This is a genomic window from Acidithiobacillus marinus (genome assembly GCF_002847505.1).
Lineage (GTDB): Bacteria > Pseudomonadota > Gammaproteobacteria > Acidithiobacillales > Acidithiobacillaceae > Acidithiobacillus > Acidithiobacillus marinus.
Window position 1 is genome coordinate 225,001 of record NZ_MXAV01000004.1, and the last position, 56,945, is coordinate 281,945.

A 56,945-nucleotide genomic window follows, 5' to 3' on the forward strand; every position below is an offset into this window, starting at 1 on the left:
CCATCAACGGCGCTTATCGTCTGGAAGTTTCCAGCCCCGGACTGGATCGACCATTGAAAACCCTGCGGGATTTTGAACGTTTTCAGGGAGAGAATGCGGAAGTGCATTTGCACGGATTGCATCTGGGTCGACGTCGCCTACTGGGGGTTTTACAGGGGCTGGAGGACCAGAAAGTGGTCATTGAAAATAATGAGGGGCGCTGGTTGCTAGCGCTGGATGATATACACAAGGCAAAGCTGGTACCCCAATGGTAAAGGGACGGATATGCAGAGAGGAGCAAGTCAATGAGTCGTGAACTTCTTTATCTGGCGGATGCCGTCGCCCATGAGAAGGATGTGGATCGGGAGGTTATTTTTCAAGCTCTGGAAGCTTCTCTGGTATCTGCGTCCAAGAAAAAATATGGGGCGGACTGGCATGTTGTGGTGGATGTAGATCGCAAGACGGGAGATTACGTCACCCGACGTCTGTGGGAAGTGGTGGCCGATGATGCGGACGAATTTGATGCAGACATACACATCCGTTTGCAAGATGCTCAGGCGCTGCGCCCCGATGTAGAGCTGGGTGGATTTGTCGAGGAAGTGCTACCACCAGTCGAGTTTGGTCGCATTGCCGCCCAGACCGCCAAGCAAGTGATTGTCCAGAAGGTGCGCGATGCTGAGCGTGACCGGATAGTTTCCGACTTTGCCCTGCGTAAGGGTGAGATCATAAGCGGCCTCGTCAAACGTATGGAAAAAGGCAATGCCATTGTCGATATGGGCAGAGCGGAAGCATTGCTGGCCAAAGAGGAAATGATGCCGCGTGAAGCCATCCGTCCCGGCGATCGGGTCAAGGCCCATCTCCAGGATGTGCGCCGGGTGCAGCGCGGTCCGCAGTTGTTCCTGTCGCGGATCAGTCCGGAATTGCTGATCAAACTGTTCGCCCAGGAAGTGCCGGAGATTGGCAACGGGATGATTGAAATTATGGGAGCTGCGCGCGATCCCGGCTTGCGTGCGAAGTTGGCGGTGCGCTCCAATGATCCCCGGGTGGATCCGGTCGGCGCTTGCGTCGGCCTGCGCGGGAATCGGGTCCAGACCGTCATCAATGAACTGAAGGGGGAACGCATTGATATTGTCATCTGGTCTGCTGATCCGGCCAGCTATGTGATCAATGCACTGTCACCGGCAGAAGTGTCGAGTATTGTGGTGGATGAAAACACGCACAGTATGGACGTGGTGGTGGATTCTGAAAATCTCTCCCAGGCCATTGGTCGTGGTGGTCAGAACGTCCGTCTGGCGACTCAGTTGACGGGTTGGACCATCAACATCCTGACGGAAGAAGAGGCCCAGGCCAAAAGAGATGAGGAAGATGCCAAATTCCTCAACCATTTCATTCAGGAGCTCGGGGTGGACGAGGATCTGGCGCAACTGCTGGTCAGTGAAGGTTTCACCTCCTTGGAAGAAGTCGCCTATGTGCCCGTCGCCGAAATGATCGAAATCGAAGGGCTCGACGAGGAACTCGTCGGGGAATTACGCCGGCGGGCGCGAGATGTACTTTTGAATAAAGCCATTGCCCAGGAAGAACAAGTCGCCCTCAGCCAACCCGCCGAGGATCTGCTGCAACTGAAAGGCATGGACAAGGGTCTTGCCCATTTGCTGGCCAGTAAGGGGGTGGTGACTGCCGAAGATTTGGCAGAACTAGCTGCCAGTGAACTATGCGAGATGGTCGGTATTGAAGAAGAACGGGCCAAGGCCCTGATTCTGGAGGCGCGTGCGCCCTGGTTTGCTTGATACAACCCTGTAACGCATTGTGCGAACAAGTGGTTTTGGAGAAAGAGGATTATGACGGTAACTGTCGCCAATTTTGCAGCTGAATTAGGTGTAACCGATGCGCGCTTGTTGGAGCAGTTGAATGCTGCGGGCATCAAGAAGAAAACAGCCGAGGATCCGGTCACGGAAGAGGATAAGCATCGGCTGCTGGCTTCGTTGCGCAGCGCTCATGGAGAAGGCGGGGGTGAGCTGCGGCGCATCACGCTGAATCGTACCAGCACTTCGGAAATCAAGCAGTCTGTGGGTGCGGGTAAATCGCGCACTGTACAGGTGGAAGTCCGCCGCAAACGCACCTATGTCAAACGCGAAGTGGCCGTGGAAGAACCTGTCGAACAGGCACCGATAGCAGAACGTCCTGTTGCTGAACCAGAAAATGTGGTTGAGCAGAAAGTGCCTGAACCTGAGACCGTAGCGACTCCGGTAGAAGTGCCGGCTGTGGAAACTGCCCACGAAGCTGCGGCAACGGTAGCACCAGAGTCTGAAAAAACAGTAGCAGCTGCGGAGGTCGAGGCGCATCAGGTTGAGACTGCGCGAGCCCCGGATAACCGTTCGCGTGGCGAAGGACAGGCAGATGCTGAGCGTCCCGCTACCGGGCGTACTCCCCCTGAACGGAATCGTGCACCAGTCAATGAGCGTCCGCGTCCTGCCGTGGCAGCTCCGGCCAAGGCCCCAGCGAGTCCGCCTCGTGGCAAGAAAACCGGTCCGGCTGGGCGTAGCGATGATGACCGGGCCGGTCGGCGTGGTGTGCGCCGCAATGAGGACGGTGGCAATGCCGAAGCTCTGGCCCGTCGCCGCAAACCTGGGGACAAGAAAAACCGCAATCGTGGCGGGCAGATGGGCAATGAAGCTGTCATGGCTCCGGTCATTCGTGAAGTGGCTGTTCCGGAAACCATTACTGTAGGTGAGTTGGCCAGCCGGATGGCGATCAAGGCCACCGATGTCATCAGGGCCATGATGAAAATGGGGGTGATGGCTACCATCAATCAGGTGATTGACCAGGAAACGGCAGCTATTGTGGTCGAAGAATTGGGGCATAAAGTCAAAATGGTTGCCATGACCAGCCCCGAAGCCTTCCTGATGGATGAAGGTCCGTCGGAAACGCCCATCATGCTGCGCCGGCCTCCGGTAGTCACGGTGATGGGGCATGTGGATCATGGTAAAACCTCGTTGCTGGATCGTATACGATCCGCCCAGGTTGCCAGTGGCGAAGCGGGTGGGATTACACAGCATATTGGTGCCTACCATGTGGAAACGCCCAAAGGGATGGTCACCTTTCTCGATACGCCGGGTCATGAGGCGTTTACGGCCATGCGTGCCCGTGGTGCCCAGGCCACAGATATTGTGATATTGGTGGTGGCCGCTGATGATGGCGTCATGCCCCAAACCATTGAAGCCATTCACCATGCTAAAGCGGCACAGGTACCCATCGTGGTGGCGGTCAACAAGATCGACAAGCCGGGTGTGGATCCCGAGCGTATTCGTCAGGAACTGGCGGGTCACGAGGTGGTTCCCGAAGAATGGGGTGGTGATACCCAGTTTGTGAATGTGTCGGCCAAGGCGGGTCTGCATATCGATGACCTGCTGGACGCCATTTTGCTGCAGGCGGAAATGCTGGAATTGGATGTGCAGAGTAATGGTCCCGCCAAGGGCGTGGTCATCGAATCGCGTCTGGATCGTGGACGTGGCGTGGTGGCCACTGTGTTGGTCCGGCAGGGAACCCTGCATGCCGGCGATATGCTCCTGGCCGGGGCTCAGTTCGGGCGTATCAAGGCATTGGTCAACGATGCCGGGCAGAATACCCAGGATGTCGGCCCTGGTTTGCCAGCTGAAGTCCTCGGCCTCAGCGATGTTCCTCATGCGGGCGACGAGGTCGTGGTCGTGGCCGACGAACGCAAGGCCCGGGAAGTGGCATTGTTCCGGCAGGGCAAGTTCCGCGATGTGCGGCTGGCCAAAAACCAGAAGGCATCGCTGGAAAGTCTCTTCGAAGCGGCCGCAGATGGTCAGTTGCAGCAGTTGAACCTGTTGATCAAGGCCGACGTGCAAGGTTCGGTGGAGGCCTTGACCACGACGCTGGAACGCCTTTCTACCTCCGAAGTGAAAGTTACGGTCATCCATTCGGGGGTCGGAGGCATTACAGAATCGGACGTGAATCTGGCGGCCGCATCCCAGGCGGTGGTTATCGGTTTCAACGTCCGGGCCGAAGCCCAGGCGCGGCGGCTCATTGAAAGTACCGGTGTGGACGTCCGTTATCACAGCGTCATTTATGACGCAGTGGATGAAGTCAAGGCAGCCATGAGCGGGATGCTGGCTCCGGAAATTCGTGAAAAAATCATAGGTCATGCCGAAGTGCGGGAAACCTTCCGGGTTCCCAAGGTGGGAACCATTGCCGGGTGTATGGTGACTGATGGTGTGGTGCGGCGCAATGCCAAGGTCCGGGTGCTGCGTCAGGATGTGGTGATTCACAGCGGTGAAATGGATTCGCTGCGCCGCTTCAAAGACGACGCCAAGGAAGTCCGGGAGGGTTTCGAGTGCGGTATCGGTCTGCGCAATTTCAATGACCTCAAGAACGGAGACGTGATTGAGGCCTTCGAAACCACTGAAGTCGCGCGTACGGTCTAGGGGTTGGCGTTGCAGCATACACATCGTGCCTATCCGCGTGGCGCCCGGGTTTCTCACCTGCTGCGCGAAGAAATCGCGGCCTTGTTGCGGGAGTTGCACGGCTTGCCGGCAGATCTGACACTCTTGCCGCCCACGATTACCATGGTCGATCTGCCTGCGGATATGCGTTCGGCGACGGTGTTCTTTTCCTTGATGGATGGTCCCGAGCACGCCGAGCGGGTGCGGCATGCGCTGGATGCCCGGGCTGGTGAGATGCGCCAGATCCTAGGGAAGCGTCTGGCCCTGCGGCGCATCCCACCCCTGCATTTTATCTATGACGCCCGCTTTGATCGGGGCGCGGAAATGGCTGAAATTCTCGCTCATTTGCCGCCTGCCCCAGACGAGGAGGTGTGAATATGTCCTGTCAGCACGGGCTGCTGCTCCTCGATAAACCTGAGGGTTTGACTTCCAATGCGGCTCTGCAAAGAGCTAAACGGATTCTCGGCATCAAAAAGGCGGGACATACCGGCAGCCTGGATCCTATTGCCACCGGGCTGCTGGTATTGCTCTTCGGTGAGGCCACCAAGGTATCGGATTACATCCTCAATGCCGACAAGTCCTACCGGGCAACCCTGCGACTGGGGCAGACGACCAATACCGGCGACCGCGAAGGCGAAATTCTGGAAGATAAGCCGGTGGCAGTGAACCGCGCTGACGTGGAAGCCATCCTTCCCCGTTTTCTCGGTGAAATTGCCCAGATTCCGCCCATGTATTCCGCGATCAAGCAAGGTGGCAAGCCCTTGTACGAGCTGGCGCGCAAAGGCATTGAAGTAGAAAGAGCGCCGCGTCAGGTACGCATAGACGGTTTGCGGCTGGTAGCATTGAGCGATAAGCGTCTGGTGGTGGATGTGGATTGCTCCAAAGGAACCTATATTCGCAGTCTGGCCATGGATCTGGGTACCGCCCTGGGTTGTGGCGCCCATGTCGAGGAATTGCGGCGCACTGTCACCGGCCCTTTTCGCATTGAGGATGCGTTGACGCTGGATGCCCTTGCGGAGAGTCACAAACAAGGGGAATGCCCCCTGAAGGCGATGGATCTGGCCCTGGAATATCTGCCAGCCGTTACCCTCACAGAAAATACGGCATATTACTTGCGTCAGGGACAGGGGGTGGTGGTCGCTCACGCTCCCTCCCTGGGACGCATTCGCCTCTACGGTCCCGGGGAGCAGTTCCTGGGTTTGGGAGAGGTTATGGACGACGGAAAGGTGGCGCCGCGCCGCCTCATGAGCGTAAACTAGTGAGTATTGTTTTTTCAGAAGTTCCGAGGAGATGGAATTATGTCGTTGTCGCGTGAAGTCAAAGCAGAAGTAGTTCAGGGTTATGCGACCCATGCCGGAGATACCGGTTCCCCCGAAGTGCAGGTAGCCCTGCTCACCACTCGTATTGAAGGATTGGCCGATCATTTCAAAAGCAACAAGCATGATCATCATTCCCGTCAGGGTTTGTTGAAGATGGTGGGTCAGCGTCGCAAGCTGCTCGATTATCTCAAGAAGCGGGATGTGAACCGTTATCGGACGCTGATTGAGCGTCTGGGTCTGCGCAAGTAAGGAGAAGGTTTTGGCCATCATTCGGAAAGAGTTGGATTTCGGCGGGCAGCGCCTGCAGTTGGAGACGGGCCGCATGGCGCGTCAGGCCAATGGAGCAGTGCTGGTATCCAGTGGCGATACGGTGGTACTGGTGACGGCCGTAGGCCGCCGAGAAGTCAAACCGGGCCAGGATTTCTTTCCGTTGACGGTCAATTATCAGGAAAAAGCCTATTCCGCAGGGAAAATTCCCGGTGGGTTCTTCAAGCGGGAAGGACGGCCGACGGAAAAGGAAACCCTCACCTCCCGTTTGATTGATCGCCCCATCCGTCCCTTGTTTCCGAAAGGATTCATGAATGAAGTGCAGGTGATTGCAACTGTACTTTCCGTGGATCGGGATCAGGATCCGGACATTCTGGCCATGGTCGGCGCTTCCGCCGCTCTGGCCATTTCCGGTATTCCTTTTCAGGGACCGCTGGGTGCCGCGCGGGTAGGATACATCAACGGCCAATATGTGCTGAATCCGGGCTATGCGCAATTGGCCGAATCGCAGCTGGATCTGGTGGTGGCCGGTACCCGCCATGCGGTATTGATGGTGGAATCCGAAGCCCAGCAGCTATCTGAAGAGGTCATGCTGGAGGCGGTGATGTATGGTCACGCGGGATTCCAGCCGGTGATTGAAACCATTGCCGCCCTGGCCAGCGAAGTGGGCAATCCTGCCTGGGACTGGGTAGCTCCCGTTGCCGATGCAGCCCTGGGTGAGGCCGTGCAGGCCAAGGCCTCGGGCTTGTTGCAGGAAGCCTATTCCCTGGTGGAAAAACAGGCCCGCAGCCAAAAACTCGAAGCTATCCAGCAGTCCATGGTGGCGGAATTTGCCAGCGAAGATGCCCAGCGTGCCGATATGGTGCGGAGTTTTGTCAAGAAAATCGAAACCGGCATTGTCCGGGGCCGGATTCTCGATGGAGCGCCGCGTATTGACGGGCGCGACACCAAAACCGTGCGGCCCATTACCATTGAGGCGGGAGTATTGCCCCGCACCCATGGTTCGGCGCTGTTTACCCGGGGAGAAACCCAGGCATTGGTTATCGCCACCCTGGGGACCAAGGGCGATGAGCAAATCATTGATGCCTTGCAGGGGGAAAGTCGAGACCGCTTCATGCTCCATTATAATTTCCCGCCATTTTCCACGGGTGAAACCGGCATGGTGGGTTCTCCCAAGCGTCGGGAAATTGGCCATGGACGGTTGGCAAAAAGAGCCATAGCGGCGGTGTTGCCAGAACCCGGTGAGTTTCCTTACAGCTTGCGGGTGGTTTCGGAAGTGCTCGAATCCAATGGTTCATCCAGTATGGCGACGGTCTGTGGTGCCTCTCTGGCGTTGATGGACGCCGGTGTGCCGCTGAAGGCGCCAGTCGCCGGGGTCGCCATGGGACTGATCAAGGATGGCGAGCGTTTTGCGGTATTGACCGATATTCTCGGAGATGAAGATCATCTGGGCGATATGGATTTCAAGGTGGCCGGAACGGAACAAGGGGTTACGGCCCTGCAGATGGACATCAAAATTGATGGGATTACCCGCGAAATCATGGCGAAGGCCTTGCAGCAGGCCCATGCCGGACGCATTCACATACTGGGTCTGATGAATGCCGTGCTTGGTCAGGGACGAGTGGAACTTTCGGATAACGCGCCACGCATTATCACCATGCACATCAATCCGGACAAAATCCGCGATGTGATCGGACCGGGAGGCAAGGTCATCCGCGCCCTGACCGAAGAAACCGGTGCCGCCATTGATATTCAGGATAATGGTACGGTGACCATTGCTACGGTGGACAGTGAGGCGGGTGCTACCGCGCGGCGGCGGATCGAGCTGCTGACCGCAGAAGTGCAGGTGGATACCATTTATGACGGCAAGGTTGCCAAGATCATGGACTTTGGTGCCTTTGTAACGATTCTGCCGGGTCGCGATGGCCTGCTGCATATTTCCCAGATCAGCAGCGAGCGGGTCAGTGATGTGCATGACTATCTCAAGGAAGGGCAGGCCGTGCGGGTCAAAGTCCTGGAAGTGGATCGCCAGGGCAAAATCAAGCTGAGCATGAAGGATATTACCCAATAATTTCTGGCTGGTATTCCCTTTGGTATCAGAGCAGGGGTGGACTGCAGGTGTCCACCCCTGTTTGCATTTTCTGCCTGCGCGGGAAAGACATGCAAAAACTTTTCCATTGTCGCATTAACGGGTATGTATTGCTGTGATTAAAACTGTGGAAGCTTCGGTGACTACCCTGGATAACGGGGTGGTGGTGTTGAGCGAGCGCTTGCCGGGCCGGCAGAGTGTGGCGCTGTCCCTGACTCTGGGTAATGGCAGTCGGGATCAGCAAGACGATGAAAATGGGTTTGCCCATTTGCTGGAGCACATGCTGTTCAAGGGCAGTACTGAAAGAGACGGCGATGCCCTGAATGCCGCGATGGAATCCCTGGGAGGGACCATCAATGCGTTTACGGATCGTGAGAGCACGGTGTTTCACGGGACCGTTCTGGCAGAAGATGCCCGGGATGCTTTTGCCTTGCTCAGTGAAATGCTGACTCGGCCACGCTTTGCCCATGAGGATTTGCGCCTGGAAAAGCAGGTGGTGGCTCAGGAAGCGGCCATGGCGGCTGAAGATCTGGAGGACTGGGTACAGGAACGCGCCCTGCTGGAAATTTGGGGTGAACATCCCCTGGCCTGGCCGGTACTGGGCAAGGCTCAGTGTATTCGTACAGCCAGCCGCAAACGCCTGCAGGCCTACCATGAAAGAGTACTGGCGGAAGCGCCACTGATTGTTACCGCCGTAGGGGATGTGGTTCATGAACGATACTGTGAATGGGCGCAGCAGGCATTTCCGGGAGGGCGACGTCCCGCCTCGGTGATGAATTCCCGCGTACCGCCCCGGTTTCAGTCCGGCAGAAAAAGTATCCGCCGCACCGAAGCGCGTCAGGCCCATCTGGTCTGGATGGCCCCGGCCTGTGCGGTAGAATCGCCGGATTATCTGGCCCATGTGCTGGCCAATGCCATTCTGGGTGGAGGTACGGCCTCTTATCTGTTTCGCGAGTTACGGGAAAGACGCGGCTTGGCGTATCAGGTATTTTCCCATCTGGATGCCTTGCGCGACTGCGGCGAATGGTCCTTGTACATAGCCACTCCTGAAGACAAGGCCCATGAAGCAGGCAAGGCCATGGCGGAAGTGCTGGCGAAGCTCTTAAGTGAAGGCCCGAGCCCGGCAGATATGGACTGGGCCAAACGCAGCTTGCGGATCCAGTTGTTACTGGCCCAGGAAGATGCCGAACTGCGCATGAGCCGGTTGGCGCGGCAATGGTTGTACTTGGGGCGTTTGCAATCCGCCGAAACTTCCTTGCAGCAACTGGAGGCTGTGGATGCCGCCATGGTGCGTCGGGTATTGCGTGCGGCCTGGGAACAGCGCTTTGAACTCCATTGCCTGCCATTCCGCCGGCCAGGCTGAAAGCGGGGCTAAAACTGGTCTTTCCAGCACCGCAGAGTAGTGAATACGGACAAGGGGCTGCCATCACAGTCCGGATCAAACTGTTGAGCACTGGCGATCAGCGCGGGCACATGACAGCGTAAAAAGGGATTGCTGGCGCATTCCAGGCCAATGCTCGACGGCAAGCTGGGTTCGCCGGCATCGCGTTGCTGGCGGACAAGCATTTGGCGCTGCTGAATGACCGGATTTTCCGGATCAACCAAGGCGGCAAAGCGTAAATTATTCTGGGTGTATTCATGGGCACAATAAACGCGGGTGGCAGCAGGAAGAGTGGCCAGTTGTTGCAGGCTTTGAAACAGCATTTCGGGAGTCCCCTCAAATAGCCTGCCACAACCAGCGGCAAAGAGGGTATCGCCACAAAACAGGGACTGACTCCAGACATAGGCAAGATGATCCCGGGTATGGCCAGGCACTTCGAGAACACTGAGTTCGGCTGCAGCAATGGTCAGCTTGCCAGCATGAACCGGGTGCGTGAGGGCCGGAATGCGGTCATTGGCGCCATAGACGGGAATTGCAAAATGCCTGGCCAGCGCCGCTACTCCACCCGTATGGTCCGGATGGTGGTGGGTACATAAAATGGCCGTTGGTTTCATCTGGCGTTGGTCCAGCCAGGAAAAAACCGGATCGGCGCTGCCGGGATCGACTACCCAGATTCCGGCGCGGCTCTCCAGCACATAAATGTAATTATCGGCAAAAGCAGGAATGAAATGCACAGACATGTTTGGTTCTCGGCACAAGCGCGTTACCATAAGCCTACTCTGGTAATGCTTTGGGGTCACGTACACTGGTGTGTCTGGATATTGTGAAGCGGTTTTACTGAAATGGCGAGGCGAGGACGGCGGAGTCGACCCCAGGAACTGCGCGCGGCAGTCTGGTGGGACAGCGGCGCGGGGCAACTGCTGTTGGACCGTGCCCGGGATATTCTGCCGCGCTGGATTGATCGTCTGCTGCCGGAAAGCATTTTGCAGCTGGGGCAGCCGGTGTTCTGGGGAATGCCTCCCGGCACCGGGCGCACCTGGGTGTTACTGAATGATGGCTTTGCTTTCCCCACAGAAGCTTATTTACAGGCCTACGGTGCTTGTCAGGAGATGCCATTTGCGGCTATGCGCTTTGATCTGGTCATTGTGCCTTTTTGCCTGACGCGTATGGGTGATCCCGAAGCTGTGCTGGAAGAATGCTGGCGGGTGCTGCGGCCCGAGGGGCATGTGTTGATCATGGATTTCAATCCTGGCGGTAGTCTGAGTTTCATGCGGCGCTGGCGTTTGTGGCGGCGCGACCGCGCCTGGCCCTGGCGCCGCCCCTTTCTGCCCCTCGGCAAGTTGCGCCACCTTCTCGAAACCCAGGATTTTATTTTGCGGGAGGGTCGTTATTTCCAATACACCCTGCCCGGTCTGGGAAAAAATGCCCAGTGGATGGAGTTGATGGGTGATCGCTGGTGGCCAGCAGGTGCCAATGCTTATTTGTTACTGGCGCAGCGCCGCGACCCGGAGCGGCCACTGGTTGGTGCACTGACCTCGGTGAAAATGCGTCGGGAGCGGCGCAAGCTGCGCTCTGAAGCGCCGGCAGCGTATGATCCTCAGGATGCCAGGCAGCCATAACAGGGATTCATCATGTCTGAAAAAGTTGTGGAATTGTTTACCGATGGCGGCTGTCGGGGAAATCCGGGCATCGGTGCCTGGGGAGCCTGGTTGCGCCGGGAAAATCAGGAAAAGGTCCTCTGGGGATTTGAGCCGGAAAGTACCAATAATCGTATGGAATTGACGGCGGCCCTGCGCGGTCTTGAAGCCCTTAAGCGCCCGACCCGGGTGCAGGTTGTCAGCGATTCACGCTACTTGCGCGACGGCATGACCCAATGGTTGGCCGGTTGGCAAAAGCGGGGCTGGCGCACAGCGGGCGGTGCTCCGGTAAAAAACCAGGATATCTGGGAGCGTCTGGTGCAGGTGGCCGCACCCCATCAGATCGAATGGGTCTGGGTACGTGGTCATTCAGGGCATGCCGAAAATGAGCAAGTCGATGCCTTGCTCAATCGGGTCATGGATCAGTTCGGAGCAGGCAAGCAGCGTCAGGAGGGGGAAGGATGGCTTTACGACAAATAGTGCTGGACACCGAAACCACCGGAATTGACTGGAAACAGGGGCATCGGGTGATTGAAATCGGCGCCGTGGAGTTGATCGACCGGCGCCTGACCGGAAACAATTACCAGCAGTATCTCAACCCCCAGCGCAGTAGTGATCCCGAGGCGCTGCGCGTGCATGGACTCAGCGATGATTTTCTGGAGGATAAGCCCCTGTTTGCTGAAGTGGCTGATGCTTTTCTGGAATATCTGGGAGAGGCGGAATTGATCATTCACAATGCCCCCTTTGATCTGGGCTTTCTCAATCATGAGCTGGCGCTCGTGAAAAAAGCCCCCCTCAGTCACAAGGTGATGGATACCTTGCTGGATGCCCGACGTCGTCATCCCGGACAGAAAAATGATCTGAACAGTCTGTGTCGTCGCTATAACGTCGATAACAGCCACCGTGAACTGCATGGCGCCTTGCTGGATTGCGAAATTCTTGCCCTGGTGTATCTCGGCATGACCGGAGGGCAGGTGGATATGATGGGTCTCTTGAGTGGCAGTGATGCCCAGTCTGGAACGGAAGCCAATGCGATGACGTCGGCACCTCTTCCCGATGCGGCAGGGAGTCATGTTGCTGGTATGGTGGCGGTGCGGCGGGGACTGAGGGTGATCATGGCCAGTGCCGAAGAATCCACACTGCACACACAATATTTGCAGCGTCTGGGTGAAAAAGCCCTATGGCATGAGGATTAAAAATAAGCCGTGAGCGGACTTTTTGATCAGGCCCGCTGCTGCTTGCTCGGATCAGGCTGGATGCTCGTGTTAACGGACAAAATAGTATCATCCGGGCTTCTCGCGGAGTCCCCAGGATTTCTGCTACGCGACGTGCTCCTTATCCCCATTGGCAGGTAAGCTGCAACTTCAGTCATTCGTTATTGGGCGTGTCACGGTTGGCATATATCAAGGTCGCCTACACCATCATGAATCATTGTGACGGCGTGCTCCGCTGGTTCGAAAGCCAGATCACCAATGGGATTATTAAAGCTTCAATAGCCTCATCCAATCCGCCAAGGTCAAAGCTTGGGGCTATCGCACGCAGAAGAATGTTATTAACATGGCAATCTGATTCTGGGTAAGCTGGATCTCAGGCTACCCACTTGAAACAGCGAGGAACAAAAAATTTGATGTTTATATTTTAGTCCATAGAGTTACGAAGCGTTATAGCACTCCATAGGTGGCAAATGTTTGGTGCTGAGGCATGGTCAATGGCTGACGCTGATTTACATCCATAACGAACGAACGATATTGGGTTGCCGGAAGACTGAGGAGACGATGAACCTGATGAGGGAAGCGAAGTTCACACACAATCTTGAGAAAAGGCATATTGATGCGTGGAATTAGGAAGTTGTATGGAATAACGCGCCTCAACTCGATCGGCGTGATTTATCGAGAAACGAGGAAGTTCATCGCCAATAAGGATAATAGTTTTGTTTTTTCAATGATTGCAATTATTTTATCTGTAGTCAGCATTGTGTATTCCATTTACCAAGGAAATGTAGATATTAGTCATGAAAGATATGAACTTTGGACGCATGTTAATAGCTCGTTGGAGCGACAGGAGGATTTAGATCTAGAAATTTACCCGTTGCTCTTTAACCGAATCGTGCAATCAAAGGCAGTGTTACTTGGAATCCATGGAGATGAACTTAAGTGTTCCTATCTTGTAAATCTTAGAAGGAATAATTTGAGTCTCAAAAGGATGCTATACTACAACGTAAAGAATGCGTCCTTGGTAAGGCTTGAGAATAGCGAGCAATATGGATTGCAGGATGTTATATTAGAAAATGGAAGTCTAGCGGATGCCCTATCTGTTAATGGATGGATTCGCTTTCTTAAAGCTGATAACTATTCTAACAAATGGTGGACTTCTCTAAGCTGGGACACGATGCAACTCGGATTCTTCCCAAGACAATGGGCCTATAAATGCACTGGCACTCGCCCTGGCAAGAAAAAGGTCGTTAAAATAAAAATTTCATCCCAATCTCTCCGAAAATTTAAGGCAGACCTACAAGCGGCAATTCTTGATGACACATATATTCAAGATCGCTTGACTCCGAATGTAGCTGCTTTAAAGAATCTTGAGGCAGAAAATATGCCAAGCCCACATGAAGAGTATGGAAGTTTAGGCTCCGTCTTTGGCCCTTTAAATAAAGGCAATGCTAAAAATGATAGCCCTCTAAAAATAATGAATTATGCAACCAGCGTTCTGAATGATATTCTAGCGAGCGTATATGCGAAAGAGGCAGTTGCCACAGGGCAACGATAAGGTGCCCTTCCGTGGTGACCTTGCGCCTCCACCACTTACGAGATTCACAGTGATAGTACCACAGCCCCGTTAGAACAGCGCGGAATTCACGGTCCCAGTTTAGAATGACCGCTACCAGTCTTTACCCGTCATTGGTGGTTTCGGAACGTGCCTAGCGAAAATGACGAATCATCATCATTTAGGAATGCTCCACCAAGGTCAGATGCACCGGCACAAGCTTTGCCGCTGAAACAGGGCCGCCGACCATTGCCAGACCAACTTACTTCAGAGCCGAAAACTCAGGATGAAACTATTTTGTCGAGGATGAGACTTTTTTGTCCGTTAACAGCTCGGCAAGCTAGCTTTTATGCTCAATGAGTTCGATGCGATAGCCATCAGGATCTTCGACAAAGGCGATGATGGTGCTGCCATGCTTCATGGGCCCGGCTTCACGCACTACCTTGCCCCCTCTGGCGCGGATGGCATCACAGGCGGAAGCCGCATTGTCCACTTCCAGGGCAATATGCCCGAAGCCTGTGCCGAGATCATAGTGATCTACGCCCCAGTTATAGGTGAGTTCGATGACGGCCCCGGCGTTCTCCTCTTGGTAGCCCACAAAGGCGAGAGTGAATTTACCCTCAGAGTAATCCTTGCGGCGCAACAGGCGCATACCCAACACTTCGGTGTAAAACTGGATGGCGCGATCCATATCGCCCACCCGCAGCATGGTGTGTAAAAGACGCATACTTTTCTCCTTGCACAGAGTTCTGTGCGCGTTGAAAGTTATCCCTGCAGGCGTTTTTCGATACGCAGACGCAGGGCGTTAAGTTTAATGAATCCTTCCGCATCCTTCTGGTTATAGGCTCCGGCATCATCTTCAAAGGTGGCAATGCGCGGATCAAAAAGGCTTTCCTGGGACTGGCGGCCCACTACGGTGCAGCTGCCCTTATAGAGCTTGACGCGCACCACACCATTGACGAGGCGCTGGGTCTGGTCAATCAGGGTTTGCAAAGCGCGACGTTCCGGACTCCACCAGAAACCATTATAGACAATGCTGGCGTAGCGGGGCATGAGCTCATCCTTGAGATGGGCGACTTCCCGATCCAGGGTGATGGATTCTATGGCGCGGTGAGCCTTGAGCAGGATGGTACCCCCCGGCGTTTCATAACAACCCCGGGATTTCATGCCGACATAACGGTTTTCGACAATATCCAGACGGCCGATGCCATGCTCACCCCCCACCGTATTGAGATGGGCCAGCAATTGCGCGGGATTGAGGGCCTCTCCATCCACCGCGATGGGGTCTCCATGGGCATAGGTGATTTCCAGATATCGGGCTTGGTCAGGCGCCTTTTCTGGAGAAGTGGTCCAGCGCCACATGCTCTCTTCGGCTTCTGTCCAGGGGTCTTCGAGAATGCCGCCTTCATAGGAAATATGCAGCAGATTGGCATCCATGGAATAGGGGGATTTTTTGCCGTGTCTTTCCACCGCAATACCATGCTTTTCCGCATAATTCAGGAGTTTTTCCCGGGAGTTGAGATCCCATTCCCGCCAGGGAGCAATGACCTGAATAGCCGGATTCAGTGCATAGGCACCCAGCTCAAAGCGGACCTGGTCATTACCCTTGCCGGTGGCACCGTGAGCTACGGCATCGGCACCCACCTCGGCGGCAATCTCCACCATGCGTTTGGCGATGAGGGGCCGGGCGATGGAGGTTCCCAGGAGATATTCTCCTTCATAAATGGTGTTGGCGCGAAACATGGGATAAACATAATCGCGGACAAACTCCTGACGCAGGTCATCAATGAAAATTTCCTTGGCGCCCAGCTTCTCTGCCTTAACGCGAGCAGGTTCGAGTTCTTCACCCTGGCCGATATCGGCCGTGAAGGTGACAACATCGCACTGGTATTGATCCTGCAGCCACTTGAGGATTACGGAAGTGTCCAGACCACCCGAATAGGCGAGAACGACTTTTTTGACCATTTACAGAGCTCCTTGCAAAGCGGCCACCGGGCCGATGCCAAATAAAAATTCCATGAGAGCTTTCTGGGCATGCAGACGGTTTTCCGCTTCTTCCCAGACGACAGAAAGGGGACCATCAATGACGTCAGCACTGACTTCCTCGCCGCGATGCGCGGGCAGGCAGTGCATGAACAGGGCACCGGGTGCCGCCGCTGCCATGAGCGTGTGGTTCACCTGAAAGTCCTGAAGAATGGTACGGCGTTGTTCGGCTTCCTGCTCTTGTCCCATGCTGGTCCAGACATCGGTCACAATCAGGTCAGCACCTTCCACTGCTGCAAAGGGTTCGTGGAGGACGGTGACATATTCTCCTCCCGTAGCCAACATTTCGGCGCTGGGCGAATATTTGGCAGGGCTGCCGATGCGCAGGCTGAAATTGAAAATGCGTGCCGCTTCCATCCAGGAATGGGCCATATTGTTGGCGCCATCACCAATGTAGGCGACTTTGCGACCTTCCAGGCTGCCCCAGTGTTCAGTGGCGGTCATGAGATCGGCCAGAAGCTGGCAGGGGTGATGATCATCGGAAAGGCCATTGATGACAGGTACCCGGGAGGCGGCGGCAAAATGCTTCAGGGTGTCATGGCTGAAGGTGCGGATCATCACCATATCAACCATGCGCGAAATGACCCGGGCGGTATCTTCGATGCTTTCCCCACGCCCCAGCTGGGTATCGCGGGGTGACAGAAAAAGGGCATGTCCACCCAGTTGCGCCATACCCGTTTCAAAGGAAACCCGGGTGCGGGTGGAAGATTTCTCAAAAATCATGGCCAGCGTTTTGCCGCTGCAGGGCATGTAGGTTTGGCCCTGTTGGCGCAGTTGCTTCAGAGTGATGGCACGGTTCAGAAGGGCCTTCAATTCGTCGGGACTGAGGTCGGCAAGGCTGAGAAAATGGCGCAGTTTCATGAGCTGGGTTCCAGTAGACGGACAATGCCGGAAACCAGCAAATCTATTTCCGGTTCTGAGATGATGAGTGGGGGCAAGAGGCGAATGACTTTATCCGCAGTGACATTAATCAGCAATCCGGCTGCCAGCGCGCGTTCCACCAGATGTTCGGGTTTTTGATGGAGTTCAATGCCGACCATCAGACCCATGCCCCGGATATCCTGCACATCAGGGTGCTGTTCCAATGCATGGCGCAGCTTTTCCTGCAACAGTGCTCCCATTTTTTCTGCCTGGGCAGGGATCTGGGCACTTTCCATGGTGTCCAGAACGGCCTGGGCTGCCGCACAGACCAGGGGGCCGCCGCCAAAGGTGGTGCCGTGTTTACCGGGCCCAAACAGGTCTGCGGCGCTTTTGCGCGCCAGCAGGGCGCCAATGGGTACGCCGTTGCCCAGACCCTTGGCGAGGCTGAGCACATCTGGAACAACTCCGGCAAGCTGTTGATAGGCAAAAAAGCTCCCGGTGCGACCAATGCCCGTCTGCACTTCATCCAGCATGAGCAAGAGACCATGGGTATCACACAGAGCGCGCAGCTCTGCCAAAAATCCCTGGGGTGCCGGACGTACCCCGCCTTCACCTTGTATCGGTTCCACCAGGATGGCGACAATGCTGGGATTGGCAGCCAGCAGTCCCCGCACAGTAGCCAAATCACCATAGGGCGCACGCACAAAGCCCGGTACCAGCGGTGCAAAACCTTCCTGAATACGATAGTTGCCCGTCGCTGTCAATGTCGCCAGGGTGCGGCCATGAAAAGCCTGGGTAAATACCAGAATTTGCGGTTCGGCAATACCTTTCTGATGGCCGTGGAGCCGGGCCATTTTGATCGCGGCTTCGTTGGCTTCGGCTCCGCTGTTGCAGAAAAACGCCGCATCCAGACCACTGAGTCGACAGAGACTGTCGGCCAGTTTTTCCTGCAAGGGAATCTGGTACAGATTGGAGGTGTGCAGCAATGTGCTGGCCTGGGACTGTAACGCCGCCGTGACGGCCGGATGGCAGTGGCCGAGGCCCACTACGGCTATGCCCGCCAGAGCATCCAGATAACGGTGTCCTTCAGTATCGTAAAGCCACACTCCCTCGCCCCGGCTGAAAGCCACGGGCAGGCGGGCATAGTTGTGCATGAGTGTCATCAGACCGGAGCCTCGCCATCCAGAGCAAAAGCCGCATGCAGGGCGCGCACGGCCAGTTCCAGATATTTTTCTTCAATGACCACGGAAATCTTGATTTCCGAAGTGGAAATCATCTGGATATTGATATTTTCCTTGCCCAGGGTGGAAAACATGGTGGCGGCAATCCCGGCATGAGAGCGCATCCCCACGCCCACCACCGAAACCTTGACGATATGGTTGTCGCCCCGGACATCTTCCGCGCCCAGCTTGGCGGCCACTTCTACGAGAATATCCCGGGCCTTGGCGTATTCATTGCGATCTACGGTAAAGGTAAAGTCAGTTTTGCCGGCCTCGGAAATATTTTGCAGGATCACGTCCACGTTGATGTTGGCGTCTGAGACGGGACCGAGAATGGAGTAAGCGATGCCGGGATGGTCAGGAACACCAACCATCGTCAGTTTGGCTTCGTTGCGGGAGAAGGCAATGCCAGAAACGCGGGGAGCTTCCACAGAATTTTCCTCGTTGGTAACCAGAGTGCCGGGGCCATCCTGAAAAGAGGACAATACCCGAACAGGAACATTGTACTTCATGGCAAATTCGACGGAGCGCGTTTGTAATACCTTAGCGCCGAGACTGGCCATTTCAAGCATTTCTTCAAAAGTAATGCGGTCGAGACGGCGTGCCCGGGATTCCACGCGCGGGTCTGTCGTGTAAATACCGTCTACGTCCGTAAAAATATCACATTCATCGGCATGGAGGGCAGCCGCCAGGGCCACGGCAGTCGTATCAGAGCCACCCCGTCCCAGGGTGGTAATGTTACCGTGAGGATCCACACCCTGAAACCCGGCAACCACGACAATTTTTCCAGCTTCCAGTGCTGACCGGATTTTGTGATCTTCAATGTGCTCGATACGAGCCTTGGTATGGGCAGAGTTCGTCGTAATCGCTACCTGGGTACCCGTAAACGATATGGCGGCTTGTCCCATCCCCTCCAAAGCCATACACAACAGGGCAATGGTCACCTGTTCTCCGGTACTGAGCAGGGTGTCGAGTTCGCGCTCGGCAGGGTCGGCGGCCATGGCGCGGGCCAGTTGCAGGAGACGATCGGTTTCGCCGGACATGGCCGAAACCACAACAACCACCTGATGTCCGGCCCGATGGTTGGCCATGACTTTTTCGGCAACCACACGAATGCGCTCCGGGTTGCCCACAGAAGTTCCACCAAATTTTTGTACGATGAGTGCCATTTCAGTGATTTCAGAAAAAATTAAGGGCAAATAATAAAGCCTTGACGCACTTTCGTACAGGATGGGTAACGGGGCGCATAAAAAGTACCCCCTGTGAGCACCGCAGCAGCGGAAAGGAGGGATACCTGTATGTTGTCGAATGCGTATCCCCGATTAAGAAGGTGATCAGGGCTGCAGTTTGGTCGAATCCCGGCTTTTCTTGAGAAAACTGTATACCGGACAATATCCCCAAATGCCTGTCGCGATGAGAAGCAGGCCGGAAAAGGTCCACTCACGGTAAGGAAAGGGATTGACGAAATAAATCAGAAAAATAATCGCACCGAAGTAAATGCGGAGCCAGCGCTCGGTGCTGTTCATGTTTTTGGTGATTTTCATGATCTTGCCGTCCTTAAATGAGAGGGCTGGGTATGAATATTAGGCCGCTTCTGGAGTTGCTGCAAGGGCATAGTGGATACTTTCTGCATGATCTCCGGCTCTGGTCTACACTGAATGGCATGAACGGAGCTATTGGTTAATCCGTAGATGGCTGGCTAGGGCGTAGCGAGAAGGTTTCTGACGAAATATTCGGAGGGATTCAGTAATGACAACAGATTTGCATGCATTGCACCAAGAGGTAGGCCAGAGTATCTGGCTGGATAATTTGTCGAGGACTTTAATTCACGATGATATTCTCAAGCAGTATATCAACGAGGATGGAGTCAGCGGAGTAACATCCAATCCCAGCATTTTCCAGAAGGCCATCCACTCCAGTCCTTATTATCGAGATGATCTGCGCCAGTCGGCAGAATCTGCCGAGCGGCTGTATGAGCAGTTGGTGTTGCAGGATTTGCGCATGGCCTGCGATCTTCTCCAGCCGGCCCATCAGGCCAGTGCTGGCGATGATGGCTGGGTGAGTTGGGAGGAGTCTCCACGTCTGGCCAAGGATGAAGCGGCCACGGTTGCCGAAGCCCATCGTTTGCGAGGATTGGTGCAACGCGACAACTTGCTCATCAAGGTGCCAGCCACATCCCAGGGGATTGCCGCATTGCGTACCCTGATTGGTGAAGGTGTTTCTGTCAATGTCACCCTGATGTTTGGTCTGGATCATGTGCGCAAGGTGTTTGCTGCCTATCAGCAGGGACTGGCCCACTGGATAAAACAGGGGGGAGACCCGCGCAAGGTTAAGGCAGTAGCCAGCCTGTTTCTGTCCCGGGTGGATACGCTGGTTGATCAACAGCTCGAAAAAATCGGTACGACCGAAGCCTTGGCCCTGCGCGGGCGGGCGGCCGTGGCCTTGGCCAAAGTGGCGTACAGCATTTATCAGGAAACTTTTCATGGGGAGGGTTTTGCGGAACAGACCAAGGCAGGTGGACGCCCACAGTATCTGCTCTGGGCAAGTACCAGTACCAAAAATCCCGCTTACTCGGATCTACTTTATGTGGAGCCGTTGATGGGACCGGAAACCATCAACACCCTGCCTGATGAAACCCTGAACAAGTTACGGGATCATGGCCAGATTGCGAATCGTATCATGGAGGGAATGGACGCCGCACGGACGACCATGAATCAGCTCGAATCCCTGGGTATTCACATGGACCAGATCGCCGCACAATTACAGGAAGAAGGGCTTGCCGCTTTCGCCAAAAGCTTTGAAGAAATGCTTTCAGAAGTGGGCAAGGCCATGGCCGGATAAGTATTCCGGCCGAAAGCGCGTGAAAAAGGGCTTAAAAACCGACGGTATTGAAACCGGCATCCACATAGGTGATTTCGCCGGTAATACCGGAGGCTAAATCGGAGCAGAGGAAGGCTGCGGCATTACCCACTTCCTCCTGAGTCACATTACGATGCAGCGGGGCGTGCTCGGCATAATGGTCGAGAATTTTGCGGAATTCGCCGATGCCGCTGGCGGCCAGGGTGCGAATAGGGCCTGCGGAAATGGCATTCACCCGAATACCATCTGTTCCCAGGGAATAAGCCAGATAACGGATACTGGCTTCGAGGCTGGCCTTGGCCAGACCCATGACGTTGTAGTTGGCCATAGCCCGCTCGGCACCAAGATAGCTGAGGGCCAGCAGGGCACCCTGGCGACCCTGCATCAAGGGATGCATGGCCTTGGCCATGGCAGTGAAGCTGTAGGAAGAAACTTCGTGGGCAATACGGAAGCCTTCTCGAGTGGTGGCATCCAGATAGCTTCCGCTGAGCTCTTCCTTGGGCGCAAATGCGGCGCCATGAATACCGATATCCACGCCACCCCAAAGCGAGCGAACATGCTCCATGGCGCTCTGCAACTGTTGATCATCCATCAGATCCAGCTCGATAGGCTCGGGAGCATCGATTTGTCCGGCTAATTCTTCCACCCGGCTTTTGGTACGCTCACCCTGGTAGGTCAGCAATACTTCGGCGCCCTGGCGGTGCATGGCCTGGGCAATTCCCCAGCAAATGGAACGATCATTGGCTACACCCACGATGAGTGCCTTTTTGCCTGCCATGAAACCCATAATAGAAACCCCTTGCTTGATACTTAGCGTGTATAGATGGTGAGCTTTGAACCTGGTTGAATGTCGCTGGCGGAGGCCAGACGATTCCATTGAATCAGGGACTTGGGTTGGACATGATACTGCTGAGCGATCTGCCAGAGGGTATCGCCCTTGCGCACAATGTAGGTGGTAGCATGCGGTTGGGTGGCAGCACGTTCCTGACGGGCACTGATGGCGGCCACAGCAGTGTCCGCAGGAATGTTCAACACCTGGCCAGGATGAATGACCGATCGCTCCGTCAAGTGATTCGCCTGAGCAATGGCACGCACGCCGACGCCGGCTCTTTGCGCAATCTGCCAGAGGCTTTCGCCGGGACGAACCGTCAATTGGCGATGACTGCGGGCCGCTGTATAAACCGGGGTTGCCCTGCCTTCATAAACGGTGAGTTTCTCGCCGATCTGCAGATCATTGGCCGAACGGATGTGATTCCAGTGCATCAGCTCCAGAACGCTGACACCAGCACGCTGTGCCAGCCCGGAAAGAGTGTCACCGGAATGGACGACAAGATGCTGCTGCACGGGTTGGCGTTCAGTCGCATTTTCCAAGTGATGACCCCCATAAATCACCAGTTGCTGACCCACTTGGAGATCACTGGCGGAACGTAAGTGGTTCCAGCGTTGAATCTGCGCCACGCTGACTCCGCTGCGCAAGGCAATTTGTGACAGGGTATTACCGGGATGGACGGTCAAATGGCTGAGTGCAGGCGACGAAGCAAAGTGGTGTGGTGCTACCTGAGTCGCGAGGACAGCAGGTTGCGGACTGGGTAAAGCCTGGGCTGCGGCCTCCTGGGGCATGGTCAGTAAAGCGGTTTTCAGCGTGGCGGCCTTGTCTTTGGGAACCACCAGCTGATAGTCGGCGGGCACCATCCCATAACTGATACCGGCATTGAGATGCTGTAACTCGGTCACCGGCACATTCATCAGATTGGCGGCCACATTCAGGGCGACGGATCGGGGTGTGGTGATTACTGCGACATGGGCGGTATTGGGAATGTAAGGCAGACTGATGTGGTAAGCCTGGGCGTTTTTGATGACCTGGGCGAGGCCCAGCAATTCCGCCACATAGTTTTCAGTTTGTTCGGGAAGGTTGAGGTCCCAGAAATCTGTGGGTTTGCCGGCGGCCACATTTTGCTGGATGGCCGCCGAAACCGTACCTTGCCCCGCATTGTAGGCCGCAATGGCCAGCAGCCAGTTGCCGCCAAAATAATTGTACAGATAAGACAAATAATCCAGGGCTGCATGGGTGGAAGCCGTCAGGCTCAGGCGGGGATCACCATAACGGGTATTTTGCAGCCCGAAACTGCGTGCGGTTCCGGGTACAAACTGCCAGAGTCCAGCGGCGGCGGCAGGAGAAAAGGCCTTGGGGTTGTAGCCACTTTCGATGGCAGGCAACAGGGCAAGTTCCATGGGCAGGCCCCGTTGGGAAACGGCATTGACTACGTAATAGAGGAAGGGACGGGAATTATTAAGAATTTGTTCCAGCTTGCCTTGATGCTGCAAAAACCAGGTGCGCCATTTGTCCACTTCGACCCGGGACACATTACTTAGTCGCAGACCTTGATCAATATTCGTCCAGACGTTGCCGGTGCCACCTTGTTCACCAAATGCGCCTGCCGCCTCAAACTGTTGAAGGGTTGCGGCAAGACTGTTAACAGAGCTATCGGGATTGCCGATAGTGCCTGTAATTACCGGTATTGAATTCTGAAGATCATTTTGTGGTAGGCCTATGATTTGGCTGTTGGCCCAAGCCATAGGAACATTCCCTAGCGCCAACACAGTGGCGATAGCGATCATTCGCTTGTTCATGTTGCTCCTTCCAGGGCGGGTCAATCCACCATCGGGTGTCCCGCAGACGATACCCATCTCAATAAGGATGTCATTATAAACAGCAGCTTGGTATAGGCTTTGTTTGCTGACTTTGGGATAGTAAGCAAAACCCCCATTCAGAGTCAAACGACTTTTCATCGAATTTCTGTTGGGAACATGGCTGAACATCATTTTTGTTTCTTCTGTTGTCTGCAAGGATACCGAATGCAAGGTGGGCCTGTTATGATTTGACCTTAGATTTTGCTGCAGGTTGATTGCTTATGTCTGTTCGTACCCGTTTTGCGCCGAGTCCCACCGGTTATTTACATATCGGTGGAGTGCGTACCGCGCTTTATTCCTGGTTACATGCTCGCCGGCTGGGTGGGCGTTTTGTATTGCGTATTGAAGATACGGATCTGGAGCGTTCCACGCCCGCAGCCACGGCAGCCATTCTCGAGGGCATGGCCTGGTTAGGGCTGGACTGGGACGAAGGGCCCTTTTACCAAACCCAGCGTATGGACCGCTATCGGGAAGTGCTGGCGCAGATGCTGAAAGAGGGCAGCGCCTACTACTGCTATTGCAGTCGTGAAGAAGTGGATGCGATGCGCGAAGAGCAGCGCGCCCGGGGCGAGAAGCCGCGTTACGATGGTCGTTGCCGGACACGGAGCAGCGCACGCGAGGGGGTTTCACCGGTGATTCGCTTTCGCAGTCCGGATACCGGGGAAACGGTGGTCGAAGACCTGATCCATGGCCGGGTCAGCTTCCAGAACAGCGAGCTGGATGATTTAATTATTGCGCGTTCGGACGGGACGCCCACCTACAATTTTTGCGTGGTGGTCGATGATTGGGACATGGGTATCACTCATGTGATTCGCGGCGATGATCATCTCAATAATACGCCGAGACAAATGCAGATTTTGCAGGCTTTAGGCGCCGATTTGCCAGTCTACGCCCATGTGCCCATGATTCTCGGGCCGGACAAGCAGAAACTGTCCAAACGTCATGGTGCAGTCAGCGTGCTGGAATATCGGGAACAGGGGTTTCTGCCTGATGCATTGCTCAATTTCCTGATTCGTCTGGGTTGGTCCCATGGCGACGAGGAGGTCTTCAGCCGCGAAGAGATGATCGCCTTTTTCCGGATTGACGCAGTCAACAAGGCTGCTTCCGCTTTCAATCCAGAAAAGTTGCTGTGGATCAATGCCCAGCATATGCAACGTCTGAGCCCTGAAGGGTTGGCGCAACATCTGCGGCCTTATCTGGGCGCCCAGGGCGTAACAGAAGTTCTCCTCGCCCATGGGCCGGAGCTTTCAGCGGTGGTTGCCTTGTTGCAGGAGCGGGCAAAGACCCTGGTAGAAATGGCCGGTGCCGCGAGTATGTTTTATGTGGCTCCCGTATCCGGCGACAGCAAAGATGTGGAAAAACATTTGCATGGACAGACTGCCTTACTGGACAGGCTTATTCATCATCTACAGGCTTTGCCGGTCTGGACGGCCGCCGCCATTCACAGTGCCATCCAGGAGTTGGCGGTCAGTCATGCCGAGGGGAAAATGGGGAAAGTCGCCCAGCCGCTGCGGGTGGCGGTGGCAGGCCGGGCGGTTTCTCCGCCGATTGATGCGACCTTGGCGCTCCTGGGCAAGGATGAAACCCTGTCCCGCCTGCGCCGCGCCATAACCTGGACGCAGGCAGCCCCCTGATTTGCGTGCACCAAGAAGTTTCGTCAGCTTATATAAAGGTATTGCGCATGCTTGGCGCCAGCCTTTGCATTTGCGATGATGGAGTCAAACGTGGTTCTCGACCGTAACTTCCAGCTCAGGAGATTAGCTCATGGCTATGAACGTCACCCAGAAAATTATTGCCGCCCACCTGGTGAGTGGTTCCCTCAAGGCGGGGAGTCCGATAGCGATTCGTATTGATCAGACCCTCACCCAGGATGCGACCGGGACCATGGCGTATCTGCAGTTTGAAGCCCTGGGTCTGCCCCGGGTGCGTACCGAGCTGTCAGTCTCCTATGTGGATCACAACATGCTGCAGTCCGGCTTTGAAAACGCCGATGACCATCGTTTCTTGCAGAGTTTTGCCGCCAAGTACGGGGTGCATTTCAGCCGTCCGGGGAATGGCATTTGTCATCAGGTCCATCTGGAACGCTTTTCGAAGCCGGGAGGCACCTTGCTGGGCTCTGATTCCCATACCCCGACTTCTGGAGGGGCAGGGATGCTGGCCATTGGCGCGGGCGGCCTGGATATTGCCCTGGCCATGGGCGGTTTGCCTTTCAACCTGAATATGCCCGAAGTAGTGGGCGTCAAACTGACCGGAAAATTACAACCCTTTGTTAGTGCCAAGGACATCATTCTTGAGGTATTGCGGCGGAAAACCGTGAAAGGCGGGGTGGGTAAGGTGTTTGAATACTTCGGCCCGGGTGTTGCCCACCTGAGTGTGCCCGAGCGCGCCACCATTACCAACATGGGTGCGGAGTTGGGGGCCACTACCAGTGTGTTCCCCAGTGATGCCGTGACCCAAAGTTACCTGACCGCCCAGGGGCGGGCAACGACCTGGTCCGAATGGGTGGCTGATGCCGATGCCACTTACGACGAGGTCCTGGAAATTGATCTGGACGCCCTCGAACCCCTGATTGCTTGTCCCCACAGCCCTGATAATGTCAAAAAGGTGCGGGAAATAGCAGATACCAAAGTCGCACAGGTGGCTATTGGGTCCTGCACCAACTCTTCCTATACCGACCTGATGACCGTGGCACAGATGCTCAAGGGCAAGGTGGTTGCCGATGGGGTCAGTCTGGGGGTGTCCCCGGGTTCCCGTCAGGTCATGGAAATGGTCACCAAGGATGGGGGCTTGCTGGATTTCATCGGAGCCGGCTCGCGCATTCTCGAATCGGCCTGTGGTCCTTGCATCGGCATGGGTTTTGCGCCGCCGACCCAGGGGGTTTCCGTACGTTCCTTCAACCGCAACTTTTACGGACGTTCCGGCACCAAAAATGCCGAAGTCTATCTTGCTAGCCCGGAAACTTGTGCGGCCTGTGCCTTGACCGGCGAAATAACCGATCCTCGCGACCTCGGATTGGCTCCCATTCATGTGCCCCTGCCCGGGCAGTTTCTGGTGGATGATCGCATGGTGCTGGCCCCGGCGCCTGAAGGCAGTGACGTGGAAATCATCCGTGGCCCGAATATCGCCAAATTGCCCACCGGCAAGGCAGCCCCGGCGCGCCTGGAAGGCGAGGTGTTAATCCGTCTCGAAGACGACATCACCACTGATCACATCATGCCGGCGGGGGCCAAGGTGCTCCCCCTGCGCTCCAACCTGCCCGCTATCTCCGAATTTGTATTCCATATGGTCGACGAAACCTTCCCGAGTCGTGCCAAGGCCTCCGGCGGCGGTTTTATCGTGGCTGGACATAATTATGGTCAGGGTTCCAGCCGGGAACATGCGGCACTGGCACCACGCTATCTGGGAGTACGCGGGGTGCTGGTGCAGTCCTTTGCCCGTATTCATCTGGCCAATCTCATCAATTTCGGGATTTTACCCCTGACTTTTGTCCACTCTGAGGATTATGCCAAGGTCCAGGCGGCTGACCAGCTCAGTCTCGACCTGACCGGACTGGCACTGGGGAAAACCCTGATGCTTCGCGATGACACCCAGGGGCTGGATATTGAAGTCATGCCGCAACTGGGCAGTGATCGGGACCTCGAACTCATTTTGAAAGGCGGTGCCCTTTCCTGGGCGAGTGAACAACTGGAGCAGGTGTCATGACGACACAAATTCAGAAGCCATCTAACGGAAGCCCCCTGACCGTCCGGGATGGAGTATTGCAGGTGCCCGATCAGCCTGTCATTCCTTTTATTGAGGGAGATGGTATTGGCTGTGATGTGACGCCCGCCATGCGCAGTGTCGTTGACGCGGCGCTGCAGAAAGTCTACGGCGGCCAGCGGCAGATTGCCTGGATGGAGTTGTATGCCGGGCAAAAAGCCGTGCAGCTTTATGGAGAGGGTCAGTATCTGCCCGATGAAACCATGGCCGCCATCCGGGAATATAAGGTCGCGATCAAGGGACCTTTGGAAACGCCGGTGGGTGGGGGCATTCGCAGCCTGAATGTCGCCATGCGCCAGGATCTGGATTTGTACGTCTGTTCGCGGCCAGTGCGCTACTTCGCGGGTACGCCCAGTCCCATGCGCCATCCCGAAAAAGTGGACATGGTCATTTTTCGGGAAAACTCCGAAGATATTTACGCAGGGATCGAATGGCCAGCGGGTAGCCCCGAAGCTGAAAAAGTCATCCGTTTTCTTCAGGAAGAAATGGGTGTCAAAAAAATCCGCTTTCCCGACAGTTCGGCCATCGGTATCAAGCCGGTTTCTCTGGAGGGTTCGGAGCGCCTCATCCGGCGGGCCATCCAGTACGCTCTGGAGCAAGGTAAACCCTCGGTCAGCCTGGTGCACAAAGGCAATATCATGAAGTTCACCGAAGGAGGGTTCCGTGACTGGGGGTATGCGCTGGCGGAAAGGGAATTCGCCGGACGAGTGTTCACCTGGAAGCAGAAGGCCGCTATCAGCAAGGCTGAAGGCAAGGCGGCTGCACAACAGGCAGAAGCCCAGGCAATAGTCGACGGCAAGCTCATCATCAAGGACGTCATTGCTGATAATTTTCTGCAGCAAATTCTGTTGCGTCCCGAAGACTACTCGGTAGTGGCCACCCTGAACCTCAATGGCGATTACGTTTCCGATGCCCTGGCCGCTGAGGTGGGTGGCATCGGTATGGCTCCGGGAGCGAATCTCTCCGACACCCACGCTATTTTTGAGGCCACCCACGGTACTGCGCCCGATATTGCCGGGCAGGGTAAGGCCAATCCCAGTTCCCTGATTTTGTCGGCGGTCATGATGCTCGAACATCTGGGCTGGAAGGAAGCCGCCGAGGCCATTGTCGAGGCCATGAATGGCGCCATTGCGGCAGGTGAAGTGACCGGCGATCTGGCGGTTTTGCGCGGAGATGTCCCGGCATTATCGACCAGTGCATTTACGGCAGCACTGATCCGGCGCTTGTAAAGGAATCTGCATGAATCTGCATGAGTATCAAGCCAAGCGATTGTTGGCCGAAGAAGGCGTCCCTGTTCCCCGTGCGATTCCCGCCTTTTCTGTGCGGGAGGCCGTGAACCAGGCCCGTGAGCTGGGTGGACCGGACTGGGTGGTAAAAGCCCAGGTCCATGCCGGAGGGCGGGGCAAGGCTGGAGGAGTGAGGCTTGTCCACAGTATTGCCGAGGTGGAAAAAACCGCCCAGGAATTGCTTGGCAAGAGACTGGTCACGGCCCAGACTGGTTCCCAGGGGCAGCATGTGGCGGCCTTGCTGATTGAAGAACCCAGCAGTATTGCCCGGGAACTCTATCTGGCGCTGCTGGTGGATCGTGGTCAGGCGCGGATGACCTTTCTCGCCACCCAGGAAGGGGGTGTGGACATTGAAGAACTGGCCGCCACGCGACCCGAAGCCCTGATCAAGCTGGTGGTGGATCCACGCAGTGGATTTCTGCCCTTCCAGGCCCGGCAACTGGGCTTCCGGTTTGGTCTGGATGCCAGCCAGGTGCAGCAACTGACCCGGATCATGCAGGGGATGTATCGCCTTGCCCTGAAGCTGGATGCTCTCATGGTGGAAATCAATCCGTTGGTAGTTACCCGTGATGGTCGCCTTCTGGCCCTGGATGCCAAGCTGGTCATGGATGACAATGCCTTGTACCGTCACCCCGAATCCGACGAGCTCTTTGATTCCACCCAGCAGGACGGACGGGAAATCACCGCCCGACAGTTTGGACTGAACTATATTTCCCTGGACGGCAATATTGGTTGCATGGTGAATGGCGCCGGACTGGCCATGGCGACCATGGACATGATCAAACTGCATGGAGGCGAACCCGCCAATTTCCTCGATGTGGGCGGCGGTGCGGCAGCCGACAAGGTGACCCAGGCTTTCAAGCTGATTTTATCGGATACCCGGGTGAAGGCGATCCTGGTGAATATTTTCGGCGGCATTACCCGCTGCGATTTGCTGGCGGAAGGGATCATCCAGGCGGCGGCAGAGGTGGGTATTCATCTACCGGTGGTGGTCCGCCTGGAAGGTACCCGCAAGGAGGAAGGGATGGCTTTGTTACAGGAGAGTGGTCTTTCATTGATCACTGCCGATGGACTCACCGATGCTGCTGTGAAGGCCGTGGCGGCCGCGCAGGGCTAAGGTGTCCATCAATATTCTCTGGTTGCAGCGTTTGTGGCCGGTATTGCGCAATTCCGGTCCGTTGATTACCCGTCTGGCTGATGTCTACGTCAAACGGGGGGCCGATCAAAAATCGGCAGAGCGTATGGCGGAAATGGCCGTGCTGCTCGACCAGATTCTCGATGAGCGCCTGAAAACCGTGGCCCAGGTGGACGACCTGGAGCATCTCCGGCAAGACTTTGCGGACCTGCGGACAGCTCTGAATCGAGTCCATCCCCCGGTGCGACGTAATCCCTACATACTGCTTCTGTTAGTGGGTGAAGCCGTGATAATTTTGCTGCTGATTCTGATTTTGGTGCATATATGAGCATATTGCTGTCTCGTGATACCCCCATTATCTGCCAGGGTTTTACTGGCAAACAGGGAACCTTTCATTCCCAGCAGGCCATAGCTTATGGTTCGCGGATGGTCGGCGGAGTGACTCCCGGTAAAGGTGGCAGTCGTCATCTGGACTTGCCGGTGTTCGATACGGTGGTTGATGCTGTCCGGGAAACGGGTGCTGAGGCCAGTGTCATTTACGTGCCTTCGCCCTTTGCCGCCGATGCCATCATCGAAGCGGCCGCTGCCGGTGTTGAGTTGATTGTCTGCATCACCGAGGGTATCCCGGTGCACGACATGCTCATGGTCAAACATTACCTGGCGGGCTCTGCGGTACGTCTGATCGGTCCCAATTGTCCGGGTATCATTACTCCGGGACAGTCGAAAGTCGGAATCATGCCCGGTTCCATTCACCGCAGCGGCAAGGTCGGCATTGTGTCCCGTTCCGGAACCCTGACCTATGAAGCCGTGGAGCAGACCACCCGTCTGGGTCTTGGACAAAGTACCTGTGTGGGTATCGGTGGGGATCCCCTGATCGGCATGAGTTTTGTCGAAGTGCTGGCGCTTTTTGAAGCGGATCCGCAAACCGAACTGATTATCATGGTCGGGGAAATCGGTGGGCGCATGGAGGAAGAAGCAGCACAGTTCATCCAGTCCCAGGTGCGCAAGCCGGTGGTCGCCTTTATCGCCGGGTCCACGGCGCCCAAGGGCAAGCGGATGGGACATGCCGGAGCGATTATTGATGGCAATGCCGGCACAGCTGCGGCCAAATATGCGGTTCTGGAAGCCGCTGGTGTGCATTGTGTGCATTCTCCGGCGGAACTGGGTGCACGGGCTGCGGCCTTGCTGGAGGGCTGATGCGCGTCGCTCTGGCGCAGTGTAATGCCTGGGTCGGTGATATAGACCGCAATGTGGCCATGATTCTGGCGGCAGCCCAGGAGGCCAGAACGGCTGGTGCCGATTTGCTGGTGACCCCGGAGCTGGCCTTATGTGGTTACCCCCCCGAAGATTTACTTTTGCGCGAGGATTTTCTGCAGAGCTGCGATGAGGCTCTGCACTTGCTGACATTGCAAGCGCCCTTGCCGGTGTTGCTGGGGCATCCCCAACGGATCGACACCAAGCTTTACAACAGTGCCAGTTTGTTGCGGAATGGACAGGTCGAAGCGGTTTATCACAAGCATTGTCTGCCCAACTATGCGGTTTTTGACGAATTGCGTTATTTCACACCTGGGACGCAATCGCTCACATTTACTTGTGCGGGCATTTCTTGCGGGGTGGCGATCTGTGAGGATGTCTGGTGTGGGCCGGCAGTGGCCGAAGCCAGCATTACTCAGGGGGCAGAGTTATTGCTGGTACTCAATGCCTCCCCTTATCACCGCCACAAGCAGGGAGAGCGGGAGTCCCGCCTGGCTGCTCTGGCGATCCAGACAAAGCTGCCCATCTGTTATGTGAATCTGGTGGGAGGACAAGATGAACTGGTGTTTGACGGGCGCTCTTTTGTGCTGGATGCCTCGGGTCGGCTGGAAAGCCGGGGGCCGCTATGCCAGTCGGCTCTGCTGCTAACGGATTTTGCACGCAGCTCCCAGGGGCTGAAATTGAAAAGTGAGACGCCTCCCGTCGATTTGGAGGATATGGTCGCCGAAGTTTATGCCGTGCTGACCCTGGGAATTCGCGATTATGTGCGTAAAAATCATTTTCCCGGCGTGGTGCTGGGCCTCTCGGGAGGGGTCGATTCAGCGCTGACTCTGGCTATTGCCGTCGATGCTTTGGGGCCGGAGCGAGTCCATGCCCTGATCATGCCCTCCCGATATACTGCCGCCATGAGTGTGGAAGATGCGGAGGCCGAAGCAGAAAGCCTGGGCGTCTCCCATGATTTGCTGTCCATCGAACCGGTTTTTCAGGCCTATTTACAGGAATTGTCCCCCTTGTTCGCCGGGCGGGCCCCGGATACCACCGAAGAAAACCTGCAGGCGCGGGTTCGTGCCGGTTTATTGATGGCCTATTCCAACAAATTTGGTCATCTCTTGGTCACGACCGGCAATAAAAGTGAAATTGCCGTGGGTTATGCCACTTTGTATGGCGATATGGCGGGTGGTTTCGCGATCATCAAGGATATTCCCAAAACTTTGGTGTATCGCCTGGCCCGTTATCGTAATGCGTTGTCTGAAGTCATTCCCGAGCGTGTGCTGAACCGGGCGCCGTCCGCCGAGCTGGCTCCGGATCAGCGTGATCAGGACAGTCTGCCGGACTATGCAGTGCTGGATGCCATCATTGCCGCTTATGTAGAAGAAGATTGCTCAGCCGAAGACCTGATGGCTGCCGGCTACGCTGCTGATATGGTCAGGCGGGTACTGCGTTTGATAGATCGTGCCGAATATAAAAGAAGACAAGCCGCTCCCGGTGTCCGTATCAGTTCCCGCGCATTCGGGAAGGATCGGCGCTATCCTATTACCAACGGCTACGCTTCCTGGGGTGGCCACCATAAGCTGAACGAGGAGCAACAACATGAAGAAAATTGAGGCAATCATCAAGCCATTCAAGCTGGATGATGTGCGCGAAGCATTGCAGGAGATCGGTCTGGCGGGCATGACGGTGACAGAAGTGAAAGGCTTCGGGCGTCAAAAGGGCCATACTGAATTATATCGGGGCGCAGAATATGTAGTGGACTTTTTGCCTAAGCTCAAGCTGGAAGTGGTCGTGGACGATGAGATGGCGGATCGTGCCATTGAAGCCATCGAGCAGTCTGCGCGCACCGGTAAAATTGGCGATGGCAAGATTTTTGTGAGTGCCGTGGAAAGAGTGATTCGCATCCGCACCGGCGAAGAAGGACCGGAAGCTGTCTGATTCAGGCTGGTGCAGGGCAAGTCGGGCGCAATGAACCGTGCCCGCCAACTGCCCCTATTTTATCCGTTGTTTTTGCCGAGATCTCCCAGGTATTTACTTTTGGGATAGTTATACGCCAGCACCTTGTAGACAGTTTCTGCCTGATTATGCAGATTCAAGTGCCGGTAGGAACGGACCAGATAGTAGAGGGCTTCCTGCCGTGCCGGACTGAGCTGGAAGCGGGTTACCACGGTATTACAGCGGTTGGCTGCGGCCACGTAAGCGTGGCGCACGTAATAGAACTTGCAGATATCGAGATTACGTTTGCCGAGAATATCGATGATTTTGGCCATGCGCAGGCGAGCATCCACGGCATAGGCGCTGTGCGGCCAGCGTTTGGCCAGAGTATCAAGCGCATTGAAGGCTTCTTCGGCCGGTTTGGGATTCCATTCGGCGCCCTGGATGCCTTCATAATAGGCAATGCCTTTGAGATACCAGGCATAATCCACATGGGGATTGGCCGGATGTAGTTTGATAAAGCGCTCGGCCGCTGCTGCTGCCGCATCGGAATCCCCGCTCTTGTAGTAGCTGTAAGCTGTATCCAGTTGCGCCTGTTCGGCATAAGGGCCATAAGGATAGCGGGTTTCCAGCGCTTCATAGTGGCGGATGGCCGCGCTGTAATCACCGCGTTCCATGGCTTGTTTGCCCGGCTGGAACATGGCGGCGGCGGATTCGTGATTCAGTGCAGCCTGATCATCTTTGTGGGGATTGCTGGCACAACCGGCCAGAAGGGCAGTGCAACAACAGGTAACAAGTAAGCGTTTGCGCATGAAGGACAATAGTCTATAGTGGCGAGCCATGAGCGATGATACTACGGGACTTTCGATGATTTTGCCAGTGGATCAAGCCGGTGAACGACTGGATGCGGTGTTGAGTGCCCTGCTTCCGGATGTCAGCCGTAGCCGGATCCAGGCCCTGCTGAAAGACGGGCATATTCGCGTGAATGGCACGGCGGAAAAACCCAGCCTGCGCATTCAGGGAGGCGAGGCGGTAGATATTGACTGGCCGGAAAGTGAACCCAGCGTTTGGGTGGCCCAGGATATTCCCCTGCATATTGTGTTTGAAGATGCGCAGATTCTGGTCCTGCACAAGCCGGCCGGGCAGTTGACCCATCCCGGTGCAGGCCATGCGGACGGTACGCTGGTGAACGGTGTGCTGGCGCATCTGCCGGAGAATGCCTATCTCCCCCGGGGGGGTATTGTGCATCGTCTTGACAAGGACACTACCGGGCTGCTGGTGGTTGCCAAAACCGAAATGGCACGGCAATCCCTCATTGATCAGTTGGGTGACCATACCATGCATCGCGAATATCTGGCGCTGGTGAATGGCCCGATGACCGGCGGTGGACGGGTGGATGAACCCATCGGCCGCCATGCCCATGATCGCTTGCGGATGACGGTCCGGGCAGACGGTCGTCCTGCCCAGACGGATTTTCGCCTAGTCGAACGCTTTCCCCGCCATAGTTATTTGCGCTTGCGTCTGGCCACCGGGCGCACCCATCAGATTCGCGTACACATGGCGCATCTGGGGCATGCATTGGTCGGCGATCCCGTTTATGGGGGGCGGATGACGGTGCCTCAGGGGCTGGATGCCGAGGGCTTGGCGTATTGGCAGCAGTTTCGGCGGCAGGCCCTGCATGCCTGGCGGCTGAAGTTGTATCATCCGGAAAGCGAAGAACTCATGAGCTGGGAAAGCCCACTTCCCGAGGATATGGAAAAACTGCTGGATGTGTTGCGGCAGGTCCGCCGTGCGCGCTGACTCCGGTCCCATCCGGATACCTGACTGGCCCCTGCCCAAAGGCGTTCGTAGTGCTTTTACCCTGCGCTACGGTGGATACAGTGGTGGCCCTTATGACAGCTTCAACCTGGGCGATCATGTGGGTGATGATCCCGAGGCGGTGGCGAAAAACCGACAGCATCTCGTCGCGTTGCTGAGTTTGCCGAGAGAGCCGCAGTGGTTGCGGCAGGTGCACGGTACGGAACTTTTGCAGATATGTGCTGATTCACCGGCCTGTGCTGACGCCGCAGCCGATGGAGCAGTGACGCACGCTGCCGGTTCGGTGCTGGCGGTGCTCAGCGCAGACTGCCTGCCGGTACTGGCTTGTAGTCGTGACGGACAGCATCTGGGGGCTTTTCATGCCGGTTGGCGGGGCCTGCTGGCCGGGATTCTCGAAAAAGGTGTGGCTGCTTTGGAGGTGCCCGGCGAGGAAGTTCTGATATACTTGGGACCAGCCATTGGCCCGGAGTCTTTTGAAGTGGGTCCGGAATTGCGGGCGGCTTTTCTGGCGGAGGATCCCGGTTCTGAGAGTGCCTTTCGGCCGGGCCAGGGGGATCGCTGGTGGGCCGATATTTACCAGCTGGCCCGGCAACGTCTGCAGCGCGTTGGGGTGACCGCCATTTATGGTGGGGACCACTGTACTTTCAGTGATCGCGATTTTTTTTCGTATCGACGTGATGGCGTCACTGGACGAATGGCATCTTTGCTCTGGAGGGAATGAGTCATTATGGCAACTTTGCGCAGAGCCGGTGATCCGGCATTGGTGTCAGATCCGGCGACTATCGCTGAAGTATTGGCAGGGCTGGGGGTCATACTCGAAACGCTGCCCGTGCCGACTGACGGGCAGACCCTTGCCTTGCTGGCTGCACCCGAACTGGATGACGCCGAACAGGCCCGGCTGCTGGAAGGGCTGGATGGCGTTTTCCAGCGCCTGCAGACAGAAAAAGGCTATCAGGAACGGGATCTGGTGGTGCTCTACCCGGGGCATCCCCAGCTGGAGACCCTCAATACCCGTTTTCATCGCATCCACACCCATGATGATGAAGAGGTCCGCTATATTGTCGATGGTGAGGGGGTGTTTGGTTTTGTATTGCCCGATGACTCCCAGGTTGAGCTGACCGTGGTAGCAGGTGATTATATTCATGTGCCTTCCCATGTGGAGCACTGGTTTCGCCTCAATCAGCGGCAACGGATCAAGGCGGTACGCTATTTCAGCGCCCGGGGCGGCTGGACACCTCTGTACACCGATCGGCCCCTGCAGGAATTCGCCCACCCATGAGCCACGTGATCGAAGTGGACTACCAATTCCCTGCGGGTGTGGATGCCGCCCGTCAGGCCCAGGCCATCGCCATCGGGCAGACGGCGGGAAGCTGGGACGCCCGCTTTCAGCACCGGGAGGCGCAGCTGCGTGGGCATCTGGCCGAGCTGCGGGATATTCGCAGCTTACCTTCGGGGCGGCAGCTCGTGACCATCGCCTTTCCGGCAGAAAACGTCGATGGCCGCATGGGCAGTCTCCTGACCATGATTTTCGGCAAATATTCCCTGGCCGGTCCAGCCAAGGTGATGGCCATCCGCCTGCCTGTGGATTATGGGCAAGCCTGTCGTTTTGGTCTGGCGGGTATCCGCAAAAAACTCCATGTGGCAGAACGCCCTCTGATCATGGCTATTTTCAAGCCTGCCCTGGGTTTGAGTGCCGAGGACCACGCTGAAATTCTGGCCGAAGTGGCCATGGCGGGTCTGGATATCATCAAGGATGACGAAATTCTGCCCAATCTTCCCTCGGCAGCCACCCTGGCCCGCTGGGAAGCCTGTGTACCGATTATCGAAGCGCGCCGGGATCGAACCGGACGGGACCTGCTTTATGCCATGAACCTCTCCGGGGATGCCCGGCAGGTTCAGGATCTCGCCCGGCAACTGGTGGCCCGGGGTGCCAATGCCCTGCTCCTGAATGTGCTGACCTACGGATTCCCGATCTTGGAAGCCCTGGCCGCCGATCCAGAGGTGAACGTCCCGATTTTCGCCCATCCCGCCTTGGCGGGAGCCTGGTGTGCTGCCCCGGATCATGGTTTTGCCTATCCCGCCCTGCTGGGCACGGTCATGTCCTACGCAGGCGCAGATGCGGTGCTGTATCCCGCCCATTATGGCAGCCTGCCTTTTCCGGAAACTGATGAGCAGGGCATTGTTCAGGCCTTGCGGGCCAGGGACGTGGCTCCGGTACCCTCGGCGGGCGTGCATCCCGGTATGCTGAGTGCCATTCTCAAAGATTACGGAAAGGACGTTATTCTCAATGCCGGAACGGGCATCATGGATCATCCCATGGGGCCTGCCAGTGGTGTGCTGGCCTTCCATGAGGGGCTGGAGCGCTGGCAGGATGGTGCCTCCTGGCAGCTCTCCGATCTGCCCGCCGGACCCTTGCGTGCGGCCGTCGAAAAATGGGGGAATGCCTGATGTTCGCGAAGGCCATTTTTTGCGATTTTGACGGCACCATCACCGAAACAGAAATATTTGTTGCCTTGATGCGCCATTTTGCGCCTGAGTCCGCCGCCGCCATTCTGCCGGAAATTTACGCGCAACGCCTGAGTTTGCGAGAAGGTTTGCCCCGCGTATTAGAGGGCATTCCCTCCCGGCGCTGGCCGGAAATGGAGGATTTTGTGCGAGATACCGCCTTGCGCCCAGGCCTGCCCGCCTTGCTGGATGCGGCTCGCCGGGCCGAAGTGCCGTTTATTGTCGTCACCGGCGGTTTTACGCGTATGGCGGAAATCGTCCTGGCGCCTTATCGCAGGGCCATTCACGCCATTCATGGTCTGGAAGTGGATGTTTCCGGACCGACCCTGCGGGTTTTTTCACCTTGGCAGGATGCCCAGGAACTGGTCGCCAAACGTCAGGTCCTCGATCACTATCATTCGGCTACCGCCGTGTGTATCGGGGACTCCATTACCGATCTGCGGGTGGCCAGAGACTGTCCACTGGTTTGTGCCCGGGATCGTCTGGCCCAGTATCTGGAGGCGGAAGGCAAGGCCTTCATACCTTTTGAAACCCTTGATGATGTGAATACGGCACTGGCAAAACAGGGGTGGTGGCAGGAGCAACATCATGCACAGTGAAGATGTCCGCCAGCAACTGGCGCAGTCGGCGCGCAGCTTTTATGAACGGGGCTGGATGCTGGGAACCGCCGGCAATTTATCGGCGCGTGTGTCCGATGCTGCCTTCTGGATTACCGCCAGCGGGCGGCCCAAAGACTTGCTGACCCCGGATGATTTTGTGTCCGTGAATCTGCAAGGGGAAGTGCTTTCTGCTCCGGCCGGTCGCAAACCTTCCGCAGAAACATCCATTCATCAGGTGATTTATCGCCATGTCCCTGATGCCCGGGTGGTTTTTCATGTGCACTCCATCGAAGCCAATCTCTGCGGACATTTTGCCCGGAATGGACAGTTGCGTTTGCCGCCCTTGGAGATGCTCAAGGGCTTGGGCGTTCCCGATGCCGAACCCGAGGTGGATCTTCCGGTGTTTACGAATCATCAGAATGTGGCCCGGATTGCCGAAGATATGGATAAAGCCCTTGCGCAATCCCTCCCCCGGGTGCCCGGTGCCCTGATTCACCAGCACGGGGTGACCGTCTGGGGACAGGACCTGCTCTCCGCTCGACATCATCTGGAATTACTGGAATATTGTTTTCGTTATCTCGTACAGGCCAAAGCTATAGGAGTTCAGGCATGAGTCAAGCGCTTCTCACCGTCATTGGCGAAGATCGTCCCGGAATCGTCGCAGCAGTCACCCAGGCGCTGTTTACGGCGGACTGCTCCATTGGTGATGCCTCAATGATGCGTTTGGGTGGATATTTCACCATCATGCAGGTCATCGATTACAGCCGGGATCTGGGTTCGGTGGAAATGGCCCTGGACCCCGCCATCAAACGCCTGAATTTGCGGGTGCATCTGGATCCGATTCCCAGTGTGGCTGTCACCGCAGCGCTGCCCAATACCCGGGTCACGGTTTACGGTGCCGACCATCCCGGTATTGTCGCCGGAGTAACCGGCGCCCTCGCAGCTATCGGCTTTAATGTGATTGATTTGGAAAGTGAAAGTTCCGGCAGTGCTGAGCGGCCCCTCTATGTCATGGTCATCCAGGGTTATGCGCCTGATGGTATTGAGAGCGTGCGCCAAGCGGTCCTGCCCTTACGGGAAAAAGAAGGCATTGAAGTGGGGGTGCATCCCCTGGAAGCGGCGGTTTTCTGATGGCCGTTCTGCCCATTCTGACTTATCCGGATGCCCGTCTGCAGCGCAAGGCCGAAGCGGTGCAGGTTTTTGACGATGCATTGCAACAATTTGTCCGTGATTTGACGGAAACCATGTATGCCGGTCCCGGAGGGGTGGGTATTGCCGCCCCCCAGGTGGATCGTCCCCAGCGTATTGTGATCGTCGATGTGCGCCCCAAACTGGGCGATAATTGCCACGGCCTAATGGTACTCATCAACCCGGAACTGCTGGCCTGGGAGGGCATGGCGGTGGGGCGAGAGGGATGCATGTCCGTGCCGGATTTCACCGGTAATGTCATCCGCGCCGAACGCATTCAGGTGCAGGCTCAGGATGTGTTGGGTCGAGAACGCAGCTACGAGTGTGAAGGCTTTGAAGCCCGGGCCGTGCAGCACGAAATGGACCACCTGGACGGTTTTTTGTTTCTGGATCGCCTGGTATCGCGCAAAACCGACTTGTTCCGGCGCAAGAATTACCAGAAATCCCGATAGATTATAGGGCGTTGGGTATTGCTGGGCGGGAGGGCTATGGCCCTCATCCTGCTCCGTACTGCTGATCCAACCAGTTCCGGTAACTGCCATCCATGACTTGCTGCCACCACTGGGGATGCTCCAGATACCAGAGGATGGTGTCCTGGATGCCGGTGGGAAAATCCACGGCGGGCTCAAAGCCCAGTTCGCGGGTGATTTTGCCGGCATCTATGGCATAACGGCGGTCATGACCGGGACGGTCGCGGACGTACTCGATCAGCTCCGCGCTTTTGCGCTCCAGTGCAGGTGCAGCCTGAGGATATTGGCTGGCCCAGCGCGGCTGGCTGGCAAACAGATCATCCATACTCCGACAGATCAGTTGCACAATGTCCAGATTGGTCCATTCATTACAGCCGCCAATATTGTAGCTCTCGCCTTCCTGACCCTGCTCGAGAATAGCGGCGATTCCCCGGCAGTGATCTTCGACATAGAGCCAGTCGCGGATCTGCTGGCCATCACCATAAATGGGCAGGGGCTTGTTGTGCAGAATGTTGACAATGATGAGGGGAATGAGCTTTTCCGGAAAATGAAAGGGGCCGTAATTGTTGGAGCAATTGCTGGTGGTGGTGCTCAGGCCATAGGTATGCTGATAGGCGCGGACCAGGTGATCGGAACCGGCCTTGCTGGCGGCGTAGGGAGAATTGGGAGCATAAGGGGTATCTTCGCGGAAAGGCGGATCCTGGGGGGCGAGGGTGCCATACACCTCGTCGGTGGAAATGTGATGAAAGCGATGGGGGACAGGGCCGTCCGGGTCGTCCAGCCAGAGGGCTTTGGCGACCTTGAGCAGGGTATGGGTGCCGACGATATTGGTCTGAATAAAGGCGTCGGGATCATGAATGGAGCGATCCACATGACTTTCTGCCGCAAAATGCACGATGACGTTAATGGCATGGCTGCGCAGGCTGTTTTCTAGCATCATGGCGTCATTGATATCGCCATGCACAAAATGAAAACCGGGGTGCTTTTCCAGTCCCTCCAGATTATGGCGATTGCCGGCATAGGTGAGGGCATCGAAGGCGATCAGTGTCCCCTGGGGGTGCGTGGCCAGCCAGTGATGACAGAAATTGCTGCCGATGAAGCCGGCGGCACCGGTGACCAGCAAGCGCTTTTCGGCAATGGATGTGGTGCTCATGGGGGTGGGATCTCCTGTCTTTATTCTGAATCTTTGTCGGCCAGCATCTGGCGAAGGGCCTGTCGCCAGTGGAGCGCGGCGCCCAAGGCGGCATAGCTGACACTTTTATCCAATACTGCACAAGCGGGACGACGAGCAGGGGTGGGATAACTGCTGCTGGCAATCATCTGAATGGGAATGCTGCGGGGAAGCAGGCCCAGAGTCAGGGCTTCTTCCTGGATAGCGACAGCAAAGTCATACCAGGAAGCGACTCCTCCGTCCGTCCAGTGCTGGATGCCGTGGAATTCAGGTTGTTCGGCTGCCCGCCAAATGGCTGCGGCCAGTCCTGCCGCCCAGGTCGGACTGCCCAGTTGGTCTCCCACCACGCCCAGGCTCTCTTTTTCCTTCATCAGCCGTAGCATGGTTTTCACAAAGTTTTTACCGTGTGCGCTATACACCCAGGCAGTTCTGAGAATCAGCACTTTATTGCCCAGGATACGTTCTACTTCGACCTCACCAGCCGCCTTGCTGGCCCCGTAAATCCCCAATGGTCGGCGCAGACTATCGGTAGGGTAGGGGGTAGGCCGGTTGCCGTCAAAGACGAAGTCGGTGGACAGGTGAATGAGTCGAGCGTCCTGTTCTGCAGCCGCTGCGGCGCAATGGGCGGCTCCATCACGATTGATGGCGTAGGCTTTTTCCGACTCAGATTCGGCCAGATCCACCGCCGTGTAGGCAGCAGCGTTGATGATCAGATCGGGATGAAATGCGGCGGCTATCCTGGAGACCTGTTCCTGGTTGCTGATATCCGCCTGGCTGCGCGACAGAGCCAGCAGCTCGGCAGATTCGGGAAGCTGGCGCTGTAGCTCCCAGCCGACCTGACCGTTAGCTCCGAAAAGCAGTACCCGCTGCATGCAACTTCTCCCTTGTTTAATAAGCCCGTTAATTCAGTCAGAACGTCCCGTTGGCGCGTACAAGAATTCATAAAAGTTATCCATGGCCATCCCCTGGGTGTCATACCCTGTCACCCGGACCTGATTATTTTTGATACCTACGACCACCATACAGGCCCGCTGTTTGGGGAGTTCTTCAGGGGCAACAAAAGCAGGACGTTTTTGTCCGCAGGCAGGGTGGGGATATTCCTGATTCAGGCGGGTGATGAGCTGGTCAGCAATCAAACGGGCCTGTTGCGAGGATCCTGCGGCAAAAGCGCGATGATCCTGCCAGGCCCTGGTGATGGCGCTGCGGACATCTGCTGAACTGGCCGAAGCCATGGCTTCCTGGTGCAACTGATCGAGCGTTTCCAGAGCGGCATAGAGGTCTGTGCGGGCGCTGCTCTGCTGATCGATGACATGCACACTGAGAATAACGGCGAATAGGCCATAAATGACGATGACCGCTACCAGCGCCCAGGCAAAACGGATCTGACTGGATTTTTCGGGGCGTCTGGTCATCAGAAAGGACGCCGCTGCGCCGGACGCGCTCGGCGCCGGCCAGGGCTTTTTTGTCGGTCGCTGATGCTGCCCTCCTCGTGACGGACCTGCAAGCGATTTTCTGCGGCAAAGCGCATGATTTCCGCGAAGGCTTCGGGACGAATCTCTTCCAGGCTTTCATCCATGATGATGGCCGCATTGCCATTGATGTTGGCGGGCTCAATCAGAGGCAGATAATGAATTTTGTGATCGGCACCGAAATGGGCAAGGCCCACGCCCTCAATAAGCATTTCTGCCCAGGCCGAGGGACGGAACTTACCCCCGCTTTCGGTTACCCCGTCAATGATGATCATGGATACCGCTGCTCCTCGGGAAAGTGGGCGATGATACCGCTCTTTGCGCAGACAATGAAGGGGTCACGAGTAGGTGTCTGCCTTGTTGAAAGCACAACCGGCGGCATCTTTGGCGGCCAACTGCGGCATGGAGCCTGCCGCCATCGGCCAGGCTACAGCGATATCAGGATCATTCCAGATGATGCAGCGTTCGGCTTCCGGAGCATAAAATTCGGTGGTTTTATAGAGAAAATCGGCCATGTCGCTCTGGACGTAAAAGCCGTGGGCAAAGCCTGGAGGTACCCAGAGCATCTGGTGATTTTCGGCAGAAAGGGTGGCGCCGACCCACTGCCCGAAAGTGGGGGATGAGCGGCGTAAATCAACGGCCACATCAAAAACGGCACCGGAAACCACTCGCACCAGTTTCCCCTGGGGCTGGTGAATCTGGTAGTGCAGGCCGCGCAGTACCCCTTGTTGAGAGCGACTGTGGTTGTCCTGCACAAAATCGAGCTGCAATCCGGCCTCGGCAAACTGCCGCTGGTTCCAGCTTTCCATGAAGAATCCTCGACTGTCCCCAAATACCTTGGGGGTGATGAGTAACACTTCGGGAATGCGTAATTTTTCAATTTTCAAAACAGCTTTCCTTCTTCGAGAAGGCGCAACAGATATTCACCGTAACCACTTTTTTTCAGGGGTTCAGCCAGGCGGCTTAGCGCTTCTGCGTCAATATAACCCATACGATAGGCGATTTCTTCGGGGCAGGCGACTTTCAGACCCTGACGCTCTTCCAGGGTGCGAATGAACTGCCCGGCATTGAGCAGATCAGCATGGGTGCCCGTGTCCAGCCACGCTGTGCCTCGTCCCAAGACTTCCACATGCAGGCGCTTTTGTTCGAGATACAGACGATTGAGGTCAGTGATTTCCAGTTCTCCGCGTGCCGAAGGGCGAATTTCCCGAGCCATGCGACTACCATCGGCATCATAAAAATACAGCCCGGTTACAGCGTAAGAAGAGCGCGGTTTGGCCGGCTTTTCTTCCAGACCAATGGCAATGCCCTGACGATCAAACTCCACCACACCATAAGCTTTCGGGTTGGCGACGTGGTAGGCAAAAATTGTTGCTCCATCTTCAGACTGATTGCATAACTGCAAGGACTCGCTGAGATCATGACCATAAAAGACGTTATCGCCGAGAACCAGCGCCGAAGGACTCTCCGCCAGAAACGCTTCGGCGATGAGCAGGGCCTGAGCAAGCCCATCCGGCCGCGCCTGTTCGGCATAGCAGAAATCCAGGCCCCACTGCTGACCATCCCCGAGGAGCTGCTGAAAACGTGGCAGGTCATTCGGAGTGGAAATAATCTGGATTTCGCGGATGCCGGCCAGCATCAGCGTAGCCAGTGGATAATAAATCAACGGCTTGTCATACACCGGCATCAACTGTTTACTGACCGCCTGAGTGAGGGGATACAGCCGGGTGCCGGAACCCCCGGCAAGGAGAATCCCCTTACGCTGCATTGCCAGCCTCGACGTCTTTGCATTGGCTATGACAGAGATCGTTCATGTATTCAGTAAATTCGGCACCGACTTCGGCATGCCGTTTGCCAAAAGCGATGGTCGCCTTGAGATAACCCAATTTGTCGCCACAATCAAAGCGCTCGCCGGCAAAACGGTAGGCCAGCACCTGACGTTCGTTGAGGAGATGAGCTATGGCGTCCGTCAGCTGGATCTCGCCCCCGGCGCCTTTTTGGGTTTTTTCAAGAAAATGAAAGAGACGCGCCGGGAGAATATAGCGACCCACGACGCCCAGATTGGAAGGCGCTTTCTCTGGTTTCGGCTTTTCGACAATGCTGCTGACCTGAAAAATCCGTTCGTCCCAGGGGCGGGCATCCACTACGCCGTAGCGGGTGGAGTGTTCACGGGGGATTTCTTCGACGCCCAGAATCCCGGCCTGATAACGATGGTGTTGTTCGACCATCTGTGCCAGTACGGGCGGTTCTCCGAGCATGAGATCGTCGGCCAGTAGTACGGCAAAGGGTTCATCACCTACCACCGGTTTGGCCATCAGCACCGCATGACCAAGACCCAGGGGATAGGGCTGACGTAAAAAAATGGTGCTGACATGGCGGGGCAAAATACTTTGCACTTGTTCCAGGAGTGCTTTCTTGCCGCGTTTTTCCAGTTCGTTTTCCAGTTCGTAAGAGACGTCAAAATGATCTTCAATGGCGCGTTTGCCGCGACCACTGATGAAAATCAGCTGATCGCAGCCGGCCGCAATGGCTTCTTCGACGGCGTACTGAATGAGTGGCTTATCCACAACCGGCATCATTTCCTTGGCGCTGGCTTTGGTGGCAGGCAAAAAACGGGTACCTAATCCAGCCACGGGGAACACTGCTTTACGGACTTCAGCCATGGTTCATCTCCTTTATGAATGAGGCGAGTATAACCAAGACCACCCGTTTGCCGCAAAGCGACAGGAGTTCTTGAGTGAATTTATGAAAGCCCGTCTGCACCAGATTCCGGGATTTCCGGAGTGGTAATGTTTTCGGGCTTCTCCCGAGAAATTTTTCCACCCCCCACTCCGCCAGCCATGGCAAAGCGTAAAGCCTGTTGCGGGGTCATGTCCGGCAGTGGAATGATTTTTTCGCGGGGGATCAGGCAGGTGAAGCCACCGACGCCGTAGCTCATGGGAATGAAAACCGCCACGCAATCTTCAGGAAGATGGGGCAGCTCTTGCAGGCTGTCGCGGGTAACCAGCCCGATGATATAGCCCATATCGCCACCCTGGCGCACTAGAACCGCGCTGCGAAAGCCCCGGTCGGCACCGCCGAACAGTAAGCCCACAGTTTCCTGGATCGTGCTGTAAAGGCTGTGCAACACCGGGATCCGCGCCAATGCCTTGTTCAGCCATTCAAAAATCCAGGCAGTCAGGACATGGGAAGCGAGAAATCCGACTCCCAGGATCGTCAGTAAGGTCAATACCAGTCCCAGGCCGGGAATGTCGATACCAAACACCGCCCTGATAGGCGCTTCAAAGAGATTGTTCAGCCAGCCGCCAATCCACAAGACCACATAAATGGTCAGGCCGATGGGCAGGGAGATGAGCAGCCCTTGGGCAAACCAGCGCCGTAAATGCCAATGTTGAAAACGCGGTTTTGGCGTAACCGGTACGGGTAGCGTCATAAGTAAACCATGATGAAAAGATCTCTTGTAGCATAACAAAAAATGGTTGAAACGGGATGCCACTCAAGGCTGATCATCACGTATTTCCGGGCATTTAAAGAGTTGCGGAGCCAGGCCATGTTTGCGCATGAGTTTGTAGAGATCGGTGCGATGCCTGCCGGCAATGCGCGCTGCACGGGAAATATTGCCGTCGGTGGCACGCAGCAGGTTTTCCAGATACACCCGTTCAAAGGCTGTTTTGGCATCCTGTAAAGGGGGGAATGCGCTGAATCCGCCTTGCCTTCCGGCATCGGGAATGGCTTCACCGGCGACCCAGCCCTTTTCGGTGACGGCGGCGGCAAAGCTGACGGCATTTTCGAGCTCCCGCACATTCCCGGGCCAAGGTCTTTGCATCAGTTTATCCATGGCGTCGGGGCTGAAGCCTCGTATGTTGCGATCCAGGCGCTGACTTTCCCGATCCAGAAAATGTTGGGCCAGAAGCAGGATATCTTCGGGTCGTTCGCTGAGACTGGGTACCCGCAGAGGGATGACGTGCAGGCGGTAATACAGGTCTTCACGGAAGGCGCCGCTGGCCGTGAGGGCATGAATATCGTGATGCGTGGCGCTGATAATGCGTAAATCCACGGATAATTCACTTCTGGCTCCAACCGGCCGCAGGGTCCCTTCCTGCAGCACCCGCAGCAATTTGACCTGAAGCGCCAAGGGCAGATCACCGATTTCATCAAGAAACAAAGTCCCTCGGTCAGCGCTGCGAAGCAGGCCGGCATGGTCCTGGGTGGCTCCAGTAAAAGCACCTTTGACATGGCCGAATAGTTCACTTTCAGCCAATTCGGCAGGAATGGCTCCACAATTAACGGCGATAAAGGGCTGCTCGTGACGGGCGCTGGCTTCGTGAATGGCGCGGGCGACCCGCTCTTTCCCGGAGCCGCTTTCTCCAGAAAGAAATACACTGGCTGAGGAAGAGGCTATGCGCGAAATTTCATCGACCAGACTGGCCATGATCGGGCTACGGTGGAGAATACTCTGCCCGGCTTGAGCGCGCAGATCCGCCCGCAATTTGCCCAGCTCGCGACTGGCATGGCGTTGCGCCAGAGCTGCAGTACACAGCGTTTGCAATTCTTCATTGCTGAAAGGTTTGCTGAGATACCCGAAGGCTTGGGCGCGCATGGCTTCTACAGCATTGGGAATGCTGCCATGGGCAGTCAGCAGGATGACGGGTAAATCAGAGTCGCGGGCCTGAACGGTTTCCAGGACAGCCATGCCATCCATGACCGGCATGCGCAAATCAGTAATCAGCACATCTATATTTTCCCGATGAAGTATTTCCAATCCTTGCACGGGATGCTGGCTGCTCAGCACGCGATAATCCTCACTTTCCAGCCACAAACCCAGTAGCCGTAAAAAGTCCGGATCGTCGTCGATGATGAGAATGGTTGGCATGGTTTTCGACATCTCAAGGCACCCGGTGGTCAGGCGTTTTCAGCGTTTTTTCCGCATGGTGCTGGAGCAGACTTTCCAGTTGGTGCAAACGTGTTTCAGCAGTATGCGCCTCTTTCAGGGCTGTTTGGGTTTGCAACTGGCTTTGTTGAAGGCGAGACTTATATTGCTGCAGCAGAATCTGGTTTTCCAGAAGTGCGCGGACAACACGCCGCAAAGAGCGGGTCTGGAGAGCTAGTTTCTGATTTTGAGCTGCCAGATCCAGTTCCCGATCCGCATTATCCAAAGTGGTTTTGTTGAGAGAGCTGCTGTTCAAATAACTGTTTGCCAGGGCGAGATGAATATGGGTGCAGGCCAGTGAATTGGCTATTCCGCAATGGTGAAGGGCGAGCAGCAGATCGGGTCTGGAGAGCGCGCTCAGGTCTATTTGCGGGGACTTGTGTGGTGGCGCTGGCGTTTGAATGGTAGCGCAGGCACTCAGGAACAATAGACTACTGAGTCCTGCCCACCAAGGAATAGAACGGTGATTTCGGTGCATCAGAGTTTGGCCTTCTGTGGAGATGACGGTAACCAGATTTCGGCCTGGAGGCCTCCCAGTGGACGATTCTGAATCCGGATCCACCCGTTCTGGGCGGCTACCAGTTCGCGGGTGATGGCTAACCCCAGTCCGGTTCCCCTGGGGAGACTGTTTCGGACCGGCACCTGATAAAAACGTTCAAATACTCTCCCCAGCAATTCTTCGGGAATGCCCGGGCCTTCATCTTCCACCCGGAACAACACTCCCTGCGCTTCGCTGCTGGCATGGACACTGATTTTTCCGCCGGCAGGACTATATTTATGGGCATTACTGACGAGGTTTCCGAGAATTTGCCGCAGACGTTGCGGGTCCGCATATACTTTCAGCGCGTCGTGACTGCTACTGCAGGAGAGAGCTTGTTGCTTTTTTTCAGTCAATGGCTGCAGGCGCTTGTGCAGGTCATCGAGAATTTCGGGCACAGATACCATTTGCGGTGAAAAATCCAGAGACTGTGCCTGCAGGGCGTGCATATCGAGCATTTCCTGGATGGCCGCGTATAATTCCTTGACCTGTCGCACGACAATTTCGAGGACTTCGCGCTGTCGTGGCAGCAGGGGACCAATACGTTCGCTGAGTAGCAGTTCACTGCCGGAGCGGGCAGAGGCCAGAGGGGTTTTCAGCTCATGGGAAACCTGGCTGAGAAATTCATGGCGCAGGCGTTCTTCTTCGCGCAGCCGAGACTGCATGCTTTCGATGCTGCGGGCAAGATCCCGTAATTCCTGGGGGCCATCACTGGCCACATGGGTAAACTTGCCGGCACCGATGTCTTCCAGAGCCAGACGAAAGTCCCGAAGTGGGCGTGTTAGTGCGGTGGCCACCCGCCAGGGAATCAATAAGCTGAGCAGTGCAGTCATCGCCACCAGAGCATAGAGCAGTTCAACGGCCTGGGTGCGTGCGGTTTCCGCTGCGTTTCCCTGCAGCAGAAGCAAATGCTGCATGGCCAGATGCACCTGTTGAAAACTACTCTCCACTAATGTTTTGCTCTTGGCGATCTGGGTGGTTGCCGGATCTTTGGGGTCAGCAGTTGTCTGGGCCGTCTGAGCGTAATTGCTTAAACTGTTTTGTAGTTGTTCCAGTGCGCTGGTCAGGGCCGGAAATGCTGCCGCACTGGTCTGAATGGTCCGCAAGCTGGCTTGTTCGCGGGCAATGAGCCGGGTAAAGGTTTTTTTATAGCCGGCATGGGGAAGTATTCGCGCCAGATCCTGATAAAATTCGGCTTGGCGCTGTTGCCCATGCATTTCCAGTAATTGTTTTTGTAGCGGTAGTCCGACGGTAACCAGGGTATTGCTGCTGTCACCCAAGGTATGGATAGCCTTGACAGCGACCAACACGACGCCTACGACCAGGAGAAGGATGAGAATGGCAAAAAGCAGCACCCGTCGGGGAATCGAAATGGTTTTATCTGGCGCTTTGCTCCGGGAATCCAAATGGTCCCTTTCTGTCCCGAAATTTTCCATGTAGTCCGCTGCCATTCACTCCGCCCTGTAACACCCTGACACTTTTCGCCACCGCTTGTCTCGCAGTGTATGCGACCCTGGTATTCTGGCCTAGTGTAGAAGATTGGCTACAGAGTTGAGTTGGAGCACAGCGCCCGACTGTGTCTGGGCATCAGTCTTCTACATTGGCCAACAGTGTCGCCGCTGCTTCGTGTACAGCGGCATTGAGATCAATACCGCCCAGCATGCGGGCAACTTCCAGCTGACGCTCGCTCTCTGGCAGGCGCTGGATATTGCTGAGGGTCTGTCCATCGATAATCTGTTTTTCGATATGCAGGTGCTGGTGGCCCTGGGCCGCGACCTGGGCCAGATGGGTGACACAGAGGACCTGCTGCCGGGTGCCGAGGCGACGCAGCAGGCGACCTACCCGTTCGGCCACCGCTCCGCCAATACCCACGTCCACTTCATCAAAAATCAGGGTATCCATGCGCTCGGGTGCTGCGAGAATGACCTGCAAGGCCAGGCTGATGCGCGACAGTTCCCCCCCGGAAGCCACTTTAGCCAAGGGTTGGGGCGGATGCCCGGGATTGGCGGTAATCCAGATTTCGGCCTGATCCCAGCCATGACTTCGCCAGATTTTTTCATCTTCGGGATGACTCTGCAGACGTAATTCCACTTCGGCGTGGGGCATCCCCAGTTGCCGGATCTGCTCGGCCACTGCTGCTGCCAGAGCCTGCTGTTGGGCTTGCCGGGCTGTGCTGAGTGCGCAACTGTGCGCGATATAAGCGGTTTTGGCCTGCAGCAGCGCCTCTTCGGCACTGCGCAGCTGACTCTCCAAGTCTTCGCTGCCCTGTAGTTCCTGGCGCAGGGTGTTGCGTTTGTCGATCAGACCTGCCAGATCGCAATGATACTTGCGCTGCAGATCCTGCAGTTGTTGCAGGCGGCGAGCAATGCTTTCCAGCCTTTCCGGATCCGCTTCCAGATCGGCGAGATAGGCGTGCAGGCTGGCGATACTTTCTTCGGTCTGAATCAGGGCGCCATTCAATAATTCGGCGTTTTCCTGCAAGTGCTGATCATGCTGGCTGGCCACGCTGAGATGCCGCTGGGCCTCTGCCAGTGCCCGGCTGGCCGGGCAGTCCTCACCTTCCAGGCGATCCAGGGCGGCATGCACATGTTCGCGCAGCTTTTCGAACGCGCCGAGCCGTTGCTCTTCACTGCGCAGGCTGTCCCATTCTTCTTCCTGCAGTGCTGCGGCTTCCAGCTCCTGCAATTGAAAGCGTTGCCAGTCGGCCTGCTCGTTCTGATGGGTTTGCTGCGTGCGCAAATCTTCACAGCGCCGGGCTTGTTGCCGCCACTGCTGATGGCTGTCGGCCACCTGATCGAGGATTTCTGTGGATCCGGCAAAGCGGTCCAGAAGCGCCAGTTGCCGGTCTGGATGGAGCAGTTTCTGGTGTTCATGTTGACCCAGCAACTCGATCAGATGTTCACCTAATTCCCGAAGCTGAGTGAGAGTGACGCTGCTACCGTTGATGAAGGCGCGGCTGCGACCATTGCGTTGGATGATCCGGCGTAGCACACAGATGCCCTCAGCGCTGTCCATATCCTGTTCACGCAACCAGTGGCGGGCTTCATGCTCAGGATCCAGAGCATATTCTGCACTGATTTCGGCCTGTTCGGCGCCGTGGCGGATACTGTCTGCGTGGCCTTTGTCACCGAGCAGCAGGGCGATGGCATCGACCAGCAGGGATTTACCCGCCCCGGTTTCTCCGGTCAGCACGGTCAGGCCGGGGTCCAGATCTATGCTGACGCTGTCAATCAGGGCAAAATTGCGCACCTGCAAACTGAGCAACATTCAATCTTCTCCCGGAGATTCGGCCCAGTGCAATTTTTCGCGGAGTATCTGGAAGAAGTTTTTTTCTTCGGGATGAATAAAGTGGGCCGTACAGGGGGCGCGGCGAATGAGAATCTCATCGCCCGCCGTCAGGGGGACGCTGTTATGACTGTCCAGGCTGAGTGCTGCAGGTTGACGGCAAGCCGTCAGACGCACCCGAATCTGTACGCTGTCAGCAACCACGAGGGGCCGTGCGGTAAGCGTGTGGGGACAGATGGGAACCAGCAACAAGGCTTCCAGGCCAGGGGACAGAATCGGTCCACCGGCAGACAGAGCGTAAGCCGTAGAACCGGTAGGGGTGGCGATGATGACGCCATCTGCGCGCTGGGTATACACAAAACGGCCATCCATGTGAACGCCCATTTCGATCATGCTTTCGCCACAGCCCTTGTGAATGAAAATTTCGTTGATGGCCAGGCCGCTGTGGATTTGTGAATGGTCACGCCATAATTCTGCATGCAATACCCGACGTTTATCCTGCAAGTAGTGACCTTCCAGAATGGGGGGTAGTGCTGTTTCCATCTGATCAATGGAAAGGTCTGCCAGAAAACCGAGACGACCCTGGTTGATCCCGAGAATGGCTACACCATTGCTGGCAGTATTTCTGGCGGTACCCAGGAGTGTCCCATCACCACCGATAGCGATGACCAGATCAGTTTCTGGCCGGGTTTCCGCAAAGGCTAAGCGCTGCAGACCCAGGTCGTCATTGATCTCATGGGAACATTGGGTTTCGATGAAAACTTCAAAGCCCAGGGATTGAATAAAGTCGCGCAATTTCCGTAACCCCGGTAGCACCGAAGGATCACGGTATTTGCTGACGAGCAGAACGCGCTGGAAGGGCTGAGTCATGGGAGTAGCCTACATGGGGGAGCGATAAACGCCAAGAGGAAAATGGAGATGCTGGTAGCGCATGGCTGCCAAGTGGCTGAACATTATTTTCGGGTCATGAAGAGCTTTGTAACCACCCATAAAATCCCCGCAGGAGCAGATCCGGTATATAGTGACTGCCGGGAATCCGGGCTTGCCATAGGGGCGCGTCCCCGCCAGTCAGCAAAACCTGTGCATCTGGAAACAAGCCCTGAAATTGCTGAATGGCACCCAGCAAGGCATCGGTAAACATATGCCATACGCCGGATTGGATCGCCGCAGCGGTGGTATTCCCCGTGTCGGCTACGGTCATGGGCAGCTCCAGGTCAGGCAGCAAAGCCGTACCCAGATAGAGGGCATGTATGCTCATCGTGATTCCCGGCAGGATTCTGCCACCCTGGAAGCGCCCATCAGCCCATAAATCAATAGTAATGGCGGTGCCCATGTCGATGACGATGCTGCTTTGCGTCGGGAAATCACGGGCTGTTGCCAGCAGACAGCAGCGCCGGTCAAAACCCAGACTCTCAGCGGGTACATAGCTGTTGGGAATACGCTGCTGGAATACGGCCAGCTCGGGCTCGCGCAGGCGACCAGGGGGTAATGTTTCTCGCCAGCGCTGCATGGCTTCGGGGACAACCCCACCCAGGGCAAAATCTTCATCTTCCAACAACGGTCGGGTTTGTTCCCACAGCTGTAAAATATGGGTTGGATGCAAGGCAGTGGCTACACTGATGCTTTGAAAGTGCAGTCCATCCTCGCTGTAAGCCAGCAGGGTTCGGGTGTTGCCCACGGCGATCAAGATCATGCTGACATCATCAAGAGGCGATCGGCCGCAAGCTGACTTCGCCAGCACTGAGCCAGACCGGAGCCTTGCCCGTTTCCTGAACGTGTAGACGCCCATCTGTGCCGATGCCTCTGACCAGAGCGGGATAATATCTATCGATATCACTGATCTGGACAATCTGACCCATCATGGGAGCAGCCGCATCATGCCAGAGGGGCAGAAAGGCTTGCAGGCCATCGCGGTCAAAGCGGGCAAAATCTGCCTGCCAGCGCTGCAGAATCTGACCCGCCAGTTGGCTGCGCGACAGGTGGACATGGAGTTGTGCCAGGCTCACGGCGCTATCCGGCAGGGAGGTGTCGTGGTGTACATTCAATCCCAGTCCCAGCACCAGCAGATTGGCCCCATGGGGTGGTGATGCACGGAACTTGGTTTCATGGGGCAGGGGTTGCTGGGTGAGGCGTCGGGTTTCCAGCAATATACCGCCCAGCTTGCGGTCCTTGACCCAAATATCATTGGGCCATTTGATCCAGAGCCCCTTGACGCTATTTTTCAGTACCTGAAATACGCCGAGGCCGGCGACCAGGGTCAGGGCGGGATTGATCCGAGTGTTTTGTGACCAGGCCATGCTCATGGCCAGGTGCAGGCCGAATGGCGAAGACCAGTGCCGGGCTCTGCGTCCCCGTCCGGCCCACTGGCTTTCCGCCAGACAAATACCCGGGTCGCCCGGGTTGTCGAGTAATTCCGTATTGGTCGACGCACAGGCTGGCAGAACCCGGATGCGGCTTTCGGGAATACCCGTACCATACGCAATTTCCGTAGCACTGAGAGGCGCGTGGGGATACTCCAGAGAGAGGCTATCACCAGACCGGCGCAGGGGAATACCCCAATAGCGGGCTTCCTGCAGCAGGGCGTGAGGTTCAGTCAGCGTGGCAGCAGCCACAGACGGACTATGACCCAGCTTCTCCAGCAGCTGTTGCAGTGCCGCAGTGGGGGCTTCAGGCGCGGATATGGCCATCTCCCAGAACAATCCATTTTTGCAGGGTCAGTCCTTCCAGGCCAACCGGGCCACGGACATGCAAGCGGTTGGTGGAAATGCCGATTTCCGCGCCCAGACCGTATTCAAAACCATCGGCGAAGCGGGTGGAGGCATTGACCATCACCGAGCTGGCATCGACTTCCCGCAGGAAACGGCGGGCATGAGTATAGTTTTCCGTCAGGATGGATTCAGTATGTTGCGAACCGTAGTGATTGATGTGGGCGATAGCCGCATCGAGATCGTCCACAATTTTGAGCGAAATGATAGGGGCTAAATATTCCGTGGCGTAGTCTTCCTCACTGGCGGCCACGGCGCCGGGCAGCATGGGCAGACTGCGCTCACAGGCGCGCACTTCAATGCCTTTTTCCTGCAGGGCCTGAACAATGGGCAGTAGCAAGTCATCCATGCGGCTTTGATGGATCAGCAGGCTTTCGGTCGTATTGCAGGTGCCCAGGCGTTGAGTTTTGGCGTTGACCACCACTTTCTGGGCTTTCCGGGCATCGGCTTCGGCATCTACATACACATGACAGTTACCATCCAGATGCATGATGACCGGTACGGTGGCATCGGATTTGATGCGGGATACCAGACTTTTCCCGCCGCGCGGAATGACTACGTCCACATGCTTATCCATGCTGATCAGCATGCCGACTGCCTCGCGATCAGCGGTATTGACGTACTGCACCAGATCCAGGGGTAAACCGGCCTTGCCCAGCGCTGCTCGCAGGCGCTCGGCAATGGCCATGTTACTGTGCAGGGACTCGGATCCGCCGCGCAGGATGACGGCGTTTCCCGACTTGACGCAAAGTCCGGCGGCATCTGCCGTAACATTGGGGCGGGACTCGTAAATCATGGCAATCACGCCCAGAGGGGCGCGCATGTGACCCACCTGGATACCGCTGGGCCGATAGCGCAAATCCGTGATCTCCCCCACCGGGTCAGGAAGTGCCGCAATCTCTTCAAGGCCCTGGGCCATTCCTTCGATGCGCGCATCGTCCAGGCGCAAACGATCAATAAAGGCGGAATCTTTACCGGCCTCCTCGGCGCTACGTAAATCCTTGCGGTTGGCGCGCTGCAAATTATCGGCATCGCGGCGCAAGAACTCCGCCATCAGGCGCAGGGCCTGGTCCTTGGCGGCGCTGTCTGCACTTTGCAGGCGACGTTGGGCTATGCGCGCCCGTTCACCGATTTTTTCCATTTCCTGGTGTAATTCCATGATTCATTCTCCTCTACGGTGTCCACTGTCTGGCGGACATGAGAACAGCGAAGATCCATTTCGGCGCTACTAGGTCGTAGCGTGGGGATCAGTTCGCGCGGATATTCTCTCTATTGTGCCGATCTGCGGCGCTTCCGGCAATTCGCAGGCATAAATCGGTTAATGCCGGCCAGATGGGCGTGGGATCCTGACCCTTGATGCGCGCGTCAATGTCGAGGCATTCGCGGATGCCGGCCAGCAGTGACGCGCCGCTCAAGCGCTTGGCCGCATGGCGCAACCAGGCCTGACGCGGGGGAAAAATCCGGTTCTGGCGAAAAAACTGTTCGGTGTTCATATGTCCACCGCGCAACTCAGCGAGAATGCGCAAGTCTTTGTGCAATGCCCAGAGGCAGAGGGCGGGTTCTCCGTCGCCACTGCGCAGACGGTCGATAATACGCAGAATCTGTGGCGCTTCGGCGCGGAGGCTGGCGTCAGCCAGATCATAAATCGTGAACTGGCTACTATCAGCCAGCACATGGCGAATGGCCCGGGCATCGATGGTCTGGCCGGGATGAATTTGTTGCAGACGCAAAATAGCCTGATGGCAGGCGCTGAGATTGCCGGCACCGAGGTCGGCCAGCAACTGGATGGCGTCGCGATCGGCGGAGATTTTTTGCAGGGCAAGGCGTTGCTCAATCCAGCGGATCCACTCTGCTCCTTCCGGGCGATACAACAACAGGGTCTGTCCCTGACTTTCCAGGGCCTTGAACCAGGCGGTTTTCTGGGTGTTGGCATCGGGGCGTGGACCACTGAGCACGAGCAGGGCGTCAGGGGCAGGCGAAGCCAGCCAGTATTGCAGGGCGCCGATCCCCTCCTTGGGGATTTTGGTGCTGTCCAGGCGCAGGAGCAGCAGCCGTGGTTCAGCAAATAGTGAGCCGGCATCCCGTTCATCCCGAAGGGCTTCCCAGGGTGCGGCGGAATGATTCAGGCGCTGGCGCTGGGCAAATCCCTGAACAGCCGCCGCCTCGCATAAAGCGTCTTCGGCCTCCTGCAGCAGGAGCGGCTCATCAGAAAACAGCCCGTAAACCGCCGCCAGCTTACCCTGTAGATGCGCCGACCACTGTCCCGGCTTGAGACGCATCTTCAGTCCCGGGGCTGGCGGACGGCCGGACTGTTCAGTACCCGCCGAAGGATCTGCCGGGCACCCTGATCCATCAATAAGCGTTCAACACGGATTTGTTGTTCATTGGTAGCCAGGGGGTTCCCGCTGTTATAACTGAAGCTGTTTTCCACCAGCAGGGATTGGGCAGGCAGCAGCACTTTTTTCTGCTGATTGATCACGTAGAATTGCGCATGCAGGGTATCCAGAAATTCTAGGGCCGCCCCGCTGCTGGGGCTGATGCTGATGATGCGCTGGGAGACATAGGCATTGTCAATCAGCAGGAGCGGGCCGTTGCTGCTGGCGATGTTACCGTTTTTTTGTAATTCCCGATGCACGACTTGAGCCAGAGCGCCGCCACTGGGGCCGATACCGGAAACACGCATGCCCTGCAGGCTGGGTGGAATGCTCGCTCCCGTCTGCAGATGAAACCCGCAACCCGCCAAGGCGAGAAAGAGCAGGCTGATGAGCCAGTAAGCCCAGCGCTGGTGCAGCCAGCTCATCCCAGCACCAGATTCACCAGACGGCCCGGCACCACGATGACCTTGCGCACGGTTTTTCCTTCCAGATGGCGCTGCATGGCGGGGCTGCTCAGTACGGCTTTTTCGATGCTGTCATTATCTGCCCCGACAGGAAAATCCATACGTTCCCGTAGCTTGCCGTTGACCTGGATGACCAGGGTCAGGGTATCCGATTGCAATGCTTCGGGGTCGGCTTCAGGCCAGCCAGTCTGGAGAAGAGGAATTTTCTGACCCAGAGCTTCCCAGAGTATTTCGGTCAGGTGAGGGGTAAAAGGCGAAAGCATCAGGACGATGGCGCGCAATCCCTCTCCCAGAACCGCGCGCAGGTCAGCGCTGGCCTCGGGAGTGATTTTCATGAGGCTGTTGCTCAGTTCCATGATGGCGGCAATGGCCACGTTGAAATGATACCGGCCTTCCATGTTGCGGCTGACCCGTTCGATGCACTGGTGCACCG

Annotated in this window: 58 protein-coding genes and 1 pseudogene (2 of these 59 only partly in view); 30 read left to right on the forward strand and 29 right to left on the reverse strand. The window is 56.4% G+C overall.

The window, feature by feature from the left end; translation table 11 throughout:
• From rimP to B1757_RS01845, 8 genes are all read left to right on the forward strand, one after another.
• Positions 1–254 carry the 3' portion of a ribosome maturation factor RimP gene (gene rimP, locus B1757_RS01810; protein WP_253253654.1) on the forward strand. 205 nt of this gene lie to the left of the window's left edge, so 254 of the gene's 459 nt are visible here — the last part of the coding sequence; the start codon falls outside the window, past its left edge; the stop codon is at positions 252–254.
• Positions 255–284: 30 nt separating this feature from the next.
• Positions 285–1,766 (forward strand): transcription termination factor NusA, encoded by a 1,482-nt coding sequence (gene nusA, locus B1757_RS01815; protein ID WP_101536678.1) that lies wholly within the window; start codon positions 285–287, stop codon positions 1,764–1,766.
• Positions 1,767–1,817: 51 nt separating this feature from the next.
• Complete coding sequence (gene infB / locus B1757_RS01820) at positions 1,818–4,424, forward strand: translation initiation factor IF-2 (RefSeq protein ID WP_101536679.1); 2,607 nt, start codon at positions 1,818–1,820, stop codon at positions 4,422–4,424.
• 9 nt (positions 4,425–4,433) lie between these two features.
• Positions 4,434–4,817 carry a ribosome-binding factor A gene (locus B1757_RS01825; protein WP_101536680.1) on the forward strand — a complete coding sequence of 128 codons (384 nt, stop codon included), beginning with the start codon at positions 4,434–4,436 and terminating at the stop codon, positions 4,815–4,817.
• 2 nt (positions 4,818–4,819) lie between these two features.
• Positions 4,820–5,701, forward strand: coding sequence for a tRNA pseudouridine(55) synthase TruB (gene truB / locus B1757_RS01830; protein ID WP_101536681.1), 882 nt, complete (start codon positions 4,820–4,822; stop codon positions 5,699–5,701).
• A 39-nt stretch (positions 5,702–5,740) separates the two neighbouring features.
• Complete coding sequence (gene rpsO, locus B1757_RS01835; protein WP_101536682.1) at positions 5,741–6,010, forward strand: 30S ribosomal protein S15; 270 nt, start codon at positions 5,741–5,743, stop codon at positions 6,008–6,010.
• 10 nt (positions 6,011–6,020) lie between these two features.
• The gene (gene pnp / locus B1757_RS01840) at positions 6,021–8,099 is read left to right on the forward strand and encodes a polyribonucleotide nucleotidyltransferase (protein WP_101536683.1); all 2,079 of its coding nucleotides are present in this window, start codon (positions 6,021–6,023) and stop codon (positions 8,097–8,099) included.
• Positions 8,100–8,232: 133 nt separating this feature from the next.
• A complete protein-coding gene (locus B1757_RS01845; protein ID WP_253253655.1) occupies positions 8,233–9,480 on the forward strand; it encodes a M16 family metallopeptidase in 1,248 nt (415 codons plus the stop codon).
• 8 nt (positions 9,481–9,488) lie between these two features.
• Here the strand turns inward: B1757_RS01845 and gloB are convergent, their stop codons facing one another.
• A complete protein-coding gene (gloB, locus tag B1757_RS01850; protein ID WP_101536685.1) occupies positions 9,489–10,238 on the reverse strand; it encodes a hydroxyacylglutathione hydrolase in 750 nt (249 codons plus the stop codon).
• A 102-nt stretch (positions 10,239–10,340) separates the two neighbouring features.
• Between gloB and B1757_RS01855 the strand changes: the two genes are divergently transcribed.
• The 5 genes and pseudogenes from B1757_RS01855 (at position 10,341) to B1757_RS01875 (ending at position 13,904) form a co-directional block, all read left to right on the forward strand.
• Complete coding sequence (locus B1757_RS01855; RefSeq protein ID WP_101536686.1) at positions 10,341–11,117, forward strand: class I SAM-dependent methyltransferase; 777 nt, start codon at positions 10,341–10,343, stop codon at positions 11,115–11,117.
• A gap of 12 nt (positions 11,118–11,129) precedes the next feature.
• Entirely contained in the window at positions 11,130–11,615 is a 486-nt protein-coding gene (gene rnhA, locus B1757_RS01860) for a ribonuclease HI (protein ID WP_101536687.1), read from the forward strand.
• Entirely contained in the window at positions 11,597–12,331 is a 735-nt protein-coding gene (gene dnaQ, locus B1757_RS01865) for a DNA polymerase III subunit epsilon (protein WP_101536688.1), read from the forward strand. The genes rnhA and dnaQ overlap by 19 nt, the downstream gene beginning before the upstream one ends.
• Before the next feature lie 206 nt (positions 12,332–12,537).
• Positions 12,538–12,739, forward strand: a pseudogene (locus B1757_RS01870) (transposase); the annotation flags it as partial.
• Positions 12,740–12,965: 226 nt separating this feature from the next.
• Complete coding sequence (locus B1757_RS01875) at positions 12,966–13,904, forward strand: hypothetical protein (RefSeq protein ID WP_101536689.1); 939 nt, start codon at positions 12,966–12,968, stop codon at positions 13,902–13,904.
• Positions 13,905–14,241: 337 nt separating this feature from the next.
• Here the strand turns inward: B1757_RS01875 and gloA are convergent, their stop codons facing one another.
• From gloA to B1757_RS01905, 6 genes are all read right to left on the reverse strand, one after another.
• The gene (gene gloA / locus B1757_RS01880; protein WP_101536690.1) at positions 14,242–14,628 is read right to left on the reverse strand and encodes a lactoylglutathione lyase; all 387 of its coding nucleotides are present in this window, start codon (positions 14,626–14,628) and stop codon (positions 14,242–14,244) included.
• Positions 14,629–14,666: 38 nt separating this feature from the next.
• The gene (locus tag B1757_RS01885; protein ID WP_101536691.1) at positions 14,667–15,866 is read right to left on the reverse strand and encodes an argininosuccinate synthase; all 1,200 of its coding nucleotides are present in this window, start codon (positions 15,864–15,866) and stop codon (positions 14,667–14,669) included.
• On the reverse strand, positions 15,867–16,805 hold the full coding sequence (argF, locus tag B1757_RS01890) for an ornithine carbamoyltransferase (protein WP_101536692.1): 939 nt from the start codon (positions 16,803–16,805) through the stop codon (positions 15,867–15,869).
• Complete coding sequence (locus B1757_RS01895; protein ID WP_101536693.1) at positions 16,802–17,968, reverse strand: aspartate aminotransferase family protein; 1,167 nt, start codon at positions 17,966–17,968, stop codon at positions 16,802–16,804. Before B1757_RS01895 ends, argF begins: the two co-directional genes overlap by 4 nt.
• A complete protein-coding gene (locus B1757_RS01900; protein WP_101536753.1) occupies positions 17,968–19,194 on the reverse strand; it encodes an aspartate kinase in 1,227 nt (408 codons plus the stop codon). Before B1757_RS01900 ends, B1757_RS01895 begins: the two co-directional genes overlap by 1 nt.
• A gap of 165 nt (positions 19,195–19,359) precedes the next feature.
• Positions 19,360–19,569, reverse strand: a complete 210-nt coding sequence (locus tag B1757_RS01905) for a YgaP family membrane protein (RefSeq protein ID WP_101536694.1) — start codon at positions 19,567–19,569, stop codon at positions 19,360–19,362.
• 205 nt (positions 19,570–19,774) lie between these two features.
• On the opposite strand from B1757_RS01905, the gene tal reads away from it, so the two are divergent.
• Complete coding sequence (gene tal, locus B1757_RS01910; protein ID WP_101536695.1) at positions 19,775–20,866, forward strand: transaldolase; 1,092 nt, start codon at positions 19,775–19,777, stop codon at positions 20,864–20,866.
• 31 nt (positions 20,867–20,897) lie between these two features.
• Here the strand turns inward: tal and B1757_RS01915 are convergent, their stop codons facing one another.
• Positions 20,898–21,671, reverse strand: a complete 774-nt coding sequence (locus B1757_RS01915) for an enoyl-ACP reductase FabI (RefSeq protein ID WP_101536696.1) — start codon at positions 21,669–21,671, stop codon at positions 20,898–20,900.
• 23 nt (positions 21,672–21,694) lie between these two features.
• The gene (locus B1757_RS01920; protein WP_101536754.1) at positions 21,695–23,515 is read right to left on the reverse strand and encodes a LysM peptidoglycan-binding domain-containing protein; all 1,821 of its coding nucleotides are present in this window, start codon (positions 23,513–23,515) and stop codon (positions 21,695–21,697) included.
• Positions 23,516–23,796: 281 nt separating this feature from the next.
• Here B1757_RS01920 and gltX point away from each other — a divergent pair, with 281 nt between their 5' ends.
• From gltX to B1757_RS01960, 8 genes are all read left to right on the forward strand, one after another.
• A complete protein-coding gene (gene gltX / locus B1757_RS01925; protein ID WP_101536697.1) occupies positions 23,797–25,209 on the forward strand; it encodes a glutamate--tRNA ligase in 1,413 nt (470 codons plus the stop codon).
• 130 nt (positions 25,210–25,339) lie between these two features.
• Entirely contained in the window at positions 25,340–27,277 is a 1,938-nt protein-coding gene (locus B1757_RS01930; RefSeq protein WP_101536698.1) for an aconitate hydratase, read from the forward strand.
• Entirely contained in the window at positions 27,274–28,563 is a 1,290-nt protein-coding gene (gene icd / locus B1757_RS01935; protein ID WP_101536699.1) for an NADP-dependent isocitrate dehydrogenase, read from the forward strand. The genes B1757_RS01930 and icd overlap by 4 nt, the downstream gene beginning before the upstream one ends.
• 10 nt (positions 28,564–28,573) lie before the next feature.
• Complete coding sequence (gene sucC, locus B1757_RS01940) at positions 28,574–29,737, forward strand: ADP-forming succinate--CoA ligase subunit beta (protein ID WP_101536700.1); 1,164 nt, start codon at positions 28,574–28,576, stop codon at positions 29,735–29,737.
• Between the two features lies 1 nt (position 29,738).
• Entirely contained in the window at positions 29,739–30,083 is a 345-nt protein-coding gene (locus B1757_RS01945) for a hypothetical protein (RefSeq protein ID WP_101536701.1), read from the forward strand.
• Positions 30,080–30,952, forward strand: coding sequence for a succinate--CoA ligase subunit alpha (gene sucD / locus B1757_RS01950; RefSeq protein WP_101536702.1), 873 nt, complete (start codon positions 30,080–30,082; stop codon positions 30,950–30,952). Before B1757_RS01945 ends, sucD begins: the two co-directional genes overlap by 4 nt.
• Positions 30,952–32,613, forward strand: a complete 1,662-nt coding sequence (locus B1757_RS01955; RefSeq protein ID WP_101536703.1) for an NAD+ synthase — start codon at positions 30,952–30,954, stop codon at positions 32,611–32,613. The genes sucD and B1757_RS01955 overlap by 1 nt, the downstream gene beginning before the upstream one ends.
• Entirely contained in the window at positions 32,600–32,938 is a 339-nt protein-coding gene (locus B1757_RS01960; protein WP_101536704.1) for a P-II family nitrogen regulator, read from the forward strand. The genes B1757_RS01955 and B1757_RS01960 overlap by 14 nt, the downstream gene beginning before the upstream one ends.
• Positions 32,939–32,997: 59 nt before the next feature.
• Here the strand turns inward: B1757_RS01960 and B1757_RS01965 are convergent, their stop codons facing one another.
• Complete coding sequence (locus B1757_RS01965) at positions 32,998–33,747, reverse strand: outer membrane protein assembly factor BamD (RefSeq protein ID WP_101536705.1); 750 nt, start codon at positions 33,745–33,747, stop codon at positions 32,998–33,000.
• A 28-nt stretch (positions 33,748–33,775) separates the two neighbouring features.
• Here B1757_RS01965 and rluD point away from each other — a divergent pair, with 28 nt between their 5' ends.
• Genes rluD through def form a run of 8 tightly spaced genes read left to right on the forward strand, consistent with a single transcriptional unit; the run spans position 33,776 to position 39,497 of the window.
• Positions 33,776–34,735 (forward strand): 23S rRNA pseudouridine(1911/1915/1917) synthase RluD, encoded by a 960-nt coding sequence (gene rluD / locus B1757_RS01970; protein WP_101536706.1) that lies wholly within the window; start codon positions 33,776–33,778, stop codon positions 34,733–34,735.
• A complete protein-coding gene (gene pgeF / locus B1757_RS01975) occupies positions 34,725–35,474 on the forward strand; it encodes a peptidoglycan editing factor PgeF (RefSeq protein WP_253253656.1) in 750 nt (249 codons plus the stop codon). Before rluD ends, pgeF begins: the two co-directional genes overlap by 11 nt.
• Positions 35,475–35,480: 6 nt before the next feature.
• Positions 35,481–36,032: a cupin domain-containing protein gene (locus B1757_RS01980; RefSeq protein WP_101536708.1), complete on the forward strand. Its 552-nt coding sequence runs from the start codon at positions 35,481–35,483 to the stop codon at positions 36,030–36,032.
• Positions 36,029–37,201: a RuBisCO large subunit C-terminal-like domain-containing protein gene (locus B1757_RS01985; RefSeq protein ID WP_101536709.1), complete on the forward strand. Its 1,173-nt coding sequence runs from the start codon at positions 36,029–36,031 to the stop codon at positions 37,199–37,201. Before B1757_RS01980 ends, B1757_RS01985 begins: the two co-directional genes overlap by 4 nt.
• Entirely contained in the window at positions 37,201–37,857 is a 657-nt protein-coding gene (locus tag B1757_RS01990) for an HAD-IB family phosphatase (RefSeq protein WP_101536710.1), read from the forward strand. The genes B1757_RS01985 and B1757_RS01990 overlap by 1 nt, the downstream gene beginning before the upstream one ends.
• Positions 37,847–38,470: a methylthioribulose 1-phosphate dehydratase gene (gene mtnB / locus B1757_RS01995; protein WP_101536711.1), complete on the forward strand. Its 624-nt coding sequence runs from the start codon at positions 37,847–37,849 to the stop codon at positions 38,468–38,470. Before B1757_RS01990 ends, mtnB begins: the two co-directional genes overlap by 11 nt.
• Entirely contained in the window at positions 38,467–38,988 is a 522-nt protein-coding gene (locus tag B1757_RS02000) for a glycine cleavage system transcriptional repressor (protein ID WP_101536712.1), read from the forward strand. The genes mtnB and B1757_RS02000 overlap by 4 nt, the downstream gene beginning before the upstream one ends.
• Positions 38,988–39,497 carry a peptide deformylase gene (gene def / locus B1757_RS02005; protein WP_101536713.1) on the forward strand — a complete coding sequence of 170 codons (510 nt, stop codon included), beginning with the start codon at positions 38,988–38,990 and terminating at the stop codon, positions 39,495–39,497. The genes B1757_RS02000 and def overlap by 1 nt, the downstream gene beginning before the upstream one ends.
• Before the next feature lie 43 nt (positions 39,498–39,540).
• On the opposite strand, the gene rfbB is transcribed toward def, so the two are convergent.
• From rfbB to leuS, 19 genes are all read right to left on the reverse strand, one after another.
• On the reverse strand, positions 39,541–40,668 hold the full coding sequence (gene rfbB / locus B1757_RS02010; protein WP_101536714.1) for a dTDP-glucose 4,6-dehydratase: 1,128 nt from the start codon (positions 40,666–40,668) through the stop codon (positions 39,541–39,543).
• A gap of 20 nt (positions 40,669–40,688) precedes the next feature.
• Positions 40,689–41,558 (reverse strand): dTDP-4-dehydrorhamnose reductase, encoded by an 870-nt coding sequence (gene rfbD, locus B1757_RS02015; RefSeq protein WP_101536715.1) that lies wholly within the window; start codon positions 41,556–41,558, stop codon positions 40,689–40,691.
• 33 nt (positions 41,559–41,591) lie between these two features.
• A complete protein-coding gene (locus tag B1757_RS02020) occupies positions 41,592–42,098 on the reverse strand; it encodes a hypothetical protein (protein ID WP_101536716.1) in 507 nt (168 codons plus the stop codon).
• Positions 42,098–42,430, reverse strand: a complete 333-nt coding sequence (locus tag B1757_RS02025; protein WP_101536717.1) for a DUF3579 domain-containing protein — start codon at positions 42,428–42,430, stop codon at positions 42,098–42,100. Before B1757_RS02025 ends, B1757_RS02020 begins: the two co-directional genes overlap by 1 nt.
• A 63-nt stretch (positions 42,431–42,493) precedes the next feature.
• On the reverse strand, positions 42,494–43,042 hold the full coding sequence (gene rfbC / locus B1757_RS02030; RefSeq protein ID WP_101536718.1) for a dTDP-4-dehydrorhamnose 3,5-epimerase: 549 nt from the start codon (positions 43,040–43,042) through the stop codon (positions 42,494–42,496).
• The gene (rfbA, locus tag B1757_RS02035) at positions 43,039–43,923 is read right to left on the reverse strand and encodes a glucose-1-phosphate thymidylyltransferase RfbA (RefSeq protein WP_101536719.1); all 885 of its coding nucleotides are present in this window, start codon (positions 43,921–43,923) and stop codon (positions 43,039–43,041) included. Before rfbA ends, rfbC begins: the two co-directional genes overlap by 4 nt.
• Positions 43,913–44,818 carry a UTP--glucose-1-phosphate uridylyltransferase GalU gene (gene galU, locus B1757_RS02040; RefSeq protein ID WP_101536720.1) on the reverse strand — a complete coding sequence of 302 codons (906 nt, stop codon included), beginning with the start codon at positions 44,816–44,818 and terminating at the stop codon, positions 43,913–43,915. The genes rfbA and galU overlap by 11 nt, the downstream gene beginning before the upstream one ends.
• Before the next feature lie 80 nt (positions 44,819–44,898).
• A complete protein-coding gene (locus tag B1757_RS02045) occupies positions 44,899–45,588 on the reverse strand; it encodes a DUF502 domain-containing protein (RefSeq protein WP_101536721.1) in 690 nt (229 codons plus the stop codon).
• Between the two features lie 63 nt (positions 45,589–45,651).
• On the reverse strand, positions 45,652–47,040 hold the full coding sequence (locus tag B1757_RS02050; protein WP_101536722.1) for a sigma-54-dependent transcriptional regulator: 1,389 nt from the start codon (positions 47,038–47,040) through the stop codon (positions 45,652–45,654).
• A 1-nt stretch (position 47,041) separates the two neighbouring features.
• Positions 47,042–47,563, reverse strand: a complete 522-nt coding sequence (locus tag B1757_RS02055; RefSeq protein WP_143484188.1) for a hypothetical protein — start codon at positions 47,561–47,563, stop codon at positions 47,042–47,044.
• A complete protein-coding gene (locus B1757_RS02060; protein ID WP_101536724.1) occupies positions 47,563–49,074 on the reverse strand; it encodes a sensor histidine kinase in 1,512 nt (503 codons plus the stop codon). Before B1757_RS02060 ends, B1757_RS02055 begins: the two co-directional genes overlap by 1 nt.
• Positions 49,075–49,210: 136 nt before the next feature.
• On the reverse strand, positions 49,211–50,890 hold the full coding sequence (gene recN / locus B1757_RS02065; protein ID WP_101536725.1) for a DNA repair protein RecN: 1,680 nt from the start codon (positions 50,888–50,890) through the stop codon (positions 49,211–49,213).
• Positions 50,891–51,778 (reverse strand): NAD(+)/NADH kinase, encoded by an 888-nt coding sequence (locus tag B1757_RS02070; RefSeq protein WP_101536726.1) that lies wholly within the window; start codon positions 51,776–51,778, stop codon positions 50,891–50,893.
• A gap of 94 nt (positions 51,779–51,872) precedes the next feature.
• Positions 51,873–52,601: a type III pantothenate kinase gene (locus B1757_RS02075; protein WP_101536727.1), complete on the reverse strand. Its 729-nt coding sequence runs from the start codon at positions 52,599–52,601 to the stop codon at positions 51,873–51,875.
• Positions 52,602–52,611: 10 nt separating this feature from the next.
• Positions 52,612–53,595: a biotin--[acetyl-CoA-carboxylase] ligase gene (locus tag B1757_RS02080; RefSeq protein WP_172437559.1), complete on the reverse strand. Its 984-nt coding sequence runs from the start codon at positions 53,593–53,595 to the stop codon at positions 52,612–52,614.
• A complete protein-coding gene (locus B1757_RS02085; protein WP_101536729.1) occupies positions 53,576–54,832 on the reverse strand; it encodes a glutamate-5-semialdehyde dehydrogenase in 1,257 nt (418 codons plus the stop codon). Before B1757_RS02085 ends, B1757_RS02080 begins: the two co-directional genes overlap by 20 nt.
• 88 nt (positions 54,833–54,920) lie before the next feature.
• A complete protein-coding gene (gene holA / locus B1757_RS02090; protein ID WP_101536730.1) occupies positions 54,921–55,952 on the reverse strand; it encodes a DNA polymerase III subunit delta in 1,032 nt (343 codons plus the stop codon).
• Between the two features lie 2 nt (positions 55,953–55,954).
• Positions 55,955–56,473, reverse strand: a complete 519-nt coding sequence (locus B1757_RS02095) for an LPS-assembly lipoprotein LptE (RefSeq protein ID WP_101536731.1) — start codon at positions 56,471–56,473, stop codon at positions 55,955–55,957.
• Positions 56,470–56,945, reverse strand: the end of a protein-coding gene (gene leuS, locus B1757_RS02100) for a leucine--tRNA ligase (RefSeq protein ID WP_101536732.1). The gene runs 1,990 nt beyond the window's last position; only the last 476 of its 2,466 coding nucleotides appear in the window; its start codon lies beyond the right edge, outside the window; it ends in the stop codon at positions 56,470–56,472. Before leuS ends, B1757_RS02095 begins: the two co-directional genes overlap by 4 nt.

Bases quoted from the DNA above. Each gene is read 5' to 3' on its own strand.
- B1757_RS02075 (WP_101536727.1), bottom strand. From the start codon at position 52,601: ATGATCTTGATCGCCGTGGGCAACACCCGAACCCTGCTGGCTTACAGC.
- B1757_RS01905 (WP_101536694.1), bottom strand. From the start codon at position 19,569: ATGAAAATCACCAAAAACATGAACAGCACCGAGCGCTGGCTCCGCATT.
- B1757_RS01930 (WP_101536698.1), top strand. From the start codon at position 25,340: ATGGCTATGAACGTCACCCAGAAAATTATTGCCGCCCACCTGGTGAGT.
- B1757_RS01920 (WP_101536754.1), bottom strand. From the start codon at position 23,515: ATGAACAAGCGAATGATCGCTATCGCCACTGTGTTGGCGCTAGGGAAT.
- sucC (WP_101536700.1), top strand. From the start codon at position 28,574: ATGAATCTGCATGAGTATCAAGCCAAGCGATTGTTGGCCGAAGAAGGC.
- tal (WP_101536695.1), top strand. From the start codon at position 19,775: ATGACAACAGATTTGCATGCATTGCACCAAGAGGTAGGCCAGAGTATC.
- gloA (WP_101536690.1), bottom strand. From the start codon at position 14,628: ATGCGTCTTTTACACACCATGCTGCGGGTGGGCGATATGGATCGCGCC.
- B1757_RS01885 (WP_101536691.1), bottom strand. From the start codon at position 15,866: ATGGTCAAAAAAGTCGTTCTCGCCTATTCGGGTGGTCTGGACACTTCC.
- B1757_RS02000 (WP_101536712.1), top strand. From the start codon at position 38,467: ATGAGTCAAGCGCTTCTCACCGTCATTGGCGAAGATCGTCCCGGAATC.
- rfbB (WP_101536714.1), bottom strand. From the start codon at position 40,668: ATGAGCACCACATCCATTGCCGAAAAGCGCTTGCTGGTCACCGGTGCC.
- B1757_RS02080 (WP_172437559.1), bottom strand. From the start codon at position 53,595: ATGGCCATATCCGCGCCTGAAGCCCCCACTGCGGCACTGCAACAGCTG.
- B1757_RS01895 (WP_101536693.1), bottom strand. From the start codon at position 17,968: ATGACACTCATGCACAACTATGCCCGCCTGCCCGTGGCTTTCAGCCGG.
- dnaQ (WP_101536688.1), top strand. From the start codon at position 11,597: ATGGCTTTACGACAAATAGTGCTGGACACCGAAACCACCGGAATTGAC.
- B1757_RS02045 (WP_101536721.1), bottom strand. From the start codon at position 45,588: ATGACGCTACCCGTACCGGTTACGCCAAAACCGCGTTTTCAACATTGG.
- icd (WP_101536699.1), top strand. From the start codon at position 27,274: ATGACGACACAAATTCAGAAGCCATCTAACGGAAGCCCCCTGACCGTC.
- B1757_RS02060 (WP_101536724.1), bottom strand. From the start codon at position 49,074: ATGGCAGCGGACTACATGGAAAATTTCGGGACAGAAAGGGACCATTTG.
- B1757_RS02085 (WP_101536729.1), bottom strand. From the start codon at position 54,832: ATGGAATTACACCAGGAAATGGAAAAAATCGGTGAACGGGCGCGCATA.
- infB (WP_101536679.1), top strand. From the start codon at position 1,818: ATGACGGTAACTGTCGCCAATTTTGCAGCTGAATTAGGTGTAACCGAT.
- rfbA (WP_101536719.1), bottom strand. From the start codon at position 43,923: ATGCAGCGTAAGGGGATTCTCCTTGCCGGGGGTTCCGGCACCCGGCTG.
- sucD (WP_101536702.1), top strand. From the start codon at position 30,080: ATGAGCATATTGCTGTCTCGTGATACCCCCATTATCTGCCAGGGTTTT.
- rnhA (WP_101536687.1), top strand. From the start codon at position 11,130: ATGTCTGAAAAAGTTGTGGAATTGTTTACCGATGGCGGCTGTCGGGGA.
- recN (WP_101536725.1), bottom strand. From the start codon at position 50,890: ATGTTGCTCAGTTTGCAGGTGCGCAATTTTGCCCTGATTGACAGCGTC.
- B1757_RS02025 (WP_101536717.1), bottom strand. From the start codon at position 42,430: ATGATCATCATTGACGGGGTAACCGAAAGCGGGGGTAAGTTCCGTCCC.
- B1757_RS01990 (WP_101536710.1), top strand. From the start codon at position 37,201: ATGTTCGCGAAGGCCATTTTTTGCGATTTTGACGGCACCATCACCGAA.
- holA (WP_101536730.1), bottom strand. From the start codon at position 55,952: ATGCGTCTCAAGCCGGGACAGTGGTCGGCGCATCTACAGGGTAAGCTG.
- B1757_RS01900 (WP_101536753.1), bottom strand. From the start codon at position 19,194: ATGGCACTCATCGTACAAAAATTTGGTGGAACTTCTGTGGGCAACCCG.
- B1757_RS02055 (WP_143484188.1), bottom strand. From the start codon at position 47,563: ATGCACCGAAATCACCGTTCTATTCCTTGGTGGGCAGGACTCAGTAGT.
- B1757_RS02095 (WP_101536731.1), bottom strand. From the start codon at position 56,473: ATGAGCTGGCTGCACCAGCGCTGGGCTTACTGGCTCATCAGCCTGCTC.
- gltX (WP_101536697.1), top strand. From the start codon at position 23,797: ATGTCTGTTCGTACCCGTTTTGCGCCGAGTCCCACCGGTTATTTACAT.
- argF (WP_101536692.1), bottom strand. From the start codon at position 16,805: ATGAAACTGCGCCATTTTCTCAGCCTTGCCGACCTCAGTCCCGACGAA.
- B1757_RS02070 (WP_101536726.1), bottom strand. From the start codon at position 51,778: ATGACTCAGCCCTTCCAGCGCGTTCTGCTCGTCAGCAAATACCGTGAT.
- B1757_RS01915 (WP_101536696.1), bottom strand. From the start codon at position 21,671: ATGGGTTTCATGGCAGGCAAAAAGGCACTCATCGTGGGTGTAGCCAAT.
- rfbD (WP_101536715.1), bottom strand. From the start codon at position 41,558: ATGCAGCGGGTACTGCTTTTCGGAGCTAACGGTCAGGTCGGCTGGGAG.
- def (WP_101536713.1), top strand. From the start codon at position 38,988: ATGGCCGTTCTGCCCATTCTGACTTATCCGGATGCCCGTCTGCAGCGC.
- B1757_RS01960 (WP_101536704.1), top strand. From the start codon at position 32,600: ATGAAGAAAATTGAGGCAATCATCAAGCCATTCAAGCTGGATGATGTG.
- B1757_RS01985 (WP_101536709.1), top strand. From the start codon at position 36,029: ATGAGCCACGTGATCGAAGTGGACTACCAATTCCCTGCGGGTGTGGAT.
- B1757_RS02020 (WP_101536716.1), bottom strand. From the start codon at position 42,098: ATGACCAGACGCCCCGAAAAATCCAGTCAGATCCGTTTTGCCTGGGCG.
- B1757_RS01855 (WP_101536686.1), top strand. From the start codon at position 10,341: ATGGCGAGGCGAGGACGGCGGAGTCGACCCCAGGAACTGCGCGCGGCA.
- B1757_RS02050 (WP_101536722.1), bottom strand. From the start codon at position 47,040: ATGTCGAAAACCATGCCAACCATTCTCATCATCGACGACGATCCGGAC.
- rpsO (WP_101536682.1), top strand. From the start codon at position 5,741: ATGTCGTTGTCGCGTGAAGTCAAAGCAGAAGTAGTTCAGGGTTATGCG.
- mtnB (WP_101536711.1), top strand. From the start codon at position 37,847: ATGCACAGTGAAGATGTCCGCCAGCAACTGGCGCAGTCGGCGCGCAGC.
- nusA (WP_101536678.1), top strand. From the start codon at position 285: ATGAGTCGTGAACTTCTTTATCTGGCGGATGCCGTCGCCCATGAGAAG.
- truB (WP_101536681.1), top strand. From the start codon at position 4,820: ATGTCCTGTCAGCACGGGCTGCTGCTCCTCGATAAACCTGAGGGTTTG.
- gloB (WP_101536685.1), bottom strand. From the start codon at position 10,238: ATGTCTGTGCATTTCATTCCTGCTTTTGCCGATAATTACATTTATGTG.
- B1757_RS01875 (WP_101536689.1), top strand. From the start codon at position 12,966: ATGCGTGGAATTAGGAAGTTGTATGGAATAACGCGCCTCAACTCGATC.
- rluD (WP_101536706.1), top strand. From the start codon at position 33,776: ATGAGCGATGATACTACGGGACTTTCGATGATTTTGCCAGTGGATCAA.
- B1757_RS01980 (WP_101536708.1), top strand. From the start codon at position 35,481: ATGGCAACTTTGCGCAGAGCCGGTGATCCGGCATTGGTGTCAGATCCG.
- B1757_RS01965 (WP_101536705.1), bottom strand. From the start codon at position 33,747: ATGCGCAAACGCTTACTTGTTACCTGTTGTTGCACTGCCCTTCTGGCC.
- B1757_RS01955 (WP_101536703.1), top strand. From the start codon at position 30,952: ATGCGCGTCGCTCTGGCGCAGTGTAATGCCTGGGTCGGTGATATAGAC.
- galU (WP_101536720.1), bottom strand. From the start codon at position 44,818: ATGGCTGAAGTCCGTAAAGCAGTGTTCCCCGTGGCTGGATTAGGTACC.